This is a genomic window from Actinacidiphila alni, from assembly GCF_900112845.1.
Classification (GTDB): domain Bacteria; phylum Actinomycetota; class Actinomycetes; order Streptomycetales; family Streptomycetaceae; genus Actinacidiphila; species Actinacidiphila alni.
In genome coordinates this window covers 1-56,919 of the sequence record NZ_FONG01000013.1, presented here as the reverse complement: position 1 = coordinate 56,919, position 56,919 = coordinate 1, and the positions used below count along the sequence as shown (strand labels likewise).

Genomic DNA, 56,919 nt, shown 5'->3' with positions numbered 1-56,919 from the left:
CGTCGAGCCGTGCTGTCAGTTATCGATTCCGCTCCGGGGCCGCCGGCAAAAGCCCCTGGTTATCCCTCTGGAAGCGGACGACGCCGGGCCGGCCCCGGATACCGAGGGGGCCGTGGTGGGCCGGCCGCCGGAGATCGGCGCAGCCACCCCCATCGGCCTCGGCTGCCGCATCTGCGAACGCCGCGACTGCGCCCAGCGCGCCCGCCCCCCGGCCCGCGGTGCGCCCGGTGTCAGAGGCTGGAGTCGGCCGCCTCTGACACTGGGGCGGCCTGGCGGCGGGCACGGTACTCGACGCGGGCGAGCAGGATCGTGGGCACGGCCGCGGCGATCGCGATCGCGAGGACCCACACGAATGTGGATCCGAACGCGTCGGCCTGCGCGGCGGGTCCGGACCGGTGCCGGAGCCGGTCGGTGAGGACGACGGTGAGCACGGCGGTGCCGATCGCGCCGCCGACGCGCTGGAGGACGTTGAGCTGCGGGGTGGCGTCGGGGATCTTGTCCGGCGGCAGGGCCTGGTAGGCGGCGGTCATCGCCGGAATGATCGACAGCCCGAACCCGACGCCGCGGACCACCATCACGACGCACAGCAGGACGTAGGAGGTGGTCGCGGTCAGGAACACGAACGGGACGGTCGAGACCACCAGAACGACGGCGCCCGCAAGGGAGGTGGCCCCGGCGCTGTAGCGGTCGGTGAAGGGCGCGGAGAGCAGCGCGCCAAGGCCGGTCGGTGCGAGCAGCAGCCCCGCGAGGATCACTCCGTCGCCGCGAACGGTCTGGAAGTACAGCGGCATGAGGATCATCCCGCCGTAGTTCGCGGCGCCCAGGGCGAACTGGGCGGCGGACGCGGCGGTGAAAGCCCGGTTGGCGTACAGCCGGAGGTCGAGCATCGGCTGCTCGGCCCGCAGCGCGTGGAGGACGAAGCCGGCCAGGGCCGCCAGTCCGAGCGGCAGCGCGACCGCGGCCTCCGTGTCCAGCCCGGCCGCGACGCCCACCTCCGCCAATCCGTAGGTGACGCCCACGATCCCGGCGGAGGCCAGGACCAGGCCGATCACATCCACCCGTCCCGCGTCGCCGCCCCTGGGCATCGGCAGGAGCCGCAGAGCGAGCAGGACGCCGACGACGCCGAAGGGGATGTTGAGCCAGAAGATCGCACGCCAGCCGATGCCCTGGATGAGCAGACCGCCGATGGCGGGTCCGAGCGTCGGGGCGAGCACGATCGGCACCGCGATCAGCGCCATCACCCGTCCCATCTGTGCCTTCGAGGACTGCGCGGTCCAGATCATGGTGCCGACCGGCATGATCGCCCCGCCGCCGACGCCCTGCAGTACGCGAGAGGCGATCAGCATTCCCACGCTCTGCGAGCACGCGCACAGCACCGACCCGACGGTGAACACCGTCAGCGCGGCGACGTACAGCCGAGCGGCGCCGAACCGGCGGGCCGCCCAACCGGTCAGGGGGATGACCGCGGCGAGCGCGAGGAGGTACGCGGTCACCACCCATTGCACGGTCCCCAGTCCGGCGTGCAGGTCGACCGAGAGGGTGTGCAGCGCGACGTTGACGACCGTCGAGTCCAGGAACGACAGCGACGCGCCGATCATCACCACCCCCACCGACCGGCGCAGGGCGGGCGAGAACGGTTCGACGGGGACGGTCACGTCCGCACCGCCTTGATTCCGGTCATCACGTCACTCATCAGCCACTCCTTGCGTTAGGTACACCTAAGTTAGGCTGGCTTCTGTGCGTACAGAGGACGACCGATACCCTCGATCGGACAACCCGGTGTCGCCCATCCTGTGCATCGATCGCGACACCGCCCGGGACGACGAGGTGCTGCATCTGCACGCGCACCCCGAACCGATGCTCACGTGGAGTTCGACCGCGACGCTGAGGGGGACCGTCGCTCACCGCGACTGGCTGATCCCGCCCGGCTACGGGCTCTGGGTACCCGGCGGCATCGAGCACTCAGGCTCCGTACTGCACGCGGGCGAAATGCTGACCATCACCTTCTCCCCCGACCGCTGCCCCATCACCTGGGCCGAACCGACCTGCTTCACCGTCGGTTCGCTGCTGGGCGAGATCATCACCCACTTGCACCGAATCACGCCCGACGACCGCAGCCGTCCGGGCGCCGAGGCACTCATGTTGCAGCTGCTCACCCCCCTGCCCGCGCATCACATCCATGTGACGATGCCCGCCGACCCGCGAATCCGTGTGATCGCGGAACGGCTCATCGCCCGCCCCGCCGACCAGCGTGAACTCGCCGTATGGGCCGATCAGATCCATACCAGCGTCCGTACCCTGTCCCGGCTGTTCCGCGCCGAGACAGGGCTCAGCTTCATCACCTGGCGCACCCACGTCCGCATCCGCGCCGCCGTCCCGATGCTGGCCGAAGGCACCTCGGTCAACGCCACCGCCCGAGCGGTCGGCTACCGCAAACCCAGCGCGTTCATCGCCGCGTTCCGCCGGGTCACCGGCCAAACGCCCGGCACCTATCTCCCCTGATCCCGAACCGATTCACCGGTGTGTGAAGTCCCGTGGCCGCTTGTCGACGAAGGCCGCCATGCCCTCCTTCTGGTCGGCGGTGGCGGGGACGATCCGGGAGACGAGACCGGCGCGTTCGGTTTCGGCGGCGTCCATGGTGCGGCCGGTCAGGCACATCTCCATGGCCCTGGCCTTACCGACGGCGCGGGTCAGGCGCTGGGAGCCGCCGATGCCGGGGATGACGCCGAGCTTGATCTCGGGCTGCCCGAAGACGGCGGTATCGGCGGCGAGCAGGATGTCGCAGAGCATGGCCAGCTCGCAGCCGCCGCCGAGCGCGTACCCGGAGACCGCGGCGAGGGTCGGCGTGCGCAGGGCGCCGAGCCGGTCCCACGCGTCCGGCTCCGCCGCGGCCGGTCATGCCGTGCGCCGAGCGCTGTCGAGTTGCTCCAGCCTCCGGAAGCGGCTCGCGTGGAAAACGAGCGGCGGCACCGAGTGGTCGGCGTCCAGGCCGTGGATGCGCAGCAGAACGATGTCGTGGTCGCCGGCCGGTATACGCCGCTCGACGCTGGTGTCGAACCAGGCGCCCGCGCCGTCCAGGACCACGGCGCCGTCCTCGGTGGCGTGCCAGTCGAGGCCGGCGAACCGGTCGCTGCCGCGGGAGGCCAACTGGGCGCAGGCACGCTCCTGTTCCGCGCCCAGTACGGTGACGCCGAGGCGGGCGCGGCCGGCGAGCAGCGGCCAGGTGGTCGAGGTGTGGGCCACGCAGACCGACAGCAGCGGCGGATCGAGCGAGACCGAGGTGAACGAGCTGGCGGCCAGGCCGACCGGCCTGCCGTCCACGAGCGCGGCTATGGCGGTCACGCCGCTCGGGAAGGCGCCGAAGACCCGCCGCAATTCCGTTGGGGACAACAACTGCTGGGCCGGCCGGACGGGCCCGTCGGCGCCGGCCGCGCGGAGGTCCTGGGTGGATCGGGACATGGGTGTACCGCTTCCTGGTCTGGTTCCTGACATTCCTGATGCGACAGGGCGTCACATGGGCGGCGGCGGACCGGAATCGCCGGACGCGTCCGGACGCGGCGGCTCGGGCCCGTGGCCCGCTCGCCGCCGCCCGGCCGTGTCTAGAAGAAGCCGCTCGGTGGCAGCGGTGTGCCGTTGACGGCGTGGTCCCCGATCGCCTGCGCCTTGTAGGCGCCGGGATTGTGGGAGGCCAGGGTGCGGATGTTGCGCCAGTGCCGGTCCAGCCCCGCGCCGCGTGCGGTCGCCGAGGCGCCCCCGACGTCGAACACCGCCGAGGCTGCCTGGAGGCCCAGTCGATCCACGACGATCTTGGCGCGTGAGGCGTGCAGCGACGCTTCGTGGGCCAGTTCCTCGCCCGGGTGCTCGGCGTGGGCGTCGAGCGCGTCCGCGGCGGCGAGCACGGTGGCCTGTGCGGCGTACGCGGCGCTGTCGATCTGCCCGATCGTGAGCTGGAGCAGCGGGTCGTCGGCCGGGCTGTCCGCGTGTGCGTGCGCGTACGTACGGCGGCGGGAGCGCAGGACGGCGGCGCCGTCGGCGACGATGCCGCGCAGGATTCCGGCGACGACCGCGGTCAGGTAGAGCTGGCTCAGGGCACCCCGATGCGGTGTGCGGGGTGCGTCGGCGGCGCGTCGCGAGAGGACTTCGTCGGCCTCGACGCGGACCCGTTCCAGACGTGTCGTGCCGGTCCCGGTCAGCCGCTGGCCGATGCCGTCCCAGTCGTCGTCACGGTGCACGCCGGTCCGGTCGCCGGGGACGGCCACCGTCACGACGTCGCCTTCCGGGGTGACGGCGGGGACGGTGATCCAGTCGGCGTACAGCGAGCCGGTGCTGTAGAACTTCGTGCCGTTGAGCCGGTATCCCGACCCGTCGGGCGTGAGCGTCGTGCGGAACTGCTGCGCACCGACCGTGCCGCTGCTCAGTTCGGTCGCCGCGCTGCCGAAGACGGTGCCGCGCGCGGCCTCGCCCAGCCAGCGGCGGGCCGTCACTGTGCCGGGGTCGCGTAGCAGGCCGTCGACGAACGCGTAGTGGTTGCGCAGCGCGTGCGCCACGTTGGGGTCGGCCTCGCCGAGGCGGATCACGAAGGTCAGCAAGGACCGCACGCTCCACCCCGCGCCGCCGAGCGGCCTGGGCACGCGCACCGCGCCGACGCGAGCCGCCTTCAGCGCGGCGATCTCCGTGAACGGGTGTGTCCGCTCCTGGTCCCGCCGGGCCGCTCCCTCGGCGATCCGGGCGAGGAGTGGGGCGAGTACGGCGTCGCCGACGTCCGGCGGAGCGGGGGCGGGTCCCATGTCCGTGCTCGTGGAGGTGGCCGGTGGGTGTGTCATCGCGGCGCCTTCCGACTGGTGTCGTGGGGCTCGGGTACCGGGAGCCCGTAGTGATCGCGCAAGGTCGTTCCCTCGTAGTCGGTGCGGAAGAGTCCGCGGCGGCGCAGGATCGGTATGACGTGGTCGACGAAGTCCTCGAGTCCTTCGGGGAAGACCGGCGGCATGATGTTGAAGCCGTCCGCCGCGCCCCGCAGGTACCAGTCCTCGATGACATCGGCGACCTGCTCGGGGGTGCCGGTCACTTCCAGGTGCGCCCGGCCCGCCGCGTAACGGACGACGAGTTCCCCGACCGTGAACCGCGCTCCGCCGAGAAGCTCCTGGACGAGCGCCGAGCGGCTGCCCCGCTCGCCGGCGCCGTCGGGCAGGTCGCCGGGGAGCAGGGTCCGGTCGAGGTCGGCCTCGGTGAGCGGGATGCCGAGCAGCCGGGAGACCGCCGGGAGGATGGAGCCGGGCACCACCGCTTCGTCGAGCCGCCGTTTGGCGGCACGTGCCTCGGCCTCCGTACCGCCGAGGACCGGCACCAGGCCCGGCAGGATCAGGACACCGCGCGGATCCCGCCCGGCGGCGGCGACTTCGGCGCGCAGCCGGTCCGCGAACGCCTCGGCGCCCTCGGCATTGAGCCGGGCGGTGAAGACGGCTTCCGCGTACCGACCGGCGAAGGCGATCCCGTCGGCCGAGGAACCGGCCTGTACGAGGACGGGGTGTCCCTGCGGCGGCCGGGGCACATTGAGCGGTCCGGCGACGCGGAAGCGCGCGCCGACGTGGTCGATGGCACGGATCCGGTCCGCGTCCGCGAAACGGCCGCGAACCCGGTCGGCGAGGACCGCGTCGACCGGCCAGCTCCCCCACAGGGCGAGAGCGACCTCCAGGAACTCCGCCGCACGCTCGTAGCGCGTCGCATGGTCCGGATGGCCGTCGAGCCCGAAGTTCCGGGCGGCGTGGGCGGATGAGGTCGTGACGATGTTCCAGCCCGACCGGCCGCCGGTCACATGGTCGAGACTGGCCAGTCTGCGCGCCAGTTCGTACGGCTCGGTGTACGTCGTCGACGCCGTCGCGATGAGGCCGATGTTCGACGTGCTCGCCCCGAGGTCGGAGAGCAGAACCGTCGGATCGAGCCTGGCCAGCGGGCGGTGGGCCAGCTCGGAGTGGTCCGAGCCGTAGGCCGCCGGGCTGTCGCCGAAGAAGACCGCGTCCATCCGCCCGCGCTCGGCGACGCGGGCGAGGTGCCGGTAGTGCGCGACGTCCCAGCCCGCGTGCGGCCCGGCGCGGCCGACCCGCCAGGCCGCCTCATGGTGCCCGACGAACTGCAGGAAGGCGTTCAGGTGCAGACCGCGGGTGCCGCGGGTCCCCCTGCTGGTCGCGCTCACCGTCCGCCGCCGTCGTGCCAGGGCGCGACCGCGCGTGCGACCTCGTCGTGGTCGAGGCCGAGCACTTCCTCGCGCAGGACGGTGACGCCGTCGAACCGTACGAGGCCGCTGTCGTCGGTGGAGATGCCGTGCCGGTAGGTCGGCACGGCGGCCACCGGGCGCACCGGGTCCGTGGCGGGCAGCGGGACGAGGATCACGTCGACGGCTCCGGGGGCGGGGCGCGGCCCGATCGTGCCGGTGGCCAGCAGGTCGCCGTTCCCCTCGGGCTCCCTCCAGTCGAGCCGTGCGGCCGGGGCAGCGCCGACCAGCAGGCCGCGGCCCACGTCCCCGGCCAGCCGGCGGACGTCGGCGTGCACGGTCCGGCCGGGCGTGTCGAGGGCGAGACGGGACACGGCGAAGTGCTCACCGATCAGCCGCCCGAGTTCGGGATGGAGGGCCGAGAGCGCGTCGGCCACCGCATCGGGTTCGAGGCCGCGCACCGCGGACCCGCGTGCCGCGTCGACCACGAGCGAGGTGATCCTGGCCTGTTGGAGGATGTCGAGCGCCTCCCGCAGGAGTGCGGTCCCGCTGTCGAGTGCCGGGACCGCGCCGGGCGCCAGGATCTCGGCCACCGACTGCAGCGTGGGATCGGCGAACACGGCGTCGCCCCGTGCGGGATCGGCGCGACCGGGTCCGGTGGGTACGGAGTGCACACCGGTCGGCACGGTGGCGGTCATCGGGCACCTCTCACGAAGGGGAAGGAGCGCAGTGGCCTGGGCGGCACGATGTAGGTGGCCCTGCGGGTGACATTCATGAAGGCATTGATGCCGTTGCGGTGGCGGACTCCGACGCGGGCGTTCCTGGCGGCGGCGTCGGCGCCGTTCATGATCGCCCGGGTGTTGTTGAAGTCCCGCAACTCCCTTTGCAGGGACACGAAGTGCGTGCCGGGGACGCCGCCGTCGAGCGTCGCGAAGTCCCGGCGGTTGATCAGCGGTACGTCGCCGACGCGGGCGCGGGCCGCCGCCTGCGCGTGGCCGATGACGCCGTGCTCGGCGAGGGTCTGGTCGGCGCGGTCGTAGTCGCTGCGGGCGTCGTCGTGGAAGGCGTCGGCCTCGGCGGCGCGGACCGTCGGCGCGTACAGCAGCGCGCTCTGCTCGTCGCGCGGGCGGGTGTGCCACTGGGCGACGTTCAGCTCGATCCTGCTGACGTGGGCGGTGGTACCGCCGGTGTAGGGGCCTTCGGCGATGGTGATGTTCGGCTCGGGGGCCTGGCTGCCCCTGAGTACCGAGCGGAAGCCGAGCAGCAGCGGGGACTGTTCGGGAATGTCGAGTTCGGCGAGCCGCTCGCGCGGCAGCCCCTCCCCCACGAAGCCGGTCCGGGTCTCGGCCAGTTGGAGGTGCTCCCGCACGTCGAGGTCGGAGTCCGAGAACAGTCCCGCCGCGATCTCCTCGACGATCTCCTCGCGGTCGCCGGCGAGATGGAGGAAGCCGTCGAAGTCGTCGATGGCCGGGTCCTCCCAACGTGCCATCTTCACGGCGCGGTTGACCGGCGGAGTCCGGTCGGTGTGCCGCTCGAACCAGCCCGGCGACCAGCCGACGAGGAAGAGCAGTCCCTCGGGCCCCCATGGGTGGCGCCGGTCGATCCGGCGGAGCACGGCCTCCAGCCGTGCCGCGCCGGCCGCACCGGGGGTGGCGGTGGCGTTCACGAACAGCAGCCGGTGGAATTTCGGCGGCAGCGGCCGTCCGAGGTCGTCGTGCCGGAAGGTGGACTCCCAGGCGTGCTGGGAGTCGGTGAGCGCCGGCGCGGTGGTCATCGGGCCCCCGCGAACTCGGCGTCGGGCAGCAGGCCGGCGAAGAACCCGCCGGTGTCCGCGACCGGCTGCGTCACCGGGACGTTGTGGATCGCGGCGGTCAGCCCGCGCGCGGTATGCGGCGATTCGAGGGCGGTGAGTACCACAGCCGCGATGTCGCTGGAGGTGACGAGCCCGTCGGCGAGCGGGTCCTGACTGAGGCGTACCGCGTACGACCCGGGCGGATCCTGCGAGAGCCAGGTGGGACGCAGGATCGTCCAGCCGGAGGCCCCGGCGCGCAGTGCGTGCTCGAAGTCGCGCAGCGCCCAGGTGCCGGGCTTGCCGTTGGGGTGGTTGCGGCCGTGGCCGACCAGGAAGTGGCTGACCAGCACGATGTGCGCGGTCGGAGCCGCGGCCTGTATCAGCGGCAGCAGGGCCGCGGCCAGGTCGCGGCCGGCGGTCGCAGTGTCCGGCTGCGGTGTCGACTGCGGCGCGATGACCACGCCGTCGGCGCCGGCCAGCGCATCGGTGACGGGCCCGGCCGCTGCCGGGCCCGGCTCCAGCCGGGTCAGCCGGTGGCCGCGCTCGGCGGCGGCGGAGCGGACGGCGTCCGCGGAATTCCACGGCCTGGTGTCGATGATCGCGCCGCCCGGCTGGGGGCCGCGCAGGAGAGGAGTGAGTTCGAGCAGTCGCATCGGGGGCTCCGGAAAAGGTCGGGTGGTGGCCCAGGAGGTCCTGGGCCAGGTCGGTGAACGGCCGTACGGGGTCGGCTACTTGGCCCAGCCGATCTCGTAGGCGAGGTCGAGGTCGTCGGCGCGCGGGGTGTAGGAGAGGTCCTTGGCCGCGGCGAAGGTCTGGGGCTGCTGCCACAGGTCGATGGCCCGGAAGGTGCTGGTGATCCGGTCGGTCGCCGCCTTGACGTATGTCGCCCGCTCGTCGAGCGTCGAGGCGGTCCACGCCTTGACGATGTCGTCGTCCAGGGTCTTGTCCTGCGGGCCGCGCAGGTTGGAGGTCGGGAAGATGACCGAGGACTCGTAGTGGGTGAGAACTTCGGCACTGGAGTTCGACGGTGACGCCTCGCCGTTGTACGTCAGGGCCGCCGCGGTCGCGTCGGTCGCCTTCTTGTCGCTCCACTGGGCGATCGGCAGCACCTCGACCTTGGCGTCGAACCCGACGGCGTTCAGCTCGTCGGCGATCACCTCGGAGGTGCGCTGGCTGCCCGCGTACTGGTAGGCGGCCAGGGAGATCTGCACCTTGGTGCCGACCGCGCCCGCGTCCTTCAGCAGTTGCTCGGCCTTCTGCGGGTCGTACGGCCAGGGCGTCAGGTCCTTCTGGTAGCCGTTGTACGTCGGCGAGAACAGCTGCCGGTTGGCGGGGACCGTGTAGCCCTTGAGCACTGTCTTGGTGATGGTGGCGCGGTCGATCGCGATGGTCGCGGCCTCCCGCACGCGGACGTCGTCCCACGGCTTCTTGCTGGTGTTGATCGACAGGTAGTGGATCCGCAGGCCGGGTACTCCGCCGACGGTGTATTTGCCGGTGGCCCTGATCTGTTCGAGCTGGCTGGGGTCGAGGCCGGGCACGACGTCGATGGAACCGCCGAGCAGTCCGGAGATCAGCGACGACTGGTCGCTGAAGACCTGGTAGCGGACGCTCTTCAGAGCCGGCTTGGTGCCGTAGTAGACGGTGTTGGCGGTGAGCCCGACCGATCCATTGGGTTTGAACGAGGTCAGCCGGTAGGGGCCGGAGGCGTCGACCTCGGTGTTGGGATTGTGGGCCGCTGTCCACTTCTCCGGCAGGAACAGCCAACCGCTCACCAGCCCGGGGAAGTTGAGGTAGGTCTGCTTGCCGGTGGTGAAGGTGATCTCGGTGGGCGAGACGACCTTGACTTCGGTGACCGCGGAGACGATGCGCTGGGCGGCGGTGAGCTTCGCGTCCTTCTTGGCCCGCTCGAAATTCCAGGCGACGGTGCTGGCGTCGAGCGCCTCGCCGTCCTGGAACTTCGCGCCGGGGCGCAGCGTGAACGTCCAGGCGTCGGGCCCGTCCTGTCTCCAGGAGGTGGCGAGGTCACCGACGAGTTTCCCGGTGCGGTCGAACTGGGTCAGTGAGGAGTAGAACTCCCGGACCAGGGTCAGGCTGTTCTTGCTTCCCGAGGCAAGACCGGGGTCGAGGCTGGTGACGTCGGCGGGCACGGCGATGACGACGGTGCGCTGCTTGCCACCGGTCGCGCCGGTGGTGCTGGAGCCGCCGCAGGCGGCCATGCTCACGGCGAGGGCCGGTGCGATCAGGACAACGGCGGTCCGGCGGCGGAGAACCCGGCGGCGGAACGGGGAACGGGGACGTGACACGGGTGGTGCTCCTTGGCCTGTGCGGAGAGGGACTGTGCGGAGAGGGACTGTGCGGAGAGGCGACCGGGACGCGTGTCGGGGTCAGCCGGAGGACGGGACGGCGCGACGGCGCAGCGCGGGATCGGTCAGCGACGGCGGCACATGCCCGTCGTCGGTCGGGTTGACCGTGGTGCCGGGCGGCACGATCGCGTCGATCCGGTCGAGCACGTCGGTGGTGAGCACGGCCTGCGGCGCGTCGAGGGCGGACTTGAGGTGATCGACGGTGCGCGGGCCGATGATGGCGCTGGTGATCGCCGGGTGCTGGAGCACGAAGGCGATCGAGAGGTGGATCAGCGACAGGCCGGCCTCGTCGGCGAGCCGGGTGAGCTCCCGTACCGCGGCGGCCTTGTCCTGGTTGGCCGCGTTCGAGGGGTCGGCGCGGTGCGGCTGGCGGGCGAGCCGCCGGGACCACTCGGGGCCTCCGGCGTCGGGGTACTTCCCCGAGAGCCAGCCGGCGGCGAGCGGGCTCCACGGCAGGACGGCGATGCGGTGCTCGCGCGCGACAGGCAGCACCGCACGCTCGATGCCGCGCACCAGGATCGAGTACGGCGGCTGCTCCGTCACAGGCCGGTTCAGGCGCCGGTCCGCGGCGGCCCACTGGGCCTCGACCAGTTCGTGGGCCTGGAAGGTGGAGGTGCCGAAGTAGCGGATCTTTCCGGCACGCACCAGGTCGGTGAGCGCGTCGACGGTCTCGGCGATGTCGGTGTCGGGATCGGGGCGGTGGGCCTGGTAGAGGTCGATCCAGTCGGTGCCCAGGCGCTTGAGGCTGGCGTCCACGGCGTGGAAGATCCAGCGGCGCGAGTTGCCGCGGCGGTTGGGGTCGTCGCCGTTGGGCCGGTTGAACTTGGTCGCCACGACGATGTCGTCGCGGCCCCGCTCCCGGAGCACTTCGCCGACGACTTCCTCGGACTCGCCCGCGTGGTAGGAGTCAGAGGTGTCGATGATGTTGATGCCGGCGTCGAGGGCGGCGTGCAGCACGGCCTTGCTGTCCTCGTACTGCTGGGGCGTCTTCTTGCCGAAGTTGAGGGCGCCGAGTGTCAGAGGACTGACGCGGACGCCGGTGGTGCCGAGCTGTCGGTGGGTCATGCCGTTTCCTGATCTGTCGTGGGCTTCACGAGTGCTGGGCGGAGGTGTGCCGGGAAGGCAGCGATCACCACAGCGCCGGGAACTCGACGGCGGGATCGACGAGGTACTCGCCGAGGACGCGCGCCTTGGTGGCGGCCGGATTGTGGGTGGAGACGGTGCGCAGATTCCGCCAGTGGCGGTCGAGGTTGTACAGCCGCCGGGTCGCCGAGGCGCCGCCAAGGTCGAAGATCGCGTTCGCGGCCCGCGGTCCCACGTCGTCCAGGACGACCTTGGCCTTCGCCGTCCGCAGAGCGAATTCGCGTGCCAGGTACGGGTCGTGCGCACCGGAGACAAGTGCGTCCGTCGCGTCGTCCAGCGCCCTGGCGGCGGACTGGACCAGCGCCTCGGCCGCTTCGGCCCACACCGCGAGGCCGCCCAGCACACGGTGCAGTTGCGGATCGTCGACCGGCGAGGTGGCCGCGGCGTTCGAGAAGGTGCGGGTGCGTCGATGGAGCAGGGCCCGGCCGTCGGTGACGACCGCCCGCAGAATGCCGGTCTGGATGGCCAGGATGTATATCTGGCCCAGCACGAAGTACCTGACCGCCTCCCCCGACGCGGGCCCGCCCGCGATGATCTCGTCCGGCCGCACCTCGACATCGGTGAACTCGGTGGTCCCGGAGCCGGTGAGCACCTGGCCGAACCCGTCCCAGTCGCCGACCCGGTGGACGCCGGCGCGGGTGACCGGGACGACGGCGAGCACGGCGCCGTCGCGGTGGCTCGCGGAGACGGCCAGCCGGTCGACGTAGGGACTGCCGGTGCTGTAGAACTTCCGTCCCCGCAGGCGTGGTCCCGCGGCGGTGTCGACCAGTTCGGTGCTGTGGCGGGCCCCGGCGCCGACGACGGTGGCCGTCAGCTCGCCCGCGAGGTTCGCGAAGAGCACTCCGGCGGCGGCCTCGCGGAGCCAGCGCTCGCGCTCGGCCGAGCGGGTGGAGCGCAACCGTGCCTCGACGAACGCGAAGTGGGTGCGGACGATATGCGCGAGGTTGGGATTGCGCTCGGCGATGTCGGCGACGATCACCAGCAGCTCGGGCAGAGTGCCGCCCGAGCCGCCGTACTCGCGCGGCACACGGAAGCCGCCGAGACCGGACCCGCGCAGCAGCTGCACCAGATCGGTGAAGCCCTCCGCCTGTTCCTCCCGGCCCCGGGACCGTTCGGCGATCTCGCCCAGCAGGTCGGCGTAGGCGGTCGAGCCGTACTCCACGGGCACGTTGCCGACCGGGCGGGGCGCGCGCCGCGTCGTATCGGCGTTCGGCCGGGCGTGCGCGATCTCCGCGCCGAGCACGCGCTGTGCTGTTGCGACCGGGGTGGGAGTACGCAGCCGGCGCAGGTCGGCGAGCAGGCGGGCGGCTGCGACCGGTCGCGGCGGCAGGGCACCGATCGCAGGCGAGTGGTCGACGATGGTCGCCGCCACGACGGCCGCGCTCTCGACCGAAGCGCTTGCGGCCCTGCGGCGGCCGGGATGTCCGTAGGCTCCCTCGACCCGCTGCGCCGCCTGAAGCAGCGTGCCGGCGGCCGCCCAGTAGTGGCTTTCCCGGCGTCCGAGTGCCTCCAGGGCCAGCGGCTCGTCCTCGGGCGTGATGGCCTCGCGGGCCCGGCCGAAGTCCGCCGCGGCCTCCCGGGAGGCCGCCAGAGCGATGCCCGTGAGGACGGCCGCGTCCCCCAACCGGTCGAGCAGCAGGGGCAGTTCCGGCCATCGCGGCGACGGCCGCTCCGGCTCCGTCTGCCGCAGCCTGGCGATTGCGTGCAGGGCCGCGGGGACGTCCACGCTCGCGATCGACGCCAGTACCGGCACGACGTCGGCGAGCGCAGCGTCCGCGCGCAGGCCGACGAGCCGGTCGGCCAGTGCGATGACGGCGTCGGAGCGGCCCGCGTCCGCGGACGGCCGCTCCGCCAGCTCGTGGAGCGCCCCGACGATGCCGTCGACCGGTGTTGTACGGGCGCTGTAGGTCTCGCCGACGCGGTTGACGGATCCGGCGCCGTCTCCAACGGTGACGGTGTCGGCCCGAGACCCGGTGGCCACCGGGGACTGTGTGGGCGCGCTGTGCGTCCCGGCGGAGAGGGCCGTCATCGGGACCACTCCGGGTTGCGCAGTCCCAGGTGGCTGCGGAGGGTGGTGCCCTCGTATTCGGTTCTGAACAGGCCGCGTTCCTGGAGCAGGGGGACGACTTCGGCCACGAAGAGCGGCAGACCCTCGTCCACGACGTCGAACATCAGGTTGAACCCGTCGATGTCGCCGGTCTTGAACCATGTCTCGAAGGTGTCGGCGACCCTCTCCGGGGAGCCGATCAGGGAGTGGTGTCCCGCTCCTCCGGCGATGATCTCGCGGACGGTGCGGCCGGAGCGGGCGGCGGCGAGGGTGGAGAGCAGGAAGCCCTCGGAGTTGCTCCGGGCCTGTGCCTCGAAGTCGACGTGGCGCAGCGGCACGGGTTCGTCGAGTTCCAGCAGTTCCGGATCGATGCCCAGGCGGCCGGCGAGGAAGGCCACCTTCTTGGTGATGTCGCCCAGGGCGTCCAGCTCCTCCCGTCGCCGTACGGCCTCCGCGTCGGTCGAGGCGAGGCCGAGAGCGACACCGGGCAGTACGAGCACCGGTGGCCGGCGTCGGCCCGCGCGCGTGGCCGCGGCGCGCAGTTTGGCCGCGTAGTCCGAGGCCACTGTCACCTCGCTGGTCGCGGCGAAGACCGCGTCGGCGTAGCGGGTGGCCAGCTCGATGCCTTCGGGAGAGGCTCCGGCCTGGACGAGTACGGGGTGGCCCTGCGGTGAACTCGGCACCGTGGAGCCGCCCTGGACGGCGAAGTGCGCGCCGGTGAAGTCGACGGTCCTGACCCGCGTCGGGTCGGCAAACACACCGGTGTCCTTGTCCGCGACCACGGCGTCCGGCGCCCAGGTCTGCCACAGCCGGAGTACGACGTCCACGAACTCGTCGGCCCGCGCGTACCGTTCGGCCTTCTCGGGCATCCGGTCGAGCCCGTGGCTCAGCCCGACCTCGGGTGTGTGGTTGGTGACGATGTTCCAGCCCGCGCGTCCGTGCGAGATGCGGTCCAGCGTCAGGAACGCCCGCGCCAGTTCGTACGGGTGGTGCCAGGTGGTGGAGACGGTGGCGACCAGTCCGATCCGCTCGGTGTCGCGCGCGACCGCGCCGAGCACGGTGACCGGGTCGAAGCTCTGTCCCGGCGGCTGGGTGGCGTAGTCGCCGGCCAGCCGGGGGACGTCGGCGAGGAAGAAGGCGTCGAAGAGTCCGCGCTCGGCGAGCCGGGCGGTCCGCGAGAAGAATTCGACCGAGTAGGAGGAGGTCGGATCGACCGTCGGACGTCGCCAGGCGCCGTTGTGTCCTCCGACGCCTGTGACGTTGATGCCGAGGTGCAGTCGGCGGGGTGGGGTCATGGGATGGGGCTCCTGGAATCTCCTGGAACGGGGGCCGGTGTCGCTCGTCATGAGGTGACGTCCACGGCCGCGGAGGGAAGGGGATCGGGCTCGGGTCCGTGCGGCGGCCGACGCAGGCCGCTGGTGAGCTGCCGGGTGAAGTCGGCCCGGGGATTGCGCAGCACGTCGTCCACGGGGCCGTGCTCGACGATCCGGCCGTCCTGCATGACCGCGACGCGGTCGCACAGGTAGCCGATGACGCCCAGGTCGTGGGAGATCACCAGGAACGCCGTGCCGCTCTTGCGGTTCAGCTCGACGATGAGGTCGAGGATCTTCCGCTGGACGGTGACGTCGAGCGCGGAGACCGGCTCATCGGCGATGATGAGGCGCGGTTGTTTGACGAGCGCCCGCGCGATGCCGACGCGCTGCCGCTCGCCACCGGAGAGCTGGTGCGGGCGCCGGTCGGTGAAGTCGGGGTCGAGGCCGACCTCCGTCAGGACGCGGCGGGCCCGTTCCCGTTCGTCGTCCGTGCTCGGCCGCCGGCCGCCGAGCAGCGGCTCGAGGACGCACTGACCCACCGTGTACCGGGGGTTGAGCGCCGAGTAGCTGTCCTGGAAGACGAACTGGACCTTGTTACGCCACTGGGCGCGGGCGTCCCGGCCGCCGCCGCGGACCGGCACGCCGTCGTACCGGACCTCACCCCGGTCGGGTTCGACCAGGCCGATGGCGATCCGGGCGGTGGTCGTCTTTCCCGAGCCCGACTCCCCCACCAGACCGACGATCTCGCCAGGGCGTACCGCGAGCGACACCTCGTCCACCGCCCACGTCTGTGTCCGGTCGCCGCGCCGCCGGGCCCGGCCGAAGGACTTGCTGACGTCGGTCAGTTCCAGGACCGGTGTGTCCTTGCCGCCGAAGTCACGGTGCCCCGCGGTGTGCCGGTCGCGCCGGCTCGTGAGCGCGGCGGGCGTCGATGCGAGCAGTTCCCGGGTGTACGGGGCTGTGGGCGCGGTCACGACGGCGGCCGTTGTGCCGCTCTCCACGATCTCGCCCGCCCGCATCACGGCCACGTGGTCGCACCTGTCGCGCACGACGTCCAGGTCGTGCGAGACGAGTACGACGGTGAGCGCGTTGGAGGTCCGCAGTTCGTCGAGCAGATCGAGCACTTGCGTCTGGGTCGTCGCGTCCAGTGCGGTGGTCGGCTCGTCGGCAATGAGGATGGACGGATTCCGGGCGAGCGACATCGCGATCGCCACCCGCTGTGCGATGCCGCCCGACAGTTCGTGGGGGTACTGGCGCAGCCGCTCGGCGGCGGCCGGGACCCGGACAGAGTCCAGCAGTTCGAGGACACGCCGAGCGTCGGTGGTCCTGCCGCGCGAGCGCCCGGACGGCAGCGCCTCACGCAGTTGCGCGAAGACCGTCATCCGCGGGTTGAGCGAGGTCATCGGGTTCTGGAAGACGACGCCCACCGACCGCTGATGCAATTCTCGCCACCGGTCGGCGGAGGCGTTGGCGTACTCCTCGCCGAGGACCCGGATCGAGCCGCCGCTCACCGCCGCGGCGGAGGGCAGCAGACCGGCGAGGGCTCGCGTCGTCAGCGTCTTCCCCGAGCCGGACTCGCCGACGATCCCGAAGGACGCACCCGATCGGACGGTGAAGGAGATGTCGTGGAGGACGGTGCGGGGCCCGCCGGCGAAGTGGCCGCGGACATCGACGCGCAGGTCGCGGACGACGATGGCCTCGTCGGTCGCGCTATGGCCGCGGGCGCGGTCGTCCGCGGGCGCGCTGTCCGTGATCGTGTCATTGGTCAACTCGGTTCACCGCCGCAGGCTTTGGAGGGAAAGGGACTTGGCGAGCCCGTCGCCGTAGAGCTGGACGGCGAGCAGCAGCAGGAAGAGTCCGATCCCGGGGAACACCGAGATCCACCAGGCCGAGACGATGAGCGTGCGGCCGTCGCTGATCATGAAGCCCCAGTCGGGTGTCGGCGGCTGCACACCGAGGCCGAGGAAGCTCAGGCTCGCCTCGGTGAGCACGGCCATGACGAAGTTGGATGTGGCTGTGACGGCCAGGCTCGGCAGGACTGCGGGCAGGATGTGCCGCCGGAGGATGGTGAGTTGGCCCAGCCCTACGGTCCGCGCCGCCTCGACGTAGGCACGGTTGCGAGTGCCGATCGTCAGGGTGCGGACCACCCGGTAGTGCAGGGGCCACGACTCCAGGGCGATGACGACGACCACGTTGCGCAGCCCGCCGCCGAGGAAGGTGAGGATGAAGATCGCGAGGACGACTCCGGGCACCGACAGCTGCATGTCGGCCACCCGGCTCAGTACGGCGTCGGCCAGGCCGCCGCGGTAGCCCGCCATGAGGCCGAGCAGAACGCCGACGGTCAGGGCCACCGCGACGGCCGCGATTCCGATGAGCGCCGGCGGACGGCCGCCGTACAGCACCCGGCTGAGGACGTCGCGGCCGAGGCTGTCCGTACCCAGCCGGTGCCCGCCGCCGGGCGGGAGGGAGATGGCGTCCAAATGCTGCTCGTACGGGGACTGCGGTGCCAGCAGGGGCGCGACGACGGCGAGCAGCAGCACGATCACGAAGGGGCCGGCGATCAGCAGCATCCTGGTCGGCGTCCGGTGCGCGACGGGAACGCGCGACAGTTCCCGTTCGGCGAGCGCGGCGTCGGCGAGGGCGGTCTCGGTCATCGGTCACCGCCTCCGGTGGCCGAAGGGATCGACCAGCGCGGCGGCCAGGTCGGCGAGGACGGTGGCGACGACGAAGCCGATGGCGATGAACAGGACGGCGGTCAGGGCGACGGCGTAGTCACGGCCGTTGATCGAACTGACCAACAGCTGTCCCATTCCTGGCCAGTTGAAGATCACCTCCACGGTCACCGCACCGGCGACCACACCGCCGAGCTGGAGCCCGATCAGCGCGACCGCCGGGCCGAGGGCGTTCAGGGCGATGTGACGGAGTCTCACCTGAAGCGGGGAGATGCCCTTGGCGACAGCGGTGACCACATGGTCGTCGTCACGGACCTCGAGAATCTGGGCCCGGTAGATCCGGGTGATGCCGGGCACGATGCTGGCCGTGAGCACGAGGGTCGGCAGTACCGTCGCGCTGAACGAGCCGTAGCCCGCGGTCGGGAACCAGTGGAGCCGGACAGCGAGCAGTAGGACCGCGAGCAGGCCGAGATAGAAGGCGGGCACCGCCTGCCCGATCAGCGCCAGCACGATCGGGACGCGGCGCAGCGGCCGCCACCGTGCCTCGGCGGAAAGATAGCCGATCACCAGGCCGATGAGGTTTCCGAGCACGAAGGCCGAGCCCGCGAGCAGCAGGGTGGGGCCGATCGCGTCCCGTACGACGCCCAGTGACGAGGCGCCGTAGGTGACGGAGTCGGGGAAGTGACCGGTGAACGCTTTGCCGAAGAACAGCACGAACTGCTGCGCGATCGGCTGGTCGAAGCCGTAGGCGTGGGCGATCCGGTCGATCTCGTCCTGCGTCGCATCCGGCGGCGAGACCACGCGGGCCGGATTGCCGGTCAGGTGAAGGAGCAGGAAGACCACGGCCACGACGGCGACGACGGTGACCACACCTTGGGCGAGTCGCTGTGCGACGTAAAGCGGCGGGACAGGGGCGCGACGTGTACGCGGCCGGATGCCGCCGCCGTCGGGAGGGGCGAAGGGTGAAGGCACGGTTGATTCCTCGGGAGGCAGCCCGCCGCCGTTGGCGGCGGAAGTCGGTGCGGGAGTCGATGCGAGCGCGGGCGATCTCCGCCTGCTGCCCCGATGCGGCAGGCGTCGGCTCCATGGCATGAGGGAGGGAGCACGCGACGGTCACCGTCCCGCCGCGAGGGCGGGTACACGGGGGCTCGGCGGGCGTCCTGGGGCTTGCCGGGTGGCGACGGAATCGCGTCCGTCGGCATCATCCGGGCAGGAAGGCAGAGAAAAGGGGCACTTCACGGTGCCGCCCGCGGAGCGAGGCGGGCGGGAGAAGACCGATCAGCGGTACGGCTCGGGGCAGTGACGCCTCAGAGCACGACGGCGATCAAGGTCAGCCGCGACTACAGCAATAGTCGGCGGAGCGCATGAGGTCGATGGTCAGGCGGACGGTGAGCATCGGGCTGGTCGCCCGCGGCGCTTGCGCGTCGACACTCATGCGTACCTCCTTCACTCCGACCATGCGTATACGTTAGGGCCTCCAACGTATGCACGGCAAGAGTTTCCGGCCAACTCACCCCGACCGCTCATGGCATGATGAACGCCATGGGCACCAGAGTCCTCGGAGCAGACATCGACCACACTGATGCCGCTGAACCACTCGCCGATGCGGCCGGAAAGAACCCCTACTCGGAGATCAGGCACGCGATTTTGAACGGCGAGTTCGCGCCGGACGACGTGCTCCTGGAGACCAAGCTCACCTCGCGGCTCGCCGTCTCGCGGACGCCGATCCGGGAAGCGCTCGGCCGGCTGGCGCAGGAGGGTCTCCTCGAGCGGCTGCCCCGCGGCTTCCGGGTCCGTCGCAGCAGCCCCGAGGAACTGCTCGACATCTACGAGGCCCGGATCACCCTGGAGAGCGAGATCGCGGCCCTGGCCGCGGAGCGGCACACCCCCATGGACGCGGCACTCCTCAAGGCGCTGGAGCGGCGCATCTCCGAGTTGACCGACGTCGAAGAACTCCATCAGGTCAGCGGTACGTGGCACGTCACGATCCGCGCCGCCGGCCACAACGGCACGATCAGCGAACTGCTCACGATTCTCGACACCCGCATCCAGCTGTACTCGGTGCATCAGCAGACCAATGAGCGCGAGATCGTCTCCGTCACGCTCAAGGAGCACGCCGCGATCGTCCGCGCCGTCCTCGGCCGCGACCGCACCGCGGCCCACGACCTCATGCGGGACCACCTCTCCCGGATCCGCGATGTCCGGGTGGCCGTGCTGCTGCAACGCCAGGACACCTCGGCCCGCCCCTGAGGCGGCTCTGATCCACTCGGTTCAGTGCGCTCGGACGAACCGGCCGCGCGGGGCCGGCGTACGGCCCGTCAGTCCGTGTTCGGCCGCACCGTCCAGCTGTCGTGGCCCGTGAGCAGCGCCTGCCGGGCCTCGGGACCGGTGGTGCGCCCCGCGCGGTCGAGCTGGGCGCGGACTGCGTCGTCGTAGGTCTCACGGCGGAAGCCGCGCAGCACGCCGGTGACGGTGTGGTTCAGCTCCTGGTCGGAGAGCCGGGACAGGGCGAAGGCCAGAGTGTGGTCCGTCGCGTCGTGGACGACCACCCGCTCCGGGTCCGTGGCGGCCGCTGCCACGACCTTCAGGGTAAAGCCGTCGCGCACTACCGCCCAGCGCCCGAGGCCGTCGTCGGCGGGTGTCCCGAAGCGGATCGGCTCCCCGTGCCTGACCGGGATCAGCCGTTCTTCGCGTTCCTCGGGGCGCCGCAGCACGTCGAAGCTGCCGTCGTTGAAGACCGGGCAGTCCTGGTAGATCTCCACCAGCGCCGAGCCGCGGTGCGCGGCGGCGGCGCCGAGCACCTCGGTCAGCTGCGCGCGGTCGGAGTCCAGCGCGCGGCCGACGAAGCCGGCCTCCGCGCCCAACGCCAAGGAGACCGGGTTGAAGGGCAGGTCCAGCGAACCGGCAGGAGTCGACTTGGTGATCTTGCCGACCTCCGACGTCGGGCTGTACTGCCCCTTGGTGAGCCCGTAGATCCGGTTGTTGAACAGCAGGATCTTCAGGTTCACATTCCGCCGCAGCGCGTGGATCAGATGATTGCCGCCGATGGACAGCGCGTCGCCGTCACCTGTCACGACCCACACACTCAGGTCGGGCCGGGTGACGGCGATGCCGGTGGCGATCGCCGGCGCGCGGCCGTGGATGGAGTGCATCCCATAGGTGTTCAGGTAATACGGAAAACGGGAGGAGCAGCCGATCCCGGAGACGAAGACGATGTTCTCCCGTCGCAGCCCAAGCGTCGGGAGGAACTGGCGGACCGCGGCGAGGACCGCGTAGTCCCCGCAACCGGGGCACCAGCGCACTTCCTGGTCGGCGGTGTAGTCCCGGACGGACTGCCTGCCGTCCCGCGTGGGGACCAGACCGAGCCCGCCAAGCGCGGGCATGACCGGATCGACGCTCATCGGCTCCTCCTGAAGGACATGCCATCTGCACGGGGACCGCGATCGAGATGGTCGAGGAAGACGTCCTGCAACTCCTCGGCGCGGAAGGGCAGTCCCGACACCTTGGTGTACGAGATGACGTCCACCAAGTGGTGGGCGCGCAGCAGCAGTGCGAGCTGACCGAGGTTCATCTCGGGCAGCAGCACCGTGCGGTACCGGGCCAGGACGTCACCGAGGCCGGCGGGCAGCGGGTTGAGATACCGCAGGTGCGCGGTGGCCACCCGGTGTCCAAGCCCGCGGACCCGTCGCGCCGCTGCGGTGATCGGGCCGTACGTGGAGCCCCAGCCGAGCACCAGCAGGTCGGCCCGGTCCGCGCCCGGGCCGCTGCCGGAACCGACAGTGGAGTCGGTGTCGGCGAGCGGCGGATCGTCCACCTCCAGTTCCGGCACCGGAATGCCGTCGATCTTCGCGCGCCGCAGCCGGACCATCCGGTCGTGGTTGTCCGGGTCGTAGGAGATGCCGCCCTTGCCGTCCTGCTTCTCCAGCCCGCCGATCCGATGCTCAAGACCGGGCGTCCCCGGTACCGCCCAGGGCCTCGCCAATGTGCGTTCATCGCGCAGATACGGCCAGAACTCCCCCGATCCGTCGGGGGCGTTGGGCCCGGTCGCCAGGTCCGGGTCCACCGGCTCCAGGCTGTTCGCGTCGGGGATCAGCCACGGTTCGGAACCGTTGGCGAGCGCACCGTCGGACAGCACCATGACCGGCGTGCGGTAACGCACCGCGACGGCCGCGGCCTCCAGTACCGCGTGGAAGCAGTCACCGGGCGAACGGGGAGCGATCACCGGGACCGGCGACTCGCCGTTGCGGCCGAACATCGCCTGGAGCAGGTCGGCCTGCTCGGTCTTGGTCGGCAGCCCGGTGGACGGGCCGCCACGCTGCACATCGACCACCAGCAGGGGCAGTTCGAGGGAGACGCCCAGCCCGATGGACTCGCTCATGAGGCAGATGCCCGGCCCGGACGTGGTGGTCACGCCCAGCGCGCCGCTGAAGGACGCGCCCAGGGCGGCGCCGACCCCGGCGATCTCGTCCTCGGCCTGGAAGGTGATGACGCCCATCGCCTTGTGCCCGGCCAGTTCGTGCAGGATGTCGGAGGCGGGAGTGATCGGGTAGGTGCCCAGGAAGACGGGGAGGCCGGTGGTCCAGCCCGCGGCGACGATGCCGTGGGCGAGCGCGGTGTTTCCGGTGATCTGCCGGTACTCGCCGGGCGCCGGGTGGGCGGGCGCGACTTCGTAGGTGACCGCGAACGCCTCGGTGGTCTCGCCGTACGCGTGCCCGGCCCGGAACGCCAGGACATTGGCCTCGGCCACCTGCGGCGACCTGGCGAACTTCGCGCGCAGAAACCGCTCGGTGCCCTCGGCGGGCCGGTGGTACATCCAGGACAGCAGGCCGAGCGCGAACATGTTCTTCGCCCGTTCCGCGTCCTTCTTGCCCAGCCCGGTTCCGGCGAGCGCGCCGCGGGTGAGGGTGGTCATCGCCACCTTGTGGACCTGGTGGGCACTCAGCGAGCCGTCCTCCAGCGGGTCGGCGGCGTAGCCGGCCTTCGCCAGATTGCGGGAGGTGAACTCGTCGGTGTTGACGATGACCGTGCCGCCCCGCGGCAGGTCGCCCACATTGGCCCTGAGCGCCGCCGGATTCATCGCCACCAGGACGTCCGGCCGGTCGCCCGGGGTGACGATGTCGTGGTCGGCGAAGTGCACTTGGAAGGACGACACCCCGGGCAGTGTTCCCGCGGGCGCCCGGATCTCGGCCGGGAAGTCGGGCAGCGTCGACAGGTCGTTGCCGAATTGCGCCGCCTGGGCGGTGAACCGGTCGCCGGTGAGCTGCATGCCGTCGCCTGAGTCGCCGGCGAAGCGGATCACCACCCGGTGCCGCCGGACGGCGGCAGGTGCCGCGGCTGCCGCGGTCGCGGTCGTGTCGGAGGTCATATCGGTTTCTCTCCCTGCCCCGGAGACCGGGGACGCGTGGGTGCGGGGGCGGACATGGATACGGCGCGGGCGCGGCGAGTGCCCGCCGTCGGGTACGGGCGGGGGCGGCGGGGGTTCACGCGGTCGACCGGGCTGCCGCGACGGCACACTCGGCGCAGCTGCCCCGGCGGCGCCGGGTGATGGTCTAAGGTCTGGACGGTGACGCCGAAAGCCGATGACCGCGCTGCCGAGGAGGCCAGGCCCGCCTTCCCCACCGAGCGCCGAAGAGCCCTGGTGGAGCTGCTCAGGGAGCGGCGCAGGCTGACCGTCGTCGAAATCTCCGAGCGCTTCCAGGTCACCCCGGAGACGGTGCGCAGGGACCTGGTGGAGCTGGAGCAGACCGGCGCGCTGCGGCGGGTGCACGGCGGCGCGATCCTGCTCGACAACGAGCACGGCATCCCCGGTCTCGCGCAGCGCACCCGGATCATGGCCGAGGAGAAGACGGCGATCGCCACAGCCGCGCTCGAACACATGCCGACCAGCGGCGCGGTGCTCATCGACGCGGGCAGCACCACCGGACGGCTGGCCGATCTCTACCCCGGCGGACCGCAGTTGGTGGTGATGACCAACTCGCTGCCCATCGCCATCACGATGGCGGGCAAGCCGGGCGCGGCCGTCTACACGACCGGGGGACGGGTCCGCAATGACACGCTTGCCGAGGTCGAGATGCTGACGCTGCGGGCGCTGGACGAGGTCAAGGTCGATGTCGCTTTCGTGGCCACCTCGGGGATAACGGTGGATCACGGCTTCTCGACCTCGGACGTGTCGGAGAGCGCCGTCAAGCGCACCATGATGGCCTCCGCCACGCGGGTCGTGGTGCTGTGCGACCACTCGAAGATCGGCACCGCGCTGTTCTCCCGCTTCGCACGGATCGACGCGCCGGATCTGCTGATCACCGACTCCGGCATCGGCGCCGCGCAGCTCGCCGAACTGCGCGGCGCCGGTCTTGACGTGCAGGTGGCCGAGCCGGTCTGAGGCCGTCACGGCGTCGCCCCCGTACCGCCCGTGTCGTCCGGACCCTCCGTACCGCCCGCGCCATCCGGACCCTCCGTGCCGTCCGCCGCGGCCCGGTCGCCGGCCTCGTCGAGGGCGGACGCGAGCAGTTGGGCCAGGTGGACCGCTCCGGTGCCGACGAGGTCGTCGACCTGGGTGCGGCAGGAGAATCCGTCGGCCAGCACCGGCCCGGTACGCTCCGCGGCCTCGATCGCGGGCAGCAGCGCGGTCCGCGCCACGGCCACCGACACGTCGTAATGGCCGCGCTCCACACCGAAGTTGCCCGCGAGTCCGCAGCAGCCGCCGACCGCGGTGATGTCGGCGCCCGCCGTGCGCAGCAGCTTCTCGTCCGCCTGCCAGCCCATCACGGCCCGCTGGTGGCAGTGCGGCTGGGCGACGGTACGGACGCGCGACAGGTCCGGTGGCCGCCAGCCCGGAGTGCGGGTCAGCAACTCCGCCAGGGTGACGGTGAGTTCGGCGACGGCCCGCGCCCTGGGATCGTCGGGCAGCAGCTCGACACCGTCCTTGCGCAGCACGGACGTGCACGACGGCTCCAGGCCGACGATGGGAATGCCGTCGGCGACGGCCGCCTCGAGTGCCGTGTACGTACGCCGCAGTTGGCGCCGCGCGCCGTCCAGCTGGCCGGTGGAGATCCAGGTCAGCCCGCAGCACACCTGACGCTTCGTCAACTCCACGGTGTAACCGGCCTGTTCCAGCACCCGGACGGCGGCCGTGCCGACCTCGGGCGAGAACGACTGGGTGAAGCTGTCCACCCACAGCAGCACCCGGCGCCCGGCCGGCCGCGCTTGCCGTGCCCGCGAGGACGCCCGGAAGGACGCCCGGAAGGTACGGCGGGCGAAGCGGGGCAGCCCGCGCCGTCCGTCGATCCCGCCCAGCCGTTTGACCAGCGCGCCGATCCACCGATTGCCGAGCACCGCATTGCTGACGCCGGCGAACCGGGCCGCCGGCCCGGCGGTGCGGGGCAGCCACCCGAGCGAGTAGTGCGTGACCGGCCGGAGCCTGCGCCGGTACCGCTGGTGCAGCACTTCCGCCTTGTACGTGGCCATGTCGACGCCCGCCGGGCAGTCGCTGGAACACGCCTTGCACGACAGGCACAGGTCCAGCGCCTCGTGCACCGCGGGGTCGGCCCAGCCGCCGTCCACCAGATCGCCGCGGAGCATCTCCTGGAGAAGCCGGGCCCGGCCGCGGGTGGAGTGCTGCTCCTGGCCCGTCGCGCGGTACGAGGGGCACATCGCCCCGCCCGACGCCGTGAGGTCGGCGCGGCACTTGCCGACGCCCACACAGCGGTGGACGGCCCGGGTCAGGTCGCCGGAGTCGTGCGGATAGGCGAAGGCGGTGCCGCTGACGACGGGCAGCGCCGGCCGGATCCGCAGGTCGGCGTCGAGCGGCGCCGGATCGACCAGCACACCGGGGTTGAGCAGACCGCGGGGGTCCCAGACCGCCTTCACCGCGGCGGCGGCGCCCAGCGCGGCGGGAGAGTACATCCGGGCGAGCAGCTCGCTCCGGGCGCGGCCGTCGCCGTGCTCGCCCGACATCGAACCGCCGTGCGCGGCCACCAGATCGGCGGCGTCCTCCAGGAACGCCCGCATCCGGGCCGCGCCGCCGTCGGTCCGCAGGCCGAAGTCGAACCGGCCGTGCACACAGCCGTCGCCGAAGTGCCCGTACAGCAGGCCGTCGTAGTGGTGCTGGGCGAGCAGCCCGTCCAGGTCCCGCAGGTAGGAGCCGAGCCGCTCGGGCGGTACGGCGGCGTCCTCCCAGCCGGGCCAGGCGTCCGCCCCGCCGGGTGTGCGGCCCGCGAGGCCCACTCCGTCTGTGCGGATCCGCCACAGTGCGGCGATCCGGCCGGGGTCGGTCACCACCTGGCCGTCCACGGCGCCGGACGCGGCCAGCACGGCGCGGGCCGCGTGTTCGGCCTCCGCGGGGTCGGCGCCGCCGGTCTCCACCAACAGCCAGCCCGCGCCTGCCGGCAGCGCGGGCACGGCGGCGGCCCCGCGCCGTCGGACCACGACCTCGACGAGCCGCCGGTCCATGCCCTCGACCGCCAGCGGTCCCAGCGCCACCAGTGCCGGGGTGGCGTCGGCGGCGGTGGGCATGTCGGGGAAGCCGAGTACCGCGAGCGCGCGGGCGGCGGGCCTGGGCACCAGTCGTACGGTGGCGTCGAGCACCATGGCCAGGGTGCCTTCGGAGCCGACCAGCGAACGCATCACGTCGAAGCCGCGTTCGGGCAGCAGCGCGTCCAGCGCGTAGCCGGACGCCTGGCGCGGGAAGCGGCCGTACTCGGTCCGCAGCACGGCCAGGTGCGCGTCGGTCACCTCGCGCAGCCGGGTGTTCAACTCCTGGTCGGACGTGCCCCGCTGATCCACCGTCACCTGACGGCCGTCGGCCAGCAGCAGCCGGGCGGACACCACATTGTCGCGGGTGTTGCCCCAGGCCACCGCGTGCGCCCCGCAGGCGTTGTTGCCGATCATGCCGCCGATCGTGCAGCGGTCGGCGGTCGACGGGTCCGGCCCGAGCAGCAGACCGTACGATGCGGCGGCGCGCTGAAGGTCGGCCTGGACGGTCCCGGCGCCCACGGTCGCGGTACGCCGCCTGGGGTCGATCCCGGTGATCCCGTCGAGGGCGGTGAGGTCGAGGACGACGCCGGGGCCGATCGCGTTGCCCGCGACCGACGTTCCGGCTCCGCGTGCCACGACGGACAGTCCGAGCCGGTGGCAGTGGCCGACCGTGTCGACGGCGTGCGCCGCCGATTCGGCGCGCACGACGGCGGCCGGGACCACCCGGTAGTTGGACGCGTCGGAGGAGTACAGCGCGCGTGTGCCCGCGTCCAACCGCACACCGGGGCCGAGCAGTTCACGCAAGCGGCGGGCACCCGCCGCCGATTCGCGGTCAGCGCTGGGCACTTGAGGTGCGTTCGGCCTGTCCATCGTGTCCGTCCCGTTCGTGTCGTCGCTTCGGTGTCGCGGCCCTGCCTCTCCTCATTCCGGCGGCGGCAGCGCGGCCACCAAAGAAGCGTCGGCACCGACCCGGCCGACCGCCGCCGCGCCGCCCGGCGACCCCAGCTCGGCGAAGAAGTCCCGGTTGGCGGCGAGGTGTTCCCGCTGGTCGTCGGGAAGGTCGTCCTCGTAGAAGACCGCCTCGATCGGGCAGACCGGCTCGCAGGCGCCGCAGTCCACGCATTCGTCCGGGTGGATGTACAGCGACCGCGCGCCCTCGTATATGCAGTCGACCGGGCATTCGTCGACGCACGCCTTGTCGAGCACGTCGACGCACGCGCGGGCGATCACGTAGGTCATGACGCTCCTTCGAGGTCGGGCAGGAGTCCGGTGCGCAGCCGCATGAGCCGTGCGCCGGCGCAGAAGCCGACGGCCGCGACCGGGCGGCCGTCGTCGTCGTGGAAGCGGGCGAGCAGCGCCCCGGGGCGGTCCCATTCCTCGATCCCGGGCGGGCCCGGGGCGGTGCCGGGCCGCCCGAGCACCTGGATCTTGAGGTCGTACTGGTCGCTCCAGAAGTACGGCAGAACGCCGTGCATCACGGGCCCGCCGGGCAGGCCGAGGATCTGGTGGGCGACGATCCCGGCCTGCTCCCCCGCCGCCGACCAGTGCTCCTCGCGGCGGGTGACGCCGGTGACCGGGTGCGTCCAGCGGCACACGTCACCGACGGCGTAGACCCCGGGCAGCGAGGCGCGGCACCAAGCGTCGCACAACACGCCGTCGTCCAGCACGGGCCCGCCGCGGCCGGCCAGCCAGTCGGTGCGCGGGCGGACGCCGACGGCCGCGACCACGGCGTCCGCCGTCACCTCGGTGCCGTCGGTGAGCCGAACCTGGCAGCGGCCGTCCGCGGTCCGTGCGACCTCGGTCACCGAGGTCGCACAGCGCACGTCCACCCGGTGGCCGCGGTGAACGGCGGCCAGCCGGTCGCCGAGGACCGCGCCCACCGCCCGCTCCATCAGCGTGCGGCCCGCTTCCACCAGGACCACCCGGCAGCCGAGCCCGGCCGCCGTGGCGGCCACCTCGCAGCCCAGGACGCCGCCGCCGATCACCACCAGGTCGGCGCCGGGGGCGAGGATGTCGCGCAGCGCGTGGGCGTCCCGCAGATCGCGGATCGTGCGCAGCAGCTCCGCGCCCACGACCGGCGGCACGCGCGGCTCTGCGCCGGTGGCGACCACCAGATGGTCGAAGCCGTGCCTGCCGCCGCGTCCGTCGACCACCTCACGGCGGTCCGCGTCCAGTGCCGCGGCGGCTGTGCCGCGCAGCACCCGGACCTCCAGGGACTCCGGCCGGCCGGGCGCCCACAGCGGCACCGCGTCGAGCGTCCCCGCCAGCACCCGCTTGGTCAACGGCGGCCGGTCGTAGGGCGGTTCGGATTCCTCGCACAGTACGGTCACCGGTCCGGTGTGGCCCAGCGCCCGCAATTCCTCGACGGTTCTGACCGCGCCGAGACCGCCGCCCGCCACCACGACCCGCGAACGGGCCGCCGAACCGGTGGTGTTGGCCGTACTGATGGTGTTCACAGCTTCACCACGACGGACTTGACCTCGGTGTAGAGGTCGAGCCCCTCCTCGCCCAGCTCGCGGCCCCAGCCGGACTGCTTGTAGCCGCCGAAGGGCAGCCCCGGGTCGCCCGTGTGATACGTGTTCACGTACACCGTGCCCGCCTTGACCGCGGCGGCGATCCGGTGGGCGCGCGACACGTCACGGGTCCAGATTCCGGCCGCGAGGCCGAAGTCGGTGTTGTTCACGGCGCGGCCGATCTCCTCGGGCCGGTCGAAGGGGATGGCGACGACCACGGGACCGAAGATCTCCTGCTGGACGACGACGGAGTCCTCGGACATCCCGGTGAGCACCGTCGGTTCGTAGAAGTAGCCGACCTCGCCGCGGCGCCTGCCGCCGGTGACGGCCGTGGCGCCCTGTTCGACGCCGCGGGCCACCAGGCCGCTGACCCGGTCGAGCTGTTCGGCGGAGACCAGCGGGCCCATCTGGCTGCCGTCCTCGGTGCCGGGGCCGAGCCGGATCGCCGCGGCCCGCTCGGCGAGGCCGCCGACGACCTCGTCGAAGACCGCACGTTCCACGTAGAGCCTGCTGCCCGCGGTGCAGACCTCGCCCTGATTGCTGAAGATCGCGACGGCGGCGCCGCCGGTGGCCTCCTTCAGGTCGGCGTCGGCGAGCACGATGTTGGGCGACTTGCCGCCGAGTTCCAGGCTGACCTTCTTGAAATTGCCGAGCGCGGCCCTGACGATCAGCCGGCCGGTCTCGGTGGAGCCGGTGAAGGCGATCTTGTCCACGTCGGGATGGGCGGCCAGCGAGCCGCCGGCCACCGGCCCGTCACCGGGGATCACATTCAGCGCGCCGGGCGGGAATCCGGCCTCCAGCGCCAGTTCGCCCAGCCGCAGCGCCGACAGCGGGGTCTGCTCCGCGGGCTTGAGGACGACGGCGTTGCCCGCCGCCAGGGCGGGGCCGATCTTCCAGGAGGTCATGATCAGCGGGAAGTTCCAGGGCACGATCTGGCCGACGACGCCCAGCGGCTGCCGCAGGGTGTACGCGTGCCAGTCGCCGGGCCGGTTCATCGCGACCGTACGGCCGGTGATCTTGGTGGCCCAGCCCGCGTAGTAGCGCAGGGTCGCGGCGGCCTCGGCCACGTCGCCGAGCGCGTCGGGCAGCGGCTTGCCGTTGTCGAGCGACTCGATCAGCGCCAGCTCGTCGGCGTGTGCCTCGACCAGTTCGGCCAGCCGCCACAGCATCCGCTCACGGTCGGCGGGCAGCGTCCGCGACCACGGTCCGTCCTCGAAGGCGCGGCGGGCCGCGGCGACCGCCCGGTCCACGTCCTCGGCGCCCGCCTCCGCGACGGCGACCAGCACCTCCCCGGTGGCAGGGTCGTGGCTGTCGAAGGTGGCGGCGGACCGGGCGTCGACGAAGTCGCCGTCGATGAGCAGTTTCGTGGGGATCGAAGGCAGTCGGGGGCGGGTGGTGGTCATCGGAACTCCTCGTACGGGATCGGCCGTCGGCCGGGACGGGCGCGTGGCGGGACAGGCTAGGAACCGGGCGGGCTCAGAGCGAGACGGGCAGGTGCTCCCAGGTGCGGATGTTGGACTTCACGACCCGCTGCGGGGTGCCGGCGGGCCCGTACTCCGGCGCGTACTTGAGCAGCGTCTCGATCGCCACGGTGGACTGGAGCCGGGCCAGCGGTGCGCCCACACAGAAGTGGATGCCCTCGCCGAAGCCGAGCTGCCGCTTCGGCGGCCGGTGGATGTCGTACTCCTCGCCGTGCGGCCACTCCCGCTCGTCCCGGTTGGCCGCGGCCCAGATGATCACCGTCCGGCCGCCCGCGGGGATCGTCCCACCCGGGTATTCCACGTCGCGGGTGGCGGTGCGGGCCATCATCTGGAGCGGGGCGTCCCAGCGCATCGCCTCCTCTACGGCGGCGGGCACCAGGCTCGGGTCGGCGGCGGCCTCGGCGCGCTGGGCCGGGTGCTCCATCAGCGCGCTGACGGTGTTGGTGATCAGCCCGGACAGATTGTCCACGCCCGCCAGGAAGAGGAAGAAGCACAGCCCGGTGACCTCGGCCTCGCGCAGCGGCCGGCTGGGCAGCGAGGCATGGGCGAGTTCACTGATCAGGTCCTCGCGCGGCGATCTGCGCCGCTCGTCGGCCATCGCCGAGAAGTACGCCCGGATCTCGTTCGCCGCCGCGAGCGCGTCCGGCGGCAGCACCATCGGGTCGGCCTCGTCGCGGGCGACGAACCGCTTGAGCCGCTCGGCCATCAGCGGAACGTCCTGCGGGGGCAGGCCGATCACATGGGAGATGATCTGCATCGGCAGACCGCTGCTGTACTCCCAGGCGATGTCCGCGGAGCCGCGCTCGACGAACTCCTTCATCAGCCGTTCGGCCTGCTCGACCAGGATCGGCCGCAGCGCCCTGACCCTCTTGGGCGAGAACGCCTCCCGCACCAGACCGCGGATCTCGGTGTGTTCCGGCGGCGAGAAGTCCACGAAGGCGCCCTCGCCGAAGCTCTTGGTCGAACGGTCCAGGTCGACGCTGTCCTCGGAGGTGAACGTCTTCCAGTCCGAGGCCGCCGCCTTGACGTCGGCGTAGCGCGACAGCGCCCAGAAGCCGCGCTCGGCGTTGTGGTACAGCGGCGCGTACTCCCGCAGCGACCGGTAGACGGGGTAGGGGTCGATCATCAGTGCGGTGGTGAACGGGTCGTACTCGATGGGTTTCCCGTCCGGGGTGGTGGCGGCCATCTCAGTTCCTCCGGGTCGGTCCTTGGCGGGTCTCGGTCGTCAGTCCTCGTGGGTGCTGATCGCGGTGTACGGGCAGGCCACCACGGCGCGCAGGACGTCCGCCCTGCCTGGCTCCACCTCGTCCTCGACCACGACGGCCCTGCCCTCGTCGTCCAGGTCGAAGACGTCCGGCACCGTCATCACGCAGTTGCCGTAGCCGTCGCAGCGGCCCGGATCCACGGTCACGCGCATGATCGCTCCTCTCGTTGCGCGGCGCCGATCACGTGCTTGACGCCGACGTGTGCGGCGAGCTGCTCGAACGCGGTCGCCGCGTCCTCCAGCCGGTGCCGGTGCGTCACCAGACCCCGGCCCACCCGCTCGTCGCGCTCCAGCAGCGCCACCGCGCGGTCCACGGTGCAGAGCACCGAGCGGGAGCCGGTCACGACGATCTCGTTGTCATAGATGTCGAACGGGGTGAAGGGCACGGTCGCGCCGCGCGGCAGCACCCCGATCTGGAGGTAGGTGCCGCCCCGGGAGACCCGGGCCAGTCCCAGGGCGACGGTGTGCGCGGAACCAGCCGCGTCGACCACCAGGTCCCAGCGCCGGACGGGCAGTTCGGGCAGCTCCGCCACCAGGCAGGCCGTCGCGCCGCCGTCCCTGGCCTGGGCGACACGTTCGGCGGAGATGTCGGCGACGGTGATCCCGGGACGGTCGGTGACGTCCCGAACGGTGCCGTCGGGGGCGTCGGCGCGGTCGGGATCGCCGGCACCGTCCCGGGCCGTCAGGGCGGCGGCGACCAGCCGGCCCATCGCACCCGCACCCAGGACGAGCGCCGGGCCGGTACGGACCCCGGCGCGGTCCACGCCGTGCAGCGCGCAGGCCAACGGCTCGGCGAGCACGGCGCGTTCGGGCGGCAGCGTGGTCGGCCAGCAGGCGGCGGCCGGTACGGCGAGCCGCTCGGCCATCCCGCCCGGCCGGGTGATGCCGACCGCACTGCGCCGGGTGCACAGATTCCGCCGCCCGGCCCGGCACAGCCGGCAACTGCCGCAGGCCAGCAGCGGATCGACGCACACCCGTTGGCCCGGTCTCAAGTCGTCGACACCGGAGCCTAGTTCGAGCAGGGTGCCGACCACCTCGTGGCCCGGGATCAACGGCCCCGCGCTCTCCGGTCCGCCGTCGTGGACCAGGTGCAGATCGGTCCCGCACAGGCCGGTGGCCTCCACCGCGAGCAGCACCTCCCCCGCGGCGGGCACCGGCTCCGGCACCTCGGCCAGTTCCGTCCTGCCCGGTCCGGTGATCAGCAGCGCGCGCATGGCGATTCCCCTCCGTCCGCCGTACGGGCCGCCGTACGCCGCGCGGCTCGGCCGGCCGCCGGACCGGGCGCGGCCTCCCCCCGGACCCGCGGGCGAGGCGGCTTCCCCTCCGCCGTCGCCCGCGGGCCGGTCATGACGTGCTCCGCGGCGCCGACGCCTGGTACACGCTCTTGGTCCAGGTGAAGAAGTCCACCGCGGTCTGCCCCTGCTCGCGGTAGGTGTTGGTGGAGGAGTCGCCGACCCCGCCGAAGGGGACGTTCAGCTCCACCCCGCCGGTCGGCCGGTTGACCTTGATCACTCCGGCCCGCACCTCCGCGCTGAACCGGTGCACGGTGTCCAGGTCGTTGGTGACCACGCCGGCCGTCAGGCCGAAGCGCGAGTCGTTGACCAGCTCGATGGCCTGGTCGAGGCCGGTCGCGTCGAGCACCGCGACCACGGGTCCGAAGACCTCCTCCTGGGCGACGGTGTGCGCGGGCTGTACGCCGGTCAGCACCGTGGGCCCCAGCAGCAGGCCGTCCGCGACCGCGCCGCCCACCGCGACCCTGGCACCCTCGGCGACCGCCTTCTCCAGATAGCCGAGGTCGGTGGCGAGCTGACCGCCGCTGACCACCGGCCCCATCCGTACGCCCTCCGCCAGGCCGTCGCCCGGCAGATAGGCCGCCGTCTCCTCGCGCAGGGCCTCGAGAAAGGCGTCCCTGATCCCGGGCAGGCAGATCACCCGGCTGGTCGCCGTGCATGCCTGGCCGGTGAGTCCGAAGCCGCCGGCCGCGACGATGCCCGCGGCCACCCGGGCATCCGCGTCGTCGCAGACCACGACGGCGTTCTTGCCGCCGAGTTCGAGCTGCACCCGGATGCGGCGCGGCGCGGCGGCGGTGTAGATGCCCGCGCCGACGCCCACGGAGCCGGTGAAGGTGACCGCGTCGATCCACGGCGACTCCACGAGCTGCGCGCCGATCCGCGCGCCGGACCCGGTCAGCAGGGTGAACACCCCGTCGGGGAGACCGGCTTCCCGGAGCACGCTCGCCAGGTGCCAGGCGCCCGCGGGAGTGATCTGGGCGGGCTTGAGCACCACCGCGTTGCCGCTGACCAGGGCGGGCGCGGACTTCCACGTGGGGATGGCGATCGGGAAGTTCCATGGGGTGATGACCGCCACCGCCCCCAGCGGTTCGCGGCGGCTGTAGATCAGGTCGGTGCCCACCGCCGAGGGGTAGGTCGTGCCGCCGATCCGCCAGCCCTCGCTGCCGAAGAAGCGCAGGATGTCGGCGGCCCGCGCGACCTCGCCGCGCGCCTCCGCGAAGGTCTTGCCCTCCTCGCGGGTGATGTCCCGGGCGGCCTCGTCCGCACGGTCGTCGAGGAGCGCGCCGGCCCGTTCCAGAATCCTGCCGCGGGCCGGGGCGGGTGTGCGTCCCCAGTCGCGGGCGGCGGCGTGGGCGGCGTCCAGCGCCCGTTCCACGGTGGCGGTGTCCAGGTCCGCGCTGACGCTGACCCGCTGGCCGGGAACGGCCGGATTGTCCCGTACCACCGTCGGGGCGCCGGTCCACCGCCCGCCCACCAGGGACTGAATCTCCAGGACGTCCATGCTGCTGGTCATCTCCTTCGGGTGCTTCCGGTCGTTCGGGCCGTTCGGGTGTCGCGCCCCGGCCGGGTCCTCGTGGTCCATCGCCTCCGCCTCCCGCGTCACTTCAGCGCGAGTGCGTTGGCGGTGGAGCCCGCCGCACCGGCGAGGTTGAGCGGAGCCGCGGTCAACAGCCCCTCGTGGACGCCGTCCCGGGCGCAGTCGTCGGCCAGGGCGGCGAGGTCGAACAGTTCGCCCACCGCGAGACCCAGCTCGGCGATCAGCGTGTGGTGCAGAAAGGTGTCAGGCCCGTCCATGTCGAACGGCATGGCTTCCACCGCCGGGCAGTCGGCCGCGACCGCGGACAGTTCCAGGCCGCGCAGCCACTGCCTGGTCTCCGGATCGACGGCGAGGCCGGGCGAGGCGAAGAATCCCTCCGCCGCCAGTGCCTCGCGCGCGGCCCGGTCCAGGCCCTCGTACCAGCGGGTCCAGCCGAAGTGCAGCAGCAGGATGTCGCCGGGCCGTAGGTCGACACGCTGTGCGGCGAGCGCGGCCGTCACGTCGGCCGCGGTGTAGGCGACCCGGCGGGAGCAGTCGCCGCCGTGCCGCCCGTGCCTGACCAGGTCGGCCAGGACGAAGCGGCCCGCGATGCCGCGCCGCGCCCAGTGCTCGATGCCCAGCGGTCCGGCCGCCGTCTCGATGTCGGCGGCCAGGTGGCCGCCGTGGTAAGTGCCGTCGGGCCCGCGGACGTGCGCCAGGCCGTCCCACTGCGAGGACCCCTGCGGGTAGAAGGAGTCGAGGCGGTCGTCGAAGCCGTTCCCGAGGTCGATACGGGTGTGGACGTGGCGGCCCCGGCCGAGGATCGGCGGGTCGGGCAGGCCCAGGTCCCAGTTGAGCGGGAAGACCCGGCCGCGGGTCACCAGCGCGGCGGCGTCCCTGATCCGCTCGGGCGTCTGCCGGGCCACCGCGCCCAGTTCGGGCGGCACGGCCGCCGCACGCGCCGCACCCTCCGTACGGGTGCCGGCGGGCGCGTCGCCGCCGGTGCCGGTCATGACGCGCCCACCGAGATCATGGCCTTCATGGCCACTTCGCCCGCCGCCGCCTCGGCCAGCGCCCTCGGCCCCTCCTCCAGCCGGTAGCGGTCCGACACCAGGTCGTCGACCTCCACGGCGTCGCTGGAGACCAGCTCGATGGCGCGCGGCCAGGTGTGGGCGTAGCGGTGGACGGTGGTGAGGGTCAGTTCGCGGTAGCGGATCAGGGTGGACGACAGCGCGAACGTCGGCGCGGCGGGCACTCCGACCAGTACGGCCCGGCCCCGCGGCCGCAGCCGCGTCATCCCGTCGTCCAGTGCGGTGGGCGCTCCCGAGCACTCCAGATAGCAGTCCAGGTCGGCGGCCACGTCCTGGAAGCCGTTCCCGGCGCCGTCCGCCGAACCGGTGCCGACGTGGGCGGTCTCCACGCCGGGCGTGGACTCCGCGAGCCGTGCCAGGCGGCGGTCGTCGACATCAGCGACGATCACCCGGGCCGCCTTCTGCGCCAGGGCCACCCGCGCCACCAGCGTGCCGATCGGACCGGCACCGGCGATCAGCACCTGCTCGCCGGGCTGTACGGCGGCCCGGCCGACCGCCCATACGGCCACCGACAGCGGTTCCAGCAGGGCCGCCCGCGTGGCCGTCATGCCGGCCGGGACCGCGTGCACCGCGCGGCGCGGCAGCACCACCCGCTCCCGTGCCAGCCCGGCGTGCGGCGGCATTCCGAGGAAGCGCATGTCCGCGCACAGGTTGTACGTGCCGGCCAGGCACTCGCGGCACCGGCCGCACCACAGGCCGGGCTCGACGGCGACCCGGTCGCCGGGGACGAGGTCGGTGACCTCGCCGCCGGTCTCCAGGACCGTGCCGGACGCTTCATGTCCGAGCACATGCGGCCCGGTGAGCCGGAAGGCGCCGATCCGGCCGTGCGCGTAGAAGTGGGTGTCGGAGCCGCAAAGGCCGACCTGCGCGATGGCGACGCGCACGTCGCCGGCGCCGAGCGGCTCGTCGTCGGTCTCGGCGATCGCCGCGTCATGGGCACCCCGCAGGGTGAGAGCACGCATCACGCCACCTCCGCGGCATCGCTCGCGTGGGCGAGCGGGTCGGTGAGTTCCGGCGGGTCGGGCTCGCCGGAGGGTTCGAGGGTCGGGGTCAGGCCGAGGAAGTCCGCGGTCGGTCCGAGCTGGTTGAGGAGCATGTGGATTCCGGGCACGACCGGACAGCCCGCGCGCTGCGCATGGTCGAGCAGCCGGGTCCTGGTGGGTTTCATGATGATGTCGCTGACGGCCGTGGCGGCGGTGAGCGCCGTGAGGTCGACGGGCAGCGGATCGGTGCCGCGCATGCCCACCGAGGTGGTGTTGACCAGGACGTCGACACCGGCGACGGTGTTCTCCACGCGCACCTCGCACCGTACGGCCGGGTGAACACCGCTGACCCGATCGGCGAGTTCGGCGGCGCGGGCGGTGGTCCGGTTGCGGATGTCCAGCCGGGAGACGCCCGCCGCGGCCAGCGCCATGGCGACGGCCCGCGCGCTGCCGCCCGCGCCGAGCAGCAGCACCCGCGCGCCCTCCAGCCGCACCCCGTGCGCGAGGAGTCCGGCGACCAGACCTGGGCCGTCGTACTGGCCGCCGAGCAGCCGTCCGTCGGGCAGCCTGCGGATGACATTGCTCGCCCCGGCTCTGACGGCGTCCTCGGTGAGATCGTCCAGCAGCCCGGCGATGTGCTCCTTGTGCGGCATGGTGACCCCGATGCCCGCCAGGTTCTTCCAGGAGCGGGCCGCGGCCACCGCCTGCGGCAGGTCCTCGACGCCGACCTGGTACGGCACCACGACCGCGTCGATGCCGCGCTGCCGGAAGAAGCGGTTCATCACCTCGGGGGTGCGCACATGTGCCACCGGGTCGGCGAAGTGCGCGTAGACCCGGGTGTGCCCGGTGATGGGGTGCGACGTCATGATGCGGTGAACTCCGTCCAGTCGTCTGTCCAGGTGCCGAGGTCGGGGGTGAGTCCGCAGGCCAGCGCCGCCGTCCGGGCGGCGCCGCGGGTGCCGGCCTCGGTGTCGGCGGGCAGCCGGAAGGGGCCGAGCACGCGGGCGCGGACGGCCCGGATGTAGCCGGACGCGTACCAGCCGCCGGCCGCGATCACCGCGTTGCCGGCGCCGCCGAGCGCGTCGAGCAGACCGATCGCGTCGCGGCAGCGCCACGAGGTCAGTTCGACCAGTACGGCCCAGGCCTCGGCGTCCGGCAGTCCGTCGAGAGCGGCCACCACGGCGGCCGGTTCGAGCGGGGCCAGCGGCCGGTTCGTGCTGTCTAGGGCGACGGCGAGTTCCTCGGCGCGTCCGGGGGCGGGCAGCCGGGCCGCCGCCTCGCCGAGCGCCTCGACGTCGGCGAAGTGCCGTTCGGCGCCGAGCCGGGCGTCCAGCAGGGCCCGCAGCAGACGTCCCGTGCCGAGGACGCCGAAGAGGTAGTCGCGGCCGGGGAGGAGGTGCGGTCCGCGCTCGAATCCGGCCGCCACCGCCCGGGTCAGCAGGCCGGGGTCCTTGGTGGCGGGCTGGGAGCGGATCAGCGCCTCCCCGGTGCCGAGGCTGTCGAAGCAGTCGTCGGGGTGTACGGCTCCGGCGCCGATCGCGCCCGCCAGATGGTCGTGTCCTGCGACGGTGACGACCGCGCCGCCGATCAGCGGCAGGCCGGCCCGCGCGGTGCCAGTGGGCGACCCGGCGGGCAGCAGTTCCGGCATCGCCGCGGGGTCGAGTCCTGCCCAGCGCACACTGTCCTTCCACCAGCCGCGGGCGGTCACGTCCATGAAGCCGCTGCGTGCCGCCAGGGACCATTCGGCCGTGGCCCGGCCGCCCGCCCAGTGGGCCGCCCACTCCGGTACGTTCAGCCAGCTCACGGCCTTACCCGTCCGCCCGGTCCCGGCCGGCGCGAGCCCGCCGCGGGTTCCCGTGCCCGTACCGGATCCCGCCGATCCCCCGTTCCCCGCCGACAGTCGGGGCAGCAGCCACGCCATCTTGATCGCCGAGGCGCGGGTGGTGGGCCGCAGTCCGGTGGTGGCGGTGAAACCGTCGCCGTGCTCGGCGAGCAGCACGGCCAGCTCGTCCGCCCCGCTGGTGTCGAACCACGCCACGGCCGGGGCGACGGGAGTGCCGTCGGCGGCGAGCGCGTAACCCGCTTCCGCCATGCCGGCGAAGCCGACGGCGACGGCCCAGCGGCCGGGCAGCCGGTCGGCGAGCTGCCGGAAGAGGCTGTCCAGCGTGCCGGACAGGTCGTCGTGTCCGAGCACCGTCGTCCCGGCGGCGAGCCGCCAGGGGGTGTCGGCCCTGACCACCGCCAGCTCGCGGCCGCGTTCGTCGGTGGCGGACACCTTCACCGTGGTGGTGCCGATGTCCACACCGACGACGCATGCCGTCCTTGCCATCACAGCCTCCATCGGTCACAGAGTGGAAATACTCCGGTTTGTCCTGTCTACAGGTTTTCGCCGTCCCGTGGCGGGCGGCCCGGTCGGGGCATACGGGCGGGCTCGTACGAGCGGTGCGGCGGGTACGTCAGCGCGCCGCGCTCGGTACGTCCTCACCGAGGGAGTACGCGGTGACCAGCCGACGCAGCCGGCCGGCGATCGAGGTGACGACCTGCTCCTCGTCGAGCGCGCCGTTGAGATAGCCGTCGAAGGCGTCGGTCCACAGGCTGCGGCCGATGGCGAAGCCGATGTAACCGTCCACCCCGCGGACCTGCCGCACCCACTCCTCGGCCGCGTCGATGTCCGCGCCGCCGCCGAGCAGCACCAGGGCGGTCGGGTACGGCGCCCCGCTCTTGCAGTGGTCGGCGACCACCGCGTAGTCGGCCTCGGCCGCCAGCGGTTCCAGCTTCCACACGTGCGGCCACACGCCCGCGTCCTGGTACTCCGTGATCACCCGCAGCAGCAGTTCGGTGTGGTGCTCGCGCTGCCAGCGGTCCTTGTCGCCGCCGGACGCGGCGAGCTGCCCGTCGGTCGGCGGGACCAGCATCTCCAGCATGAAGGGCCGCTCGTTGGCCAGGCACCATTCGAGCACCTGGCGGGCCCGGGCCAGCTGCCGCGCCCGGCGCCCGGCGGGCAGGTCGGGATTGTGCACGATGAGCGCCTTGACCATGTCCGGTTCGAGCGCGTCCAGGCGGGCGGCGAAGTTCTCGCCCCCGGTGAGGGCCAGCTCGCCGGTGTTGATGTCGAAGACCGAGGACCGGCTCTCCTCCACCGGCAGCACCAGGCAGCACCCGGCCTCCCGTACCCGGGGAATGGTCCGCCCGCCGTACTCCTCGTCGATCAGCACCCCGAGGTTGGCCGGGGCGGTGCCGACCTCGGCGATCGTGCGGATCAGCGCGTCGAACGCCAGGTCCTTCACCCGGCCGAATGCCTCCTGACGTTCGGCGTCCGGCACCACATCACCGAACAGCCCGCGCATCACCGCCCGGTGGTCCATGGCCAGGACCAGGAGCGGATGGGGGACGTCAGTCATCGTGTTTCCTTTCGAGAGGGGGAGGAGCGGCGGCCGACCGGACGAGCGGGTCATGCCGGGCCCCGGCGTTCACCGGTCCTGCGGCGGGCGACGAAGCGCGCGGCGAGCACGGCGACCAGCAGGGCGAGGCCGTTGAACAGCGGCTGCACCCAGAACGGGACTCCGAGCAGGCTCAGGCCGTTGAATCCGACGGCGAGCAGCAGGATGGCGACGATCACACCGGGCACGTTGTAGAAGCCCGGACGGTAGGTGGTGACGCCCAGGAACGCGGCGGCGTAGGCGGGCAGCAGCAGGTCGGGGCCGAGGCTGGGGGTCACGGACCCGGCCTGGCCGAGCTGGAGCACGGCCGCGAGCGAGACCAGGCCGCCGGCGCAGCCGAAGGCGAGGATCTTGTACCGGCCGGTGCGCACACCGGCCAGGAACGCCACGCGCTCCGAGCCGCCGATCGCGTACAGCCGGGCACCGACCGGAGTGTGCTGGAGCAGGTAGAAGCAGATGATCGCCACGATCGCGACAATCCACACCGCCCAGGCGACCTGCACCGCGTAGCCGCGTCCGAGAGTCTTGGCCAGACCAGGGACGGTGGTGAGGATGGCGCCGTTGCTGAGCATCAGGGTCATCGCGGAGAGCACGATGCCCATGCCCAGGGTCGCGATGAACGAGTTGATGCCGAACACCACGTTGAGCACACCGTTCCAGGCGCCGGCCACCATCCCGCAGACGACCATGGCGACCAGCACCGCTCCCACCGGCCAGCCCTTGCCGGTCAGATAGGCGCCGAGCATCGCGCAGAAGCCGAGCAGATAGCCGACCGACAGATCGAACTCGCCGACGATCAGCGGAAAGAGCACCGCCAGTGTCATCAGCGCGATCACCGACTGGCTGACCAGCAGCGAGGTCCAGTTCTGCCGGGTGGCGAAGTTGGGAGTGGCCAGGCTGAACACCACGATCAGCAGCACCAGCAGCACGATCTGGGCGTAGCGCTGGATCAGGGCTTCGCCGACCGTACGGAGGAGGCCGGGGCCTTCGGCCCGCTCGGCGGGAGGCGGTCCGTCGGCGGTCACGGCTCTCGCGGTCGCCGGATCGGGTTTCACTGTGTCGAGGTCTTCCATGTTCATCTCGGTCCGTCCTCCTGTGGACTCGCCACGATCCTGGCCAGCTTGACGGGGTTGTCGGGGACGGGGATCTCCTCGGCCGCGGCCCCGGGGCGCAGCACCACCATCCGGTCGCAGTGCGCGGTGAGCTGCTCGAACTCCGAGGAGAACAGGACCGCGCCCATCCCCCGGTCCACCCGTCTCCTGACCGCTTCGAACATCAGGAGCCTGGCGCCCGGGTCGACGCCGTTGGTCGGTTCGTCGAGCACCAGGACCTTGGGGTCGGTGGACAGCCACTTGCCGAGCAGCACCTTCTGCTGGTTGCCGCCGCTGAGGCTGCCGAGGGAGGCCGAGGGATTGCGCGGCCGTACGTCGAGTTCGCGCACCACCCGGCCGATCGCCTCGCGCAGCGCGGCCCGGCGGTGCCAGAAACGGCGCAGCGAGGGGAGCGCGATGTTGTCGGCGATACTCAGCACGGCGACACCGCCGTGCGAGAGCCGGTCCCTGGGCAGCAGCGCCACACCTTGTCTGCGGGCGGTGGAGGCGGTCCAGGTGCGGGCGGGTTCGAACCCCCGCACCTGGACCGAGCCGGAGTGGGGCGGTACGCCGCCCGCGAGGAGATACGGCAGTTCGTCGACGCCGGAGTCGGGCAGCCCGGTGACGCCGACGATCTCGCCGGCCCGGATGTCGAGGTCCAGGGGGTTGAGGCGGTTGCCGGTCAGCCCGCGGATCTCCATCAGGTTCGGACCGGAGACGGCCGCCTCCTCGCGGTGGGCCGGCTTCTCGTCGGCCCGCACCACCTGCTCGGTGGCAAGGCGCTGCTCCGGGAGCATGTACTCGACGATCCGGGCCGCGGTGACGTCGGCCGACGGCCCGTCGTACTGCGTACGGCCGGACGCCAGCACGGTGAGCCGGTCGGCGTACTGAGTGATCTCACCGATCCGGTGGGTGACCATGAGGACGGCCGTGCCCCGGTCGGCGAGCCTGCGGACCAGGCCGAGCACCTGCTCCGCGTCGTCCTGCCGCAGCGAGGCGGTGACCTCGTCGAGGATGAGGATCCGGCTCCCCTGCCCGGTGGCCACGGCGAGGGACACCATGGCCCGGTCGGCGGGGCCGAGTTCGGCGCAGGTGGTACGGGCGTCGACCGGCACCTCGTGCTCGTCGAGGAGCCGCTGCGCGCGCCGCACCAGGGCCCGGTGGCTGAGTCCGAGGGCGGGGACGCCCTCGAAGCCGCCGAGCAGCGCGACACAGTCCGCGACCTTGAGCGTGTCGACCAATGGCGCCTCCTGGTGGACGACGCCGACGCCCGCCGCGCGGGAGTCCATCGGCGACGACCACTCCTGCGGGACGCCGTCCACGAGCAACTGCCCGCTGTCCGGCCCGAACACCCCGCTCATGATCTTGATGAGGGTGGACTTGCCCGAGCCGTTCGCCCCGGCCAGCGCGTGCACCGCGCCGGGGACCAGGCCGAGCGAGACGTCCAGCAGCGCCTGGGTGGCGCCGAAGGTCTTGCACAGCGCACGCGCCGCCATGACCTCGCCGGGGGCCTCACCCGGGGCTTCGCCGGTCACTTGATGCCCCAGAGCTTGTGGTACTCGGCGGCGACGTCGAACGGCAGCTTCCACTGGTCGTTGTTGCCGATCATGTTGTCCTTGGTGAGCAGGACCGTGATCGCGCCCTCGTTGGCCGGTTCGATGGTCGGCTGCTTCTGCACGGCGCGGATCATCTGGTCGACGGTCGCGTAGCCGTACAGGGAGGGGATCTCGATGACGGTCGCGCCCTGGATGTCGCCCTCGCGGATGAACTGCCGGTTGATCGGGTCTCCGACCGCGCTGACCAGCTTGACCCTGTTGCCGAGACCGGCCTGCCTGATCGAGTTGACCTCGGCGGCGGCGGCCGAGTCGAAGCCGGTGTAGACGTACGTGGCGTTCGAGCGCTGCTGGAGCGTCGACGCGGTACGGCTGCCCAGGGCGCCCGAGGCGATCTCGTCAGTGGTGAAGTTGACCGGCTTGAGCACCTTGCACGACGTGCACTTCTTCATCTCGGCGACGAAGGCGTTGTACGTGACCGTGTTGGACAGGTACTCGCTGGTGATCACCGGCTGGACCACGGCGGTGCCCTTGGAGTCGGCGATCACCCAGTCGGCCTGCATCCGGCCGTTGGCGGTGTAGTCGGGTGCCACGTCGAGGTCGAAGTCGATCTGCCCGGACTCCAGCTTGGGCTTGGGGTTCGGGGTGCCGGTGCCGTTGTTCATCGAGATCACCGGGATACCGGCCTTCTTGGCGGCCTCCAGGCCCTGCTGGACCAGCTTGGAGTCGATGGCGACCGTGGCGATCACATCGGCCCGGTTGGAGACGGCGTTGAGGATCATGCTGTTCTGGGTGCGGGCGTTGGACTGCCCGTCATAGATGGTGGGTTTCCAGCCGAGGGACTTCACGATGCCCTTGACCGATTCCGCGGGGGTGTTGCAGCCGCCGATGGCGACACCGCACGGGATGATCGCGACCTTGACGCTCTTGGGCACGGTCACCGGCTTGTCGGTGGGGCCCGCGAAGGACTGCGGCCCCTTCTGTGCGGCCTGCACCGCGGCGGTGAACTGGCTGACGTCCTGGCTCTGCCCGGAGTCGGCCGCGCCGCTGTCGCCGGCGGAGTCGTTGTTGGAGGGTGCGCACGCGGCGGTGAACCCGAGCCCGATGCACGCGGCGGCGATGACCGCTGCCCGCGCCCCTGAAGTAAGGACTGTGGAAGGCATACCTCGCTCCTTTGCGGTGGTACACGTCGCCGTGGTGGCGGTGTCTGCGACGTCCGGGACGTCTGCGCTGCTGTCTGGGGGGCGGCACCCGGCGTCGGGCAGGGGCCGTGCGGAGCTGTTCATGGGATCGGGACCACTTCGACCGGCAGTCCCGAGGTCTCCAGCGCGCGCAGCAGTTCCGGTGGGGCATCGCTGTCGGTGATCAAGAGGTCGGGCTGGGAGGTGTCGGCGAACCGGGCGAAGTGGTCCTTGCCGATCTTGCTGCTGTCGCAGAGGACGACGGTCCGCTTGGCCGCGCGGATCATCGCCTCCTTGACCGCGGCCTCGGCCGGGTCGGGTGTGGAGAAGCCGTGCCGGGGCGAGACCCCGTAGGTGCCGATGAAGGCGACATCGACGTGCACCCGTGCGATGGCGCCAAGCGCGGGGGCGTCCACCTCCGCCAGCGTGTTGGCCCGGACGCGGCCGCCGAGCGTGTGGACGCTGAGTCCCTGCTTGCCCGCGAGCGCGATCGCCGCCTGGAGGCTGTTGGTCATGACGACCAGCGGGGGCCCGCCGGCGAAGACCTCCGCCATCCGGCCGGTGGTGGTCCCGGCGTCGATGATCACCGCGCCCTCGTCGGGCATGTGCTTGACCGCGGCGTGTGCGATCAGGTCCTTCGCCACCGCCATCAGCCGCCTGCGGGCCTGGAGGTCGGGGACGAGGTGTTCACGGTCGAGGAGGATCGCTCCGCCGTGCACCCGCTGGACGAGCCCGCGGCGCTCCAGCAGCACCAGATCACGGCGGATCGTCTCCGACGTCACCTCCAGCCGGTCCGCCGCGGCGACGACTTCGAGCCGCCCGTTGGCCTTGAGCTGGTCGAGCAACGCTCGTCGACGTTCCTCCGCGAAGTGCGCGGATGTGCCGTTAACGCTCATCACGGGCCCTTCCGTATCAACCTCGCTTTTGCTTCATGTGGAATTAATACCTGTATCCACGCGATGCCACAAGGGGTTGCGCAAGGAAGAGTGTCCGAATGAAACATTCCATGGCCAAATGACACCAAATTTTGAACACTCTGTCATTATTGGATTACAGCGAGCAACTCAAAGTGGCCATTTCACCCCATAACATCCGCACAGTCGGAGCGCTCACAATATGGATCTGTGTGGAGATTCCAACTTCACAGATCCCACAGAAGGCCACAACGGCCTCTCGTCGCACAGACCGAAGGGTGCGGGAGGCTCTGAGTGGCATGACCATCCGAGGACAGCAGACCTCAGCGGCTCGCCCCGGCCGTATCCTTCACCGCCACACCGATACGAACTCGCCGACAGCCCCGGAACCCGCTGGGGACCGCCTATCCCGAGGACGGGCGTACTCGTCATCCGGCAGACCGTCGAGAGTGCCTTCGAGGCCGCCTCCGGGGCCTCCTACATTGCCGAGGACCGCTACCGGGTCACCAGGCGCTCCGTGGTCCGGCCACGGCGTGGTGGTCGAGTTGGGCGAGGGTGAGGACCTGACCGTCGAGGGCGAGGAAGTTCACGGCCGGTACGGCTTCGTGTCCTGGGCAAGCGGACACGTGTCCTCGCCCGGTGGGGCAACGCGGTGATCGAGGTCGCCAAGCGGGGCGGCAACGACACCGTGCGGCCCCGGCCAGGTCGAGTTCGATCTCGACGGGACGACACACCGCCTCACCGCCTTCAGCGGCAGGCGGGGGGCCATCGGTCTCCCGGCGTCCTGGCCCGGATTTCCGCCTGACGGCTCACAGCCGTCCCGCCTCCGTCAGTCTGCTCAGGAAGTCGCGGGTACGCTGCTCGGCCGGCGCCCCGAACACCCGGTCCGCGGTGCCGCGCTCCAGGATCACTCCGGCGTCCAGGAAGCACACCTGGTCCGCGACATCACGTGCGAACGCCATCTCGTGGGTGGCGATCACCATCGTCATGCCCTCGTCCTTCAAGTCCCGGATGACCGCGAGGACTTCGCCGACCAGCTCCGGGTCGAGTGCCGCGGTGACCTCGTCGAGCAGCAGCAGCCGCGGCCTGGTCGCGACCGCTCTGGCGATCGCGACCCGCTGCTGCTGCCCGCCGCTGAGCCGGTCGGGGTACTCGCCGGCGCGACCGGCCAGGCCGAGGCGGTCCAGAAGTTCCCGCGCTTCGGTCTCCGCGCGGTCCCGCGGCACCTTGTGCACCCGGCGCGGCGCCAGCGTGATGTTGTCGAGCACCGTCATGTGCGGGAAGAGGTTGTACGCCTGGAAGACGACGCCGATCCGGCGGCGCACCGCGTCCTGGTCGATCCGCGGGTCGGTGATCTCCTCCCCGTCCAGGAAAATCGCGCCGTCGTCCACGTCCTCCAGCAGGTTCGCGCAACGCAGCAGCGTCGACTTGCCCGAGCCCGAGGCACCGATCAGCGCGGTGACGGAGTGCGCGGGCACTTCCAGGGCAACGTCGCGCAGCACCACGGCCGAGCCGTACGTCTTGCGGACCGCCTCCAGCCGCAGCACCGGCTCCCCGGACGGCAGCGGCCACGGGGAGCCCTTCGACAGCGCGTCGGAGGTCATACGGTCCCTCCCTGCGCCTGGCGCCCGTTCATCCGGGCCGCGATCCAGTCGGTGAACCTCGTCAGGGGAATGGTGATGGCCACGAAAATCAGCCCGGCGACGACGTACGGCGTGTAGTTGAAGTCCCGGCTGGCGATGATCTGCGCGGCGTAGACGGCGTCCACCGCGCCGCCGATCGACACGAGGCCGGTGTCCTTCTGCAGCGACACCAGGTCGTTGAGCAGGGGCGGCACGACACGGCGTACAGCCTGTGGGAGTACCACGTGCCGCATGGTCTGCGCACTGGTCAGGCCCAGAGAGCGGGCGGCGGCGCGCTGACTGGGGTGGACCGATTCGATGCCGGCCCGGAACACCTCGGCCACGTAGGCGGTGTACGTCAGGCAGAGCGCGAACCCGCCGAGCAGCACCGGGTCGTTGGTGACGCCGCTCAACCGCAGCGCGGGAATGCCGAAGACGCTCATCAGGATGCAGATGATCAGCGGCAGTCCGCGGAAGAAGTCCACGTACGCGGTGGCCAGCGCGCGCACGGGGAAGAAGACCGGCCCCCGCAGTGTGCGCAGCACCGCGATCAGCAGCCCGGCGACCAGGACCACGGCGCCGCACACCGCCAGCAGCCGGAGATTCAGCCACAGCCCGTCCAGCACCTTGGGCAGTGCGAGACGCGCGTAGTGGGCATTGAGGAACGTGTCCCTGGTGCGCTGCCAGCCCGGGGACTCCACGATCAGTGTGACCAGGACGGCCGCGGTGACCGTCGAGCTGGCCGCGGCCACCGCGAAGGCACGGCGGGTACGGGCCCGCCGGTACCGTTCGCGGGCGAGCCGGCGCGGCGAGGGCTCGTACGTGCCGTCCGGGACGGCTTCGTCCTGTTCGTCCCGCACGGTCACTTCAGCACTGGCGCGCCGACCGCGTCCGACAGCCACTGCTTCTCCAGCGCCGCCAGTGTGCCGTCGGTGCGCAGTTTCGTCACGGCCGCCGAGACGCACGCAGTGAGCTTGCTGCCCTTGTCCAGGACCAGCCCGAACTGCTCCGACGGGGCGCCCGCGGTGTCGAACTGCCCGACGACCTTGGCGCCCGGCACCTGCGCGCCGGTGATGTAGAAGGCGGTCGGCAGGTCGACCACGATCCCGTCCACCTGGCCGTTCTTCAAGGCGGCGACAGCCAGGTCGTTGCGCTGGTAGACAGCGGGCTGCTTGGACGGCTTCACCACGTCGGTGATGGTGTCGAGGCTGCTCGTGCCCACCTGGGCGCCGAGCTTGGCGTCCTTCAGGTCCGCCAGGGTGTGGGCGTTCGCGATCGGGGAGCCCTTACGGGCGACGACGGCCTGGCGTACGTCGTAGTACCCGGAGGAGAAGTCCACCGCCTTCTTCCGGTCGGCGCTGATGGACACCTGGTTGATGTCGAAGTCGAAGTTCTTCACGCCGGGAGAGAAGGCGGAGTTGAACGGCACGGTCTGCCAGACCACCTGGCCGGGGGCGAAACCGAGTTGCTTGGCGACCGCGTAGGCGACAGCGGACTCGTAGCCCTTGCCGTTGGACGGCTTGTCGTCGGAGAACCAGGGGTCGTACGCCGGGTTGTCGGTTCCGACGGTGAGCTTTCCCGCTGTGTGCGTCGGCAGTGCGGAAGCGGTGCAGGAGGCGCTCGTGGCGGTCGCGCTGCTCGGTGAGGGCGTGCCGGAGGCCGCAGTGTCGTCCTGCGGGGAGCAGCCGGCGAGCGCCGCAGCCATGACGGTGGTGGCGAGCAGAACTGCCGCGGCGAGAACCTGACGGCTCGGGGACAGGGGTTTTGCGAGACGCATGGCCGGACTGTGGCACCGCGACGGCGCCGCTGTCCACGCGATTCGGCCAGTTGTCCGGATGGCGGACCTTTGTGTCCGTGATGTTTCGGTGCCCTTCAACCGGCGGTGGCAGCGCGCCGGCGAGGATCGGAGCGGCGGCGGCCAGGATGCCGGCGGCGAAGAAGACGGCGGTCGGCGTGATCGGGCCCAACCCGAAGCGGAGATACAGCCACAGCACGAGCACCGGACCGGCAATTGTGGTGCCCGACCCGGCTCTTCACCGGGGGCCGGGCACCGCATGAGGATCCTCAGCGGCGCCGAGGCGCGGCGCCCGGCATCCTTTCGCTGTCCCCCGCTGGTCGCCCGGCGGTGTGCGCCGGGTGGGCGGCGGTTTTGACGGGGCGCAGGGTGAGGGTCTGTTCCGGGGCGGTTCTGCCGTGGCCCACCGGGCTGCCGGATGTGTCGGTCCATGCGCGGGTCGGGGTGGTCTCGGCGGTCCTTCCGGGCGCGCCGGACAGGGCGAGGACCAGTCCGCTGTAGCGGTTGACGAGGCGGACGGTACCGGTGGCCCGGCCGTCGGCGGTCCGGCCGGGGACGACGAACCACTGCCGGCCCACGGTGGGGCCGGCCGAGGGGACCGCGGTCACCGTCGGTGCGGCGCCCCAGGCGCGGCCGGAGGTGTGGTCGGAGTCGACGCCGAGCGCCTGCCGGCTGGCGGCGTTGGTGATCGTGTAGGAGCCGTCGCCGTTCGGGGTGAAGGTCCAGTGGCCGCGGGCGCTGTGCCGGTCCTCGGTCCACGAGGTGGTGGCGGTGCTCCGCGTGGGCTGGGCGAGGATCCGGCCGGTCCCGTTGGCGATGGTGTAGGCGGCGCCGGGAGTGACGGGGGCCGCGGGGGTGCTGGTGCCGATGGTGGTGTCGTAGTACTCGCCGTCGGCGTTGCCGGAGCAGAAGAACGAGCAGTAGCTGCGGAAGGTCTTGCCGACGACGGCGGAGCCGGTCCTGTTCACGCCGTCGACGATCCAGCGGTACCAGGACCCGGAGGTGTAGGCGCCGGGTCGCCGACGAGTGTCCATTTCTGGGTGGCGAGGTTGTCGGTGACGTAGAAGCGCTGCGGCTCGGTGCCGTCCTGTTTCACCGTTTCGGGTTCGCCGACGTACAGGCCGAGGTAGGCGTCGTAGGTGATGTTCATGGTCAGCAGGTCCGACTTGGGCGGCAGCAGTCCGGCGGCGATCTGCTCGGGGACGGTGCCGGAGTTGGCCGGGTCGTAGTCGTGCGCGACGGGCGTGTAGCCGGTCGGGTGGGCGGGGTCGGCGGGCGTCATGTTGCTCTCCAGGCCGCCCGTGCCCGGTTGGGACCAGGCGCCGTCGTACCACTTGCGCCATGAGCCGGGCGCCATCTTGGCCGACATCGGTGCGCGGGCGACGTGCGCGAGGCTGTCGTCGCCGCCGGCGGCTCCCGCCTTCGCCACGACGCGGGAGTTGTAGAAGACGTAGAAGTAGCCCGAGGCGGTGTCGACGAAGAGCCGCGGGTCGCCGTCGCCGTAGTCGTAGGACTGGTGGGGGAAGGCCGCGTCGTCGCCGCGCTCGGTGCTGTACGGCGAGGTGATGACGTGGTCCTTGATGTCCCACGTGTGGCCCTGGTCGGTGGAGACGGCGTAGTCGATCGAGTCGTAGTGCAGTCCGTCGCCGAAGGGCTGCGGGGTGAACTCGTTGTGGACCAGCCCGTACCAGTCGCCCGTGTCCGGATCCACCCATACGCCCATCAGGTCGCAGAAGTTCTTCTGCGAGTAGTACGAGGTGTCGTCGGCGTAGCCGGCCTCGCGTCCGGTGGGGCTGTTGTTGCACCGCCAGGTGGTGTCGTTGTTCTTGTCCCGCGCGTCGGCGGGGTTGACGGCGTCGCTGACGGGGTTGCGGCTGGTGTGGTCGAAGTCGCTGCCGCTGTAGAAGGTCCAGGTGCGGCTGTCGGTCGGACCGTACAGGGAGTGCGCCGACTGGTAGTAGAAGGTGCCGTCCTTGTCGATGTAGGGGCTCGACGGTGTGTCGTCGGGCCGGTCCCAGGTGCCTTTGGCGCCGATGGAGACGGTGTACGCGGGGGCGTCCGTCGCGGACGCCGGCCCGGAGGCCAACGGCCCCAGCAGTACGACGACGACGGCGGCGGCGAGCACGCCCGCAAGCAGAGACGAGGAACGTGTGAAGGCTGATCCCCCCGCGGCGCGCCTGTCGGATGCCGCCCTCGCCGGGCCCGCGCAGCCGCGCGACCGGCGGTCCATCCGCCGTACCAACCTCGCGGTGGTGCTGCGCATTCTGCGCGACGGCGGACCGCGGTCACGCGCGCAGATCGCCGCCGACACCGGCCTGCCCAAGCCGACGGTGACCAGTCTGGTCGCCGAACTCGTCGCGCTCGGTCTGGTGCGGGAGGGCCCGGCCCAGCGCGAGGGCGCCGTGGGCCGTCCCGGCACGCTGGTGCACCTCGACGGCCGGGACATCTGCGGTGTCGGCGTGGAGATCAGCACGAGCTCTGTGCACGTCCTGGCCCTCGGGCTCGGCGGCGCCACCGCTTTCGGCCACCGGACCGCGGCGGCGGTCGCCGACATGACCGCCGACGCGGTCCTGGACCTGACGGCCCGGTCCGTCCGGACCTGTCTGACCGCCCTCGAACGGGACGGCGTCCGCCCCGTCGGCATCACGCTCGCCGTGCCCGGAGTGATCGACGCGGACACCGGCACCGTCGAGTACGCGCCCGCCCTCGGCTGGCGCGGCCTGCGAATCCTCGACGGTCTGCGGGACCGGCTGGAACGGCCCGTGCCCCCGCTCACCGTGGGGAACGACGCCAAGCTCGGGGCCGTCGCCGAATACGTGCACGCGCAGGGCGCGGGCGTCCAGGACATGATCTGCATCACCGGCGAACGCGGCGTCGGCGCCGGCATCATCACCGACGGACGGCTGCTGCTCGGCTCCACCGGTTTCGCCGGCGAGGTCGGCCACATGCCGCTCGACCCCGAGCGACGGCCGTGCGTGTGCGGGCGCACCGGCTGCTGGGAGACGATGGTCGGCCTGGACGCGATCTTCCGGCTCGCCGCGGCCGACGGCGACCCGGTCCGCGACCCGGGTGTGGAACTGGAGGAACGCCTCGCCGAGTTGCGCCGCCGCGCCGAATCCGGCCACGCGCGCACCCGGCAGGCGCTGGACCGCGTCGCCGACGACCTCGCGCTCGGCATCGCCCTGCTCGCGGATGTCCTCAATCCCCAAGCGGTCGTCCTCGGCGGCTACTTCAGCCACATCGGCGACCTGATGCTGGACCGGGTCCGCGAGGTGGTGCGGGCGCGCGTCATGGCCCCGGACGCCGGCGGCTGCGAGGTGGCGATGTCCACCCTCGGCTTCCGCGCGGCCGCCCAGGGCGGCGCCCATCTGGCGCTCGACGCGGTGTACCAGGACCCGGGCGCGGTCTGAACCGCCGGACGCCGGAGCAACCGCCTTGCAGCGCACCCCGGTTCAGGTGGACGACCACCTCCTGAGCGCGACGCTCTCGAACGGCCGACCGCGAGCCGTTACGAGGGGTGCCGGGCGCGCAGCCTGTGCAGCATCTGCTGCTGGTGGCGGCGGCCGACGGTCTCGTAGCCGAGCACGGTGACGAAGGGGGCGAGCATGATCACGAGCAGGCATACCGCGACGGAGACCCCTGCGACGGCCAGGAGTGCCGCCGCGGCGAGCACGAGGAGGGTGAGGGAGACGAGCAGGAGGTGGAAGCGGTCTGCCGCCGACAGCAGCAGGGTGTGCAGGAGGTAGACCATGAAGAGGTAGAGGCCGGTGGGGAGGGCCAGGGCCAGGACGACGGCCACTCTGCCGAGGTGGGCGTGGTGTTCCATGTACAGGCCGGCCAGGTGCAGTCCCGCACCGACGGCCGCGATGGCGATGAAGACGGGGATGTGGCCGTAGCCGAAGAGGTATCCGCGGCTGCGGCGGTGGGTGAGGATGTCGCCGAAGGGGGTCGCGAAGTAGACCCACCACATTCCGAAGGTCAGCCCGATGCCGGCGACGATGACGGCGACAGCGTTGCCGGTCCAATGTGTTCCGTCCGCTCCGCCGAGGAGGTCGCCCGAGGAGGCCGCGGTGCCGACGACGCTTTCGCCGAGGACGATGATCGTGAACAGGCTGTAGCGTTCGGCGGTGTGGTGCGGATGCCAGGGGGTGCCGCCGGCCCTGCCCTGGGCGAACACGGGCAGGAGCAGTTCCAGGGTTCCGATCGCGACGACGGCGAGGATGACGGCCACGGACGGCAGGTGCGTGAACGCGACGACGGTCCAGCAGACCTGGGCGACCAGGATCCAGAGGATTTCCGACCTGCTCACCTTGCGGAACTGCGGGGATTCCCGGTGGACGCGCCACCACTGGAGGACCATCGCCAGGCGCATCACGATGTAGCCGACGACCATCAGCCGCAGGTTCAGGTGGTCGCCCTCGACGGCGGAATGGAACAGCGCGGGGATGCCGAGCGCGAAGACGACGACGCCGGTCATCTGCACCATGGTCAGCGCCCGGTAGAGCCAGTCGTCCGTGCCGAAGGCGGAGGCGAACCAACTGAAGCTGATCCAGGCGATGCTGATCGCGAACATGGCGAGGAGGAACGCGAGGACGGCCGGTGCGGTGTGCCCCTCGGCGAGTGCTTCCGCGAATTGGTGGGCCGCGGTACCGACCGCGACGACGAACGTCAGGTCGAACAGCAGCTCCAGAGGTGTGGCGACCCGGTGCGTCTCGTCCGGGTCGCGCCCGGTCATCGGCAACAGCCGGTGCGCGAGCCGACCTCGGCCTGTGTCACTGGTGCCGGCGCCCGTGCCCGTACTCGTGCTGGAGGAGTCGCTCATGATCGCATGCTGCCTTACGGTCGGTAGGTGCGAGGCGTTCCCGTGACGTGCGCCTCGGCTTCGCCGCGAACGGCGTACGTGTCAGGAGGCCGTCACGCCGACGATGGATTGGTCTCCAGGCACTCGCCGACGCCGAAGTCGGACCGCTCGCGGCCGTCGCCGGACCGAACGCCTCCCGCGCCGCCCGGCGCCCCGGCCCGCGCGGCGGCGGACCGGGCGGACGCGCGCCGGTCAGGCGCCGTGCGGGAGGAACACGCCGCGGAAGCGCATCCTGCCCGAGGAGAGCCGGTCGTACGCCTCGGCGGCCTGGTCGAGGGAGAAGGTCTCGACGATGGGCTTGACCTTGCCCCGGCCGGCGAGGTCGACGACCTCGGACAGATAGTGCCGGCCGCCGTGGGTGGAGCCGATGACCTTCTGGCGCATCATGTGGAACGGGACGCCCTCGGAGGAGATGGAGAACGGCCGGGTGAAATCCAGCCCGCTCAGGACGACACGGCCGCTGGGCCGCAGGCCCGCCATCGCCTCCTCCGCCGCCTCGAAGGCGTTGGTGGTGATCAGCAGGACGTCCGCGCCGCCCAGGTCGTGCAGCTCCTTGCCGCCTGCGACGACGTGGTCGGCGCCCAGCTCGACAGCCAGGTCGTGCTTGTCGGGCGAGTGTGTGACCGCGACGGTCTCGAAGCCAGACGCCTTGGCGAGTTGCAGGGCGACATGCCCCAGCCCGCCGATGCCCACGACGGCGATCCTCTCCCCCGGCCGCGGTTCGGCATCGCGAAGGGCGCTCCAGGTGGTGTAGCCGGCGCACATCATCGGCGCCGCGTCCTCGAACGCCAGGTCGTCGGGAAGCAGCACGGTGCCGCCGGCCGTGATCGCGATGTACTCGGCGTGGCCGCCCTGCGCGGCGAAGCCGGTGGTTCGCGGTGCGACGCAGTTCATCGCGGTCTGGCCGGTCAGCGGCAGGTTCTTGCGGCAGTAGTCGCAGCGGCCGCACGCCGACTGCACCCAGGTCGTGCCGACCCGGTCACCGATCTCACGCCCGTGTGCGCCGTCGCCCACCGCGACGACCTCGCCGACGACCTCGTGGCCAGGGGTCTGGGGGTAGATGTCGCCGCCGTAGCCCTGCGTGGCCCACACATCGGTGAAGCACATGCCCGACGCGCGGACCTTCACCAGCACCTGACCGGGCTCGGCCACCGGGGTGGGGACCTCCTGGACCTCCCACGGCTTGTTCGCACCGGTCATCACAACAGCCTTCATGATCTCGCTCCTTGCTCGGAGGGGGGAGGACGGCGCGGAAGCGGCCCGTCGAGGAGGTGCGGTCCGCGCTCGTCCGGGGGACCCAGTCCCGATCACCAGAGGTAACCATCTGGTTAGATACAACGTACCGCGGATCCCGACGTCCATCAATAACCGGATAGTTACCAAGGCGCTGCGGCGCGCGGCCGCCTCGCCCGACGCGGGCGCTCGACGAGCATCACTATCCGTGTAGTTACGGGACGGATTAGTCTTGACCCATGCCACCGGACGCCACTGCCACCAAGAAGCGCCTGCTCACAGCCGCTTACCACGAGTTCGCCCAGTTCGGGCTGGCGGGTGCCCGCGTGGACCGCATCGCCGAGGCCGCGCAGGCGAACAAGCGCCTGATCTACGTCCACTTCGGCAACAAGGACGACCTCTTCGACCTCGTGGTCGCCAACAGCCTGGAGGACCTCGCCAAGGCCGTCCCCTTCACCGCCGACGACCTCCCCGGCTACGCGGGCCGCCTCTTCGACTACCTCCTGGACCACCCGCAGGTCCTGCGTCTGACCGGATGGTCCCAACTGGAACGCCCCGACGCCCCGCCGGCCCAGGTGGACGCCTACCGGCCCAAGATCGCCGCCATCGCCGACGCCCAGCAGCAGAACCTTGTCACCGGGGCGGTCGCCCCCGCCGACGTCCTCGCCCTCCTGCTCGGGCTGACCACCGCGTGGGCCAACGCCTCCCCCGCACTGCGGTCCCTGGCCGACCAGCCGCCGTGGGACCCCGACCGCCTGCGGACCCACCGCGCCGCGATGACCGCCGCCGCCCGGGCGCTCACCGCGCTGCCCCCGTCCACCAGCGGGAACGGCGATACGGGTCAGCCGCGCACGGCCCTCACTCCCTGAAGCGCCTGCCCCCGCGCACCGGTCGGTCGCACGGCCCCGTGCGAGGTGACCGCGAAGTCCCCACGGGAGCGCCGTGCGGCCCGCCGCCCACTCGTCACCGGCATCACAGCCCTCCGGGCCGGTACGCCCGGCTCGACGCCGTTGGGGTTAGAAGGAGTCGGCGTACCAGTGGAAGGCGGTGGGAGCGGTGACGGTCGCGAGGACGTCGTGCGCCGGGGCGAGGAGCGGGCGGGCCATGCCGTAGTGGGTGGGCGCGGGGACAGGATCGGCGAGGAAGCGAGGGAGCGCGGCGACGATGGCGGCGTCGGCCGGCAGCCGCACCGTCGCGGTCGTGGCGCCCGCCGCACGGGCGTGGAGCGCGGCGGCCGACAGCAGGGCGCCGGCCGCGTCGGCCTCGCGCCCGGGAGCGAGCGCGATCTCCGCGAGTTCGGCTTGACGGGGTGCGGGGTGGCGGAGCACGGCGAAGCCCGCCGGGGTGCCGGACGGGGCGGCTCCAGGAGGCGCCTGGGCCGAGGCGGGCGCCACTGGCCCGGCGTGTCCCGAGGCCGCGTGGTCCTCCGCGACCAGGATCCGGGCCGGGGCCGCGTACCAGACCGGCACCCGGTGCTCCCAGTCGTCCGCGCCGCGCACGGTCGTCAGCGGACGGACCGCGTCGAAGCCGTCGCGAAGCGCCCGCAGGGCCGGCAGGTCGGCGCGGGTCGCCGGGCGTACGGCGGCGGCGCCCGCGTGCGGTGCGCGGCCGGCGAGCGGACCGGACCAGCCGGGAGCGCCGAACGACCGCCACCCAGCGCCTTCATAGACCCGCGGGGTGGCGGTGAACAGTAGCGACCAGGCGCATTCGTCCGCCGTCATGGCATCCACCGCCGCGGCGAGCAGGTGCCGGACGTGGCCCTGGCCGCGCGCGTCGGGGTGGGTGGCGACGCCGCCGACGCAGCCGACCCGTTGCACGCGGCCGGTGGCCGAGCGGATCGGCCGCGGCTGGTAGTGGAGCGCCGAGACCAGCCTCCCGGCGCCGTCCTCGGCGGCGAAGGTGCGGCCGTGCCGCCCCGGGGCCCGGTTCCACAGCGCGGCGACCGTCGCCGCGTCGGGGAAAGCAGCCGCCCACAGGGCGTGCAGCCCCGGCTCGTCCGCCGGGGTGGTGGTGCGATAGCGCATGGCGAAGGCCCTCCCTGTTGCCGAGATCGCAGGTCCCGCAGCGCCGCGGATCGGGTCCGGCCGTACGGTCGCGCGGTCGTACGGACCCACCCGTCGCGCCCGGCTCGGCGCACTCAGAGGATCAGATTGCCGGCCGCCGCGCTGACCCTCTTGCCGTCCGCCGGCAGGCCCTTCCTGGTCACCCCGTCCTCCGTGCACGCGGTGTGCAGGAGTGACGACGTGCCGGTGAACGCGTCCGCGGCCAGCGAGAGCCGGCCGCCAGTGAGCCGCGCGCCGACCGCGGTGTAGCGGTTGCGGCCGTCCGTGACGCGTACGTGCGCGGTATCCGCGTCGGCCGCGCTGCTGCGCAGGTCCGCCAGGTCCCAGGTGACGGTCGCGCCGGTTCCGGCGGTGCGGGAGAGCAGTGCTTTCGCCGCGTTGGTCCCGGACAGGGCCGCTCCCCCGCCGACGCTGATCCGCTGGTCGCGTACGGCGCTCAGCGCGATGCCGGTGTCGGTGAGGCTGCCGCCGTCCACGGTCACCTCGGACGCCCCGACCACGAGGGGCGCCGCCTGCGGGGCGCCGGCCAGTCGGCAGTCGGTGAAGCGCACCGGGCCGCTGCCGCGCAGCAAGTTGCCGTCGAGCCCGGTGAAGGTGGTGCGCACGAAGTGCACCGGCGCGGTCACCGGGGTCTGCACCAGCACGGACGCCTTCGGCAGGTCGAAGGCGCAGTCGGTGACGGTGGTCGGCCGGGTGGAGCGCGCGGACTGCTGGGCGACGGCGAAGAAGGAGGCGCTGCAGCCGCGGAGTTGGGCGCCGTCGGCGTTGATCACCAGGGTGCCGGCCGGGTCGAAGGTCGGCCGGGGGACGACGTGGACGTTCTCCAGCGTCAGGTCGGTGATCTTGGTGTTGGCGGTGAACCAGGAGCAGACATGGTTGCGCACAGTGATCCGCTTGGCGGAATCACCCCACTGGGCACCGGAGTTGGCGATGTCCATCAGGCCGGAGTTGCCGTCGAAGAGCAGGTCGTGTTCGTACTGCCCATGGGTGGTGAACGGGTTGCCGCCCTCGTCGTC

The 56,919-nt window shown here is 72.0% G+C and carries 47 protein-coding genes and 3 pseudogenes; 6 read left to right on the top strand and 44 right to left on the bottom strand.

Annotated elements, in window-relative coordinates; all coding sequences use genetic code 11:
• Positions 1 to 139: 139 nt before the first annotated feature.
• Positions 140 to 220, top strand: a pseudogene (locus tag BM076_RS35720) (short-chain fatty acyl-CoA regulator family protein); the annotation flags it as partial.
• Positions 221 to 230: 10 nt separating this feature from the next.
• Here BM076_RS35720 and BM076_RS21630 read toward each other — a convergent pair.
• Entirely contained in the window at positions 231 to 1,655 is a 1,425-nt protein-coding gene (locus tag BM076_RS21630; RefSeq protein ID WP_245796203.1) for an MDR family MFS transporter, read from the bottom strand.
• 124 nt (positions 1,656 to 1,779) lie between these two features.
• Here BM076_RS21630 and BM076_RS21625 point away from each other — a divergent pair, with 124 nt between their 5' ends.
• Positions 1,780 to 2,502: a helix-turn-helix transcriptional regulator gene (locus tag BM076_RS21625; protein WP_245796202.1), complete on the top strand. Its 723-nt coding sequence runs from the start codon at positions 1,780 to 1,782 to the stop codon at positions 2,500 to 2,502.
• A 12-nt stretch (positions 2,503 to 2,514) separates the two neighbouring features.
• Here the strand turns inward: BM076_RS21625 and BM076_RS21620 are convergent.
• The 14 genes and pseudogenes from BM076_RS21620 to BM076_RS21555 all read right to left on the bottom strand — a co-directional run.
• Positions 2,515 to 2,874, bottom strand: a pseudogene (locus tag BM076_RS21620) (enoyl-CoA hydratase-related protein); the annotation flags it as partial.
• 21 nt (positions 2,875 to 2,895) lie between these two features.
• Positions 2,896 to 3,459: a flavin reductase family protein gene (locus tag BM076_RS21615; protein ID WP_093715314.1), complete on the bottom strand. Its 564-nt coding sequence runs from the start codon at positions 3,457 to 3,459 to the stop codon at positions 2,896 to 2,898.
• Between the two features lie 140 nt (positions 3,460 to 3,599).
• Positions 3,600 to 4,823: an acyl-CoA dehydrogenase family protein gene (locus BM076_RS21610; protein WP_218160102.1), complete on the bottom strand. Its 1,224-nt coding sequence runs from the start codon at positions 4,821 to 4,823 to the stop codon at positions 3,600 to 3,602.
• Positions 4,820 to 6,190, bottom strand: a complete 1,371-nt coding sequence (locus tag BM076_RS21605) for an LLM class flavin-dependent oxidoreductase (RefSeq protein ID WP_093715312.1) — start codon at positions 6,188 to 6,190, stop codon at positions 4,820 to 4,822. The genes BM076_RS21610 and BM076_RS21605 overlap by 4 nt, the downstream gene beginning before the upstream one ends.
• Positions 6,187 to 6,906, bottom strand: coding sequence for a hypothetical protein (locus BM076_RS21600; protein ID WP_093715311.1), 720 nt, complete (start codon positions 6,904 to 6,906; stop codon positions 6,187 to 6,189). The genes BM076_RS21605 and BM076_RS21600 overlap by 4 nt, the downstream gene beginning before the upstream one ends.
• Complete coding sequence (locus BM076_RS21595) at positions 6,903 to 7,982, bottom strand: DUF7405 family protein (RefSeq protein ID WP_093715310.1); 1,080 nt, start codon at positions 7,980 to 7,982, stop codon at positions 6,903 to 6,905. The genes BM076_RS21600 and BM076_RS21595 overlap by 4 nt, the downstream gene beginning before the upstream one ends.
• Positions 7,979 to 8,653: an NAD(P)H-binding protein gene (locus tag BM076_RS21590; RefSeq protein ID WP_093715309.1), complete on the bottom strand. Its 675-nt coding sequence runs from the start codon at positions 8,651 to 8,653 to the stop codon at positions 7,979 to 7,981. The genes BM076_RS21595 and BM076_RS21590 overlap by 4 nt, the downstream gene beginning before the upstream one ends.
• 75 nt (positions 8,654 to 8,728) lie before the next feature.
• Positions 8,729 to 10,303 carry an ABC transporter substrate-binding protein gene (locus BM076_RS21585; RefSeq protein ID WP_093715308.1) on the bottom strand — a complete coding sequence of 525 codons (1,575 nt, stop codon included), beginning with the start codon at positions 10,301 to 10,303 and terminating at the stop codon, positions 8,729 to 8,731.
• Between the two features lie 81 nt (positions 10,304 to 10,384).
• On the bottom strand, positions 10,385 to 11,428 hold the full coding sequence (locus BM076_RS21580) for an aldo/keto reductase (RefSeq protein WP_093715307.1): 1,044 nt from the start codon (positions 11,426 to 11,428) through the stop codon (positions 10,385 to 10,387).
• A gap of 64 nt (positions 11,429 to 11,492) precedes the next feature.
• Positions 11,493 to 13,487 carry an acyl-CoA dehydrogenase family protein gene (locus BM076_RS21575; protein WP_177246548.1) on the bottom strand — a complete coding sequence of 665 codons (1,995 nt, stop codon included), beginning with the start codon at positions 13,485 to 13,487 and terminating at the stop codon, positions 11,493 to 11,495.
• 44 nt (positions 13,488 to 13,531) lie between these two features.
• Entirely contained in the window at positions 13,532 to 14,848 is a 1,317-nt protein-coding gene (locus BM076_RS21570) for an NtaA/DmoA family FMN-dependent monooxygenase (protein ID WP_177246547.1), read from the bottom strand.
• Positions 14,849 to 14,895: 47 nt separating this feature from the next.
• Positions 14,896 to 16,635 (bottom strand): dipeptide ABC transporter ATP-binding protein, encoded by a 1,740-nt coding sequence (locus BM076_RS38200; protein WP_093715304.1) that lies wholly within the window; start codon positions 16,633 to 16,635, stop codon positions 14,896 to 14,898.
• 6 nt (positions 16,636 to 16,641) lie between these two features.
• A complete protein-coding gene (locus BM076_RS21560; protein ID WP_093715303.1) occupies positions 16,642 to 17,520 on the bottom strand; it encodes an ABC transporter permease in 879 nt (292 codons plus the stop codon).
• A 3-nt stretch (positions 17,521 to 17,523) separates the two neighbouring features.
• Complete coding sequence (locus BM076_RS21555) at positions 17,524 to 18,630, bottom strand: ABC transporter permease (protein WP_093715302.1); 1,107 nt, start codon at positions 18,628 to 18,630, stop codon at positions 17,524 to 17,526.
• Positions 18,631 to 19,080: 450 nt separating this feature from the next.
• On the opposite strand from BM076_RS21555, the gene BM076_RS21550 reads away from it, so the two are divergent.
• Positions 19,081 to 19,788: a GntR family transcriptional regulator gene (locus BM076_RS21550; RefSeq protein WP_177246545.1), complete on the top strand. Its 708-nt coding sequence runs from the start codon at positions 19,081 to 19,083 to the stop codon at positions 19,786 to 19,788.
• Between the two features lie 68 nt (positions 19,789 to 19,856).
• On the opposite strand, the gene BM076_RS21545 is transcribed toward BM076_RS21550, so the two are convergent.
• Positions 19,857 to 20,939, bottom strand: coding sequence for a 2-oxoacid:ferredoxin oxidoreductase subunit beta (locus tag BM076_RS21545; RefSeq protein ID WP_093715300.1), 1,083 nt, complete (start codon positions 20,937 to 20,939; stop codon positions 19,857 to 19,859).
• Positions 20,936 to 22,903, bottom strand: coding sequence for a 2-oxoacid:acceptor oxidoreductase subunit alpha (locus BM076_RS21540; protein WP_093715299.1), 1,968 nt, complete (start codon positions 22,901 to 22,903; stop codon positions 20,936 to 20,938). Before BM076_RS21540 ends, BM076_RS21545 begins: the two co-directional genes overlap by 4 nt.
• A gap of 198 nt (positions 22,904 to 23,101) precedes the next feature.
• On the opposite strand from BM076_RS21540, the gene BM076_RS21535 reads away from it, so the two are divergent.
• Entirely contained in the window at positions 23,102 to 23,917 is an 816-nt protein-coding gene (locus BM076_RS21535) for a DeoR/GlpR family DNA-binding transcription regulator (protein ID WP_093715298.1), read from the top strand.
• A gap of 5 nt (positions 23,918 to 23,922) precedes the next feature.
• Here the strand turns inward: BM076_RS21535 and BM076_RS21530 are convergent, their stop codons facing one another.
• The 23 genes from BM076_RS21530 to BM076_RS37625 form a co-directional block, all read right to left on the bottom strand.
• On the bottom strand, positions 23,923 to 26,880 hold the full coding sequence (locus BM076_RS21530) for an FAD-binding and (Fe-S)-binding domain-containing protein (protein ID WP_093715297.1): 2,958 nt from the start codon (positions 26,878 to 26,880) through the stop codon (positions 23,923 to 23,925).
• Positions 26,881 to 26,931: 51 nt separating this feature from the next.
• Positions 26,932 to 27,249 (bottom strand): ferredoxin, encoded by a 318-nt coding sequence (gene fdxA, locus BM076_RS21525; protein ID WP_093715296.1) that lies wholly within the window; start codon positions 27,247 to 27,249, stop codon positions 26,932 to 26,934.
• The gene (locus tag BM076_RS21520) at positions 27,246 to 28,466 is read right to left on the bottom strand and encodes an NAD(P)/FAD-dependent oxidoreductase (protein WP_177246544.1); all 1,221 of its coding nucleotides are present in this window, start codon (positions 28,464 to 28,466) and stop codon (positions 27,246 to 27,248) included. The genes fdxA and BM076_RS21520 overlap by 4 nt, the downstream gene beginning before the upstream one ends.
• Complete coding sequence (locus BM076_RS21515) at positions 28,463 to 29,926, bottom strand: aldehyde dehydrogenase family protein (protein WP_093715294.1); 1,464 nt, start codon at positions 29,924 to 29,926, stop codon at positions 28,463 to 28,465. The genes BM076_RS21520 and BM076_RS21515 overlap by 4 nt, the downstream gene beginning before the upstream one ends.
• Positions 29,927 to 29,999: 73 nt before the next feature.
• Complete coding sequence (locus tag BM076_RS21510) at positions 30,000 to 31,190, bottom strand: cytochrome P450 (RefSeq protein ID WP_093715293.1); 1,191 nt, start codon at positions 31,188 to 31,190, stop codon at positions 30,000 to 30,002.
• A 39-nt stretch (positions 31,191 to 31,229) separates the two neighbouring features.
• Entirely contained in the window at positions 31,230 to 31,421 is a 192-nt protein-coding gene (locus tag BM076_RS21505) for a ferredoxin (RefSeq protein ID WP_093715292.1), read from the bottom strand.
• A complete protein-coding gene (locus tag BM076_RS21500) occupies positions 31,412 to 32,482 on the bottom strand; it encodes an alcohol dehydrogenase catalytic domain-containing protein (RefSeq protein WP_093715291.1) in 1,071 nt (356 codons plus the stop codon). Before BM076_RS21500 ends, BM076_RS21505 begins: the two co-directional genes overlap by 10 nt.
• A gap of 130 nt (positions 32,483 to 32,612) precedes the next feature.
• Complete coding sequence (locus tag BM076_RS21495; RefSeq protein WP_093715437.1) at positions 32,613 to 34,073, bottom strand: aldehyde dehydrogenase family protein; 1,461 nt, start codon at positions 34,071 to 34,073, stop codon at positions 32,613 to 32,615.
• A gap of 86 nt (positions 34,074 to 34,159) precedes the next feature.
• On the bottom strand, positions 34,160 to 35,089 hold the full coding sequence (locus BM076_RS21490; RefSeq protein ID WP_093715290.1) for a cyclase family protein: 930 nt from the start codon (positions 35,087 to 35,089) through the stop codon (positions 34,160 to 34,162).
• Positions 35,086 to 36,129: an alcohol dehydrogenase catalytic domain-containing protein gene (locus BM076_RS21485; protein ID WP_093715289.1), complete on the bottom strand. Its 1,044-nt coding sequence runs from the start codon at positions 36,127 to 36,129 to the stop codon at positions 35,086 to 35,088. Before BM076_RS21485 ends, BM076_RS21490 begins: the two co-directional genes overlap by 4 nt.
• A complete protein-coding gene (locus BM076_RS21480) occupies positions 36,129 to 37,016 on the bottom strand; it encodes a shikimate dehydrogenase family protein (RefSeq protein WP_093715288.1) in 888 nt (295 codons plus the stop codon). Before BM076_RS21480 ends, BM076_RS21485 begins: the two co-directional genes overlap by 1 nt.
• Positions 37,013 to 38,479, bottom strand: a complete 1,467-nt coding sequence (locus BM076_RS21475; RefSeq protein ID WP_177246543.1) for an FGGY family carbohydrate kinase — start codon at positions 38,477 to 38,479, stop codon at positions 37,013 to 37,015. Before BM076_RS21475 ends, BM076_RS21480 begins: the two co-directional genes overlap by 4 nt.
• 127 nt (positions 38,480 to 38,606) lie before the next feature.
• Positions 38,607 to 39,551, bottom strand: coding sequence for a 2-deoxy-5-keto-D-gluconate 6-phosphate aldolase domain-containing protein (locus tag BM076_RS21470; protein WP_177246542.1), 945 nt, complete (start codon positions 39,549 to 39,551; stop codon positions 38,607 to 38,609).
• A gap of 50 nt (positions 39,552 to 39,601) precedes the next feature.
• Positions 39,602 to 40,669: an ABC transporter permease gene (locus BM076_RS21465; RefSeq protein ID WP_093715285.1), complete on the bottom strand. Its 1,068-nt coding sequence runs from the start codon at positions 40,667 to 40,669 to the stop codon at positions 39,602 to 39,604.
• Positions 40,666 to 42,216 (bottom strand): sugar ABC transporter ATP-binding protein, encoded by a 1,551-nt coding sequence (locus BM076_RS21460; RefSeq protein WP_093715284.1) that lies wholly within the window; start codon positions 42,214 to 42,216, stop codon positions 40,666 to 40,668. The genes BM076_RS21465 and BM076_RS21460 overlap by 4 nt, the downstream gene beginning before the upstream one ends.
• Complete coding sequence (locus BM076_RS21455; protein WP_177246541.1) at positions 42,213 to 43,397, bottom strand: sugar ABC transporter substrate-binding protein; 1,185 nt, start codon at positions 43,395 to 43,397, stop codon at positions 42,213 to 42,215. The genes BM076_RS21460 and BM076_RS21455 overlap by 4 nt, the downstream gene beginning before the upstream one ends.
• A gap of 119 nt (positions 43,398 to 43,516) precedes the next feature.
• Positions 43,517 to 44,311 (bottom strand): DeoR/GlpR family DNA-binding transcription regulator, encoded by a 795-nt coding sequence (locus tag BM076_RS21450; RefSeq protein ID WP_093715282.1) that lies wholly within the window; start codon positions 44,309 to 44,311, stop codon positions 43,517 to 43,519.
• 521 nt (positions 44,312 to 44,832) lie between these two features.
• Positions 44,833 to 44,955, bottom strand: a complete 123-nt coding sequence (locus tag BM076_RS38055) for a hypothetical protein (RefSeq protein ID WP_265737106.1) — start codon at positions 44,953 to 44,955, stop codon at positions 44,833 to 44,835.
• Between the two features lie 183 nt (positions 44,956 to 45,138).
• Positions 45,139 to 45,933, bottom strand: a complete 795-nt coding sequence (locus tag BM076_RS21445) for an amino acid ABC transporter ATP-binding protein (protein WP_093715281.1) — start codon at positions 45,931 to 45,933, stop codon at positions 45,139 to 45,141.
• Complete coding sequence (locus BM076_RS21440; protein ID WP_093715280.1) at positions 45,930 to 46,811, bottom strand: amino acid ABC transporter permease; 882 nt, start codon at positions 46,809 to 46,811, stop codon at positions 45,930 to 45,932. The genes BM076_RS21445 and BM076_RS21440 overlap by 4 nt, the downstream gene beginning before the upstream one ends.
• Before the next feature lie 2 nt (positions 46,812 to 46,813).
• Entirely contained in the window at positions 46,814 to 47,728 is a 915-nt protein-coding gene (locus tag BM076_RS21435) for an ABC transporter substrate-binding protein (protein ID WP_093715279.1), read from the bottom strand.
• A gap of 287 nt (positions 47,729 to 48,015) precedes the next feature.
• On the bottom strand, positions 48,016 to 48,714 hold the full coding sequence (locus BM076_RS37630) for an RICIN domain-containing protein (RefSeq protein WP_177246540.1): 699 nt from the start codon (positions 48,712 to 48,714) through the stop codon (positions 48,016 to 48,018).
• Positions 48,711 to 49,871: a hypothetical protein gene (locus BM076_RS37625; protein WP_177246539.1), complete on the bottom strand. Its 1,161-nt coding sequence runs from the start codon at positions 49,869 to 49,871 to the stop codon at positions 48,711 to 48,713. Before BM076_RS37625 ends, BM076_RS37630 begins: the two co-directional genes overlap by 4 nt.
• Before the next feature lie 25 nt (positions 49,872 to 49,896).
• Here BM076_RS37625 and BM076_RS21425 point away from each other — a divergent pair, with 25 nt between their 5' ends.
• A complete protein-coding gene (locus BM076_RS21425) occupies positions 49,897 to 51,156 on the top strand; it encodes an ROK family transcriptional regulator (RefSeq protein ID WP_245796201.1) in 1,260 nt (419 codons plus the stop codon).
• 98 nt (positions 51,157 to 51,254) lie between these two features.
• Here BM076_RS21425 and BM076_RS21420 read toward each other — a convergent pair whose 3' ends face one another.
• Together BM076_RS21420 and BM076_RS21415 are read right to left on the bottom strand one after the other, a co-directional pair.
• A complete protein-coding gene (locus BM076_RS21420) occupies positions 51,255 to 52,481 on the bottom strand; it encodes a low temperature requirement protein A (RefSeq protein ID WP_093715278.1) in 1,227 nt (408 codons plus the stop codon).
• 318 nt (positions 52,482 to 52,799) lie between these two features.
• Positions 52,800 to 53,822: an alcohol dehydrogenase catalytic domain-containing protein gene (locus tag BM076_RS21415; protein ID WP_093715277.1), complete on the bottom strand. Its 1,023-nt coding sequence runs from the start codon at positions 53,820 to 53,822 to the stop codon at positions 52,800 to 52,802.
• A gap of 257 nt (positions 53,823 to 54,079) precedes the next feature.
• Between BM076_RS21415 and BM076_RS21410 the strand changes: the two genes are divergently transcribed.
• A complete protein-coding gene (locus BM076_RS21410) occupies positions 54,080 to 54,709 on the top strand; it encodes a TetR/AcrR family transcriptional regulator (RefSeq protein WP_093715276.1) in 630 nt (209 codons plus the stop codon).
• 147 nt (positions 54,710 to 54,856) lie between these two features.
• Here the strand turns inward: BM076_RS21410 and BM076_RS21405 are convergent, their stop codons facing one another.
• Both BM076_RS21405 and BM076_RS36715 read right to left on the bottom strand, forming a co-directional pair.
• Positions 54,857 to 55,864, bottom strand: a complete 1,008-nt coding sequence (locus tag BM076_RS21405; RefSeq protein WP_093715275.1) for a GNAT family N-acetyltransferase — start codon at positions 55,862 to 55,864, stop codon at positions 54,857 to 54,859.
• Positions 55,865 to 55,977: 113 nt separating this feature from the next.
• A pseudogene (locus BM076_RS36715) lies at positions 55,978 to 56,919 on the bottom strand (peptidase C14); the annotation flags it as partial.

What these genes read in the sequence shown, in the direction of transcription:
- BM076_RS21615 (WP_093715314.1), bottom strand. Translation starts at nt 3,459, where the DNA reads ATGTCCCGATCCACCCAGGACCTCCGCGCGGCCGGCGCCGACGGGCCC.
- BM076_RS21610 (WP_218160102.1), bottom strand. Translation starts at nt 4,823, where the DNA reads ATGACACACCCACCGGCCACCTCCACGAGCACGGACATGGGACCCGCC.
- BM076_RS21600 (WP_093715311.1), bottom strand. Translation starts at nt 6,906, where the DNA reads ATGACCGCCACCGTGCCGACCGGTGTGCACTCCGTACCCACCGGACCC.
- BM076_RS21595 (WP_093715310.1), bottom strand. Translation starts at nt 7,982, where the DNA reads ATGACCACCGCGCCGGCGCTCACCGACTCCCAGCACGCCTGGGAGTCC.
- BM076_RS21590 (WP_093715309.1), bottom strand. Translation starts at nt 8,653, where the DNA reads ATGCGACTGCTCGAACTCACTCCTCTCCTGCGCGGCCCCCAGCCGGGC.
- BM076_RS21580 (WP_093715307.1), bottom strand. Translation starts at nt 11,428, where the DNA reads ATGACCCACCGACAGCTCGGCACCACCGGCGTCCGCGTCAGTCCTCTG.
- BM076_RS21570 (WP_177246547.1), bottom strand. Translation starts at nt 14,848, where the DNA reads ATGACCCCACCCCGCCGACTGCACCTCGGCATCAACGTCACAGGCGTC.
- BM076_RS21560 (WP_093715303.1), bottom strand. Translation starts at nt 17,520, where the DNA reads ATGACCGAGACCGCCCTCGCCGACGCCGCGCTCGCCGAACGGGAACTG.
- BM076_RS21555 (WP_093715302.1), bottom strand. Translation starts at nt 18,630, where the DNA reads ATGCCATGGAGCCGACGCCTGCCGCATCGGGGCAGCAGGCGGAGATCG.
- BM076_RS21550 (WP_177246545.1), top strand. Translation starts at nt 19,081, where the DNA reads ATGGGCACCAGAGTCCTCGGAGCAGACATCGACCACACTGATGCCGCT.
- BM076_RS21545 (WP_093715300.1), bottom strand. Translation starts at nt 20,939, where the DNA reads ATGAGCGTCGATCCGGTCATGCCCGCGCTTGGCGGGCTCGGTCTGGTC.
- BM076_RS21540 (WP_093715299.1), bottom strand. Translation starts at nt 22,903, where the DNA reads ATGACCTCCGACACGACCGCGACCGCGGCAGCCGCGGCACCTGCCGCC.
- BM076_RS21530 (WP_093715297.1), bottom strand. Translation starts at nt 26,880, where the DNA reads ATGGACAGGCCGAACGCACCTCAAGTGCCCAGCGCTGACCGCGAATCG.
- fdxA (WP_093715296.1), bottom strand. Translation starts at nt 27,249, where the DNA reads ATGACCTACGTGATCGCCCGCGCGTGCGTCGACGTGCTCGACAAGGCG.
- BM076_RS21515 (WP_093715294.1), bottom strand. Translation starts at nt 29,926, where the DNA reads ATGACCACCACCCGCCCCCGACTGCCTTCGATCCCCACGAAACTGCTC.
- BM076_RS21510 (WP_093715293.1), bottom strand. Translation starts at nt 31,190, where the DNA reads ATGGCCGCCACCACCCCGGACGGGAAACCCATCGAGTACGACCCGTTC.
- BM076_RS21505 (WP_093715292.1), bottom strand. Translation starts at nt 31,421, where the DNA reads ATGCGCGTGACCGTGGATCCGGGCCGCTGCGACGGCTACGGCAACTGC.
- BM076_RS21500 (WP_093715291.1), bottom strand. Translation starts at nt 32,482, where the DNA reads ATGCGCGCGCTGCTGATCACCGGACCGGGCAGGACGGAACTGGCCGAG.
- BM076_RS21495 (WP_093715437.1), bottom strand. Translation starts at nt 34,073, where the DNA reads ATGACCAGCAGCATGGACGTCCTGGAGATTCAGTCCCTGGTGGGCGGG.
- BM076_RS21490 (WP_093715290.1), bottom strand. Translation starts at nt 35,089, where the DNA reads ATGACCGGCACCGGCGGCGACGCGCCCGCCGGCACCCGTACGGAGGGT.
- BM076_RS21485 (WP_093715289.1), bottom strand. Translation starts at nt 36,129, where the DNA reads ATGCGTGCTCTCACCCTGCGGGGTGCCCATGACGCGGCGATCGCCGAG.
- BM076_RS21480 (WP_093715288.1), bottom strand. Translation starts at nt 37,016, where the DNA reads ATGACGTCGCACCCCATCACCGGGCACACCCGGGTCTACGCGCACTTC.
- BM076_RS21475 (WP_177246543.1), bottom strand. Translation starts at nt 38,479, where the DNA reads ATGGCAAGGACGGCATGCGTCGTCGGTGTGGACATCGGCACCACCACG.
- BM076_RS21470 (WP_177246542.1), bottom strand. Translation starts at nt 39,551, where the DNA reads ATGACTGACGTCCCCCATCCGCTCCTGGTCCTGGCCATGGACCACCGG.
- BM076_RS21465 (WP_093715285.1), bottom strand. Translation starts at nt 40,669, where the DNA reads ATGAACATGGAAGACCTCGACACAGTGAAACCCGATCCGGCGACCGCG.
- BM076_RS21455 (WP_177246541.1), bottom strand. Translation starts at nt 43,397, where the DNA reads ATGCCTTCCACAGTCCTTACTTCAGGGGCGCGGGCAGCGGTCATCGCC.
- BM076_RS21450 (WP_093715282.1), bottom strand. Translation starts at nt 44,311, where the DNA reads ATGAGCGTTAACGGCACATCCGCGCACTTCGCGGAGGAACGTCGACGA.
- BM076_RS21445 (WP_093715281.1), bottom strand. Translation starts at nt 45,933, where the DNA reads ATGACCTCCGACGCGCTGTCGAAGGGCTCCCCGTGGCCGCTGCCGTCC.
- BM076_RS21435 (WP_093715279.1), bottom strand. Translation starts at nt 47,728, where the DNA reads ATGCGTCTCGCAAAACCCCTGTCCCCGAGCCGTCAGGTTCTCGCCGCG.
- BM076_RS21420 (WP_093715278.1), bottom strand. Translation starts at nt 52,481, where the DNA reads ATGACCGGGCGCGACCCGGACGAGACGCACCGGGTCGCCACACCTCTG.
- BM076_RS21415 (WP_093715277.1), bottom strand. Translation starts at nt 53,822, where the DNA reads ATGAAGGCTGTTGTGATGACCGGTGCGAACAAGCCGTGGGAGGTCCAG.
- BM076_RS21410 (WP_093715276.1), top strand. Translation starts at nt 54,080, where the DNA reads ATGCCACCGGACGCCACTGCCACCAAGAAGCGCCTGCTCACAGCCGCT.
- BM076_RS21405 (WP_093715275.1), bottom strand. Translation starts at nt 55,864, where the DNA reads ATGCGCTATCGCACCACCACCCCGGCGGACGAGCCGGGGCTGCACGCC.